This is a genomic window from Pseudovibrio sp. WM33 (assembly GCF_001623165.1).
Lineage (GTDB): Bacteria > Pseudomonadota > Alphaproteobacteria > Rhizobiales > Stappiaceae > Pseudovibrio.
Window position 1 is genome coordinate 16,755 of the sequence record NZ_LMCK01000055.1, and the last position, 57,096, is coordinate 73,850.

Below are 57,096 nucleotides of genomic sequence, written 5' to 3' on the forward strand. Positions count from 1 at the left end.
TTTGCGGGGGAATAAACCCGCCTGTCTAAGCCAGGTTTCGAACCTCCCGCTCGCCAGTGGGCCGTCGAAAGCTCTATGCCGAGCGGATCTTTCACCGCCTGCTTAGAGGTATGAAATGACGACCAATGGAAATGAGAAAAGTGCCCATATGTCCCTTCGCAATGAAGTGGACCAGCTCAACCTTTCATCCAGCCACCTCAAAAATCTGGTTTATTCCATGAGTGTGGTGATGAGTGAGCGCATGGAGCACACGCAGGAATATGAAGCGTTGCTGACGCTGTTTGATACTGTGCGCAGCCACATAGAAGATGTGCAGGGATGTAGCGAGAAGATATCGGAATTGCTCGAACCTTGCGCGCTGGACCTCACCAAAACCTAACAAGCATAGAGAGCGAGCAGAGGTAGTCCCTCTGCTGAACTTGCCTGAGAGGCAATGCGCTTCTCAGGCTTTTATCTAAGGTTCGCTTAGAACTGCACCGGCACAGTCTCGCCAGTAGAAATCTTACACTCGCCAACGCCGCCATCTGAGAATCCAGAGCTTGGGTTGCTCAAAGTGATCTGGCACTGCATGGATCGAGCAGCGCTGAACAGCACGCCTTTGGCTCTTGAATTGTACGTGGTGGAAGAGCTGGAAGAGAAGAAATCATCGTCGTCATCGTCATAAAAGAACCCGTCTTCGACGCTCTCGGTCTGCTTTTTCTCAGTCACCAGCTTGCCGGTGAAAAACTCGCCGCTGGAAAGCGTAGCCACAGCGGAGGCCGCGCCATCATCAAGGAATTCTTCCGTCACCTGAAAAGTCACGCTCTGGGAGTTCTTGCCGTCTTTGCTGACAACACGTCCCTGCCCAGTTGTGGTGGACTGACAACCCGCCAGAACTGCAACAGCAGCGACGCACACACCGATCTTTAAAATAGTCTTCATTGTAGTTCATCAATCCCGAATAGCTAAATGTCGGTTTTGGCTGTCTGGAAGTCGGTTCATACAAGGCAGTCACCACAGCCAAAAGCCCCTGATCTGGCTGTAGGTCAGGGACAACTTGGTCGGCAATCACAAAAAGCACAGTGTGAGAAAAATTTCGCTCTCTAAAACTCGACTGGGAACGACCCGCCAGTGGAGAGCTTGCACTGCCCAACACCACCATCAGAGAACCCACCAGCCGGATTGGAAAGCGTCACAACACAGCGCATGCTCCGTTTTGCGCTGAACAAAACACCGCGGGCATAAGGGCTGTACGTGGTTGAGAAGGTGGAGACGAAGAACGGCCCGTCGTCAAAGCCGTCAAAATCATCGAAGTCGTTGAAATCATCAAACCCATCATCGAAGTCACTTTCTCCAATGTTGGTGGTCTGGCTCTTCGCAGTAACAAGCTTACCTGTAAACACCTCGCCATCTGGCAATGTAGCTGTTGTCGCTGCTCCGCCACTGCCAAAGAAGCTCTCAGTCACTTCAAAGTCAACCGCTTTACCACCCAGACGACCTTGCCCGGGCGTTGTTGTCTGGCAACCAGCCAAACCAGCAATGGCGACCAGGCACAAACCTGTCGTGAAAAAGCGTCTCATTCTGCGTTCCAATCCCGAATTAAAATGCAAACATGTAGGGGCAGAATTGCAGAGAAATATTGCCAAACGTATTCAAACATCGCTTGCAACAAGCGCTGAAGCATCGGCAAAAATGCACTCCAAAAGCCTATTTTTTCTTGCCTTGACGCATTGCACCTCGTCGCTTGAAAATGCCTTTGCGTTTTTTGGTGGTGTGCTGTTTCAACATCCGTTCCATGTTGGCGATGAGGCTGTTGAGGAAGCCAAACTGCACCTCTGCTTCCATAACCTTGCCTTTGCTCAGGAAGCTCTCAATTTTGTAGGCCCCTTCGCTGGCTGTTTCGTTGTTGTCCAAGAATATGGCCAGATCGTCATCATTCTGAATGACGCTGCGTTGACCGTGGAGTTTGTTGATGGTCTCAACCAGCTCCTCAACTTTGATCTGATACCCCTCAATCTTGGCGGCGGTGCGCTGTCCACGTTCAAAAGCGATGCGCACACTGTCCATCGTAATCTCGGCATTCTCCAGTGCATCTTGAGCAGCGTTTGAACCAAGTTGGGTTACGGCTTGTTTGAGGTAAGCTTCTGCAGTCTTAAACATGCTCTCAAAATTGGAGAGTTCCTCGGCATTTTTGAAGATATCCTTGCGCTTACCGTAAGATTTGAGTTCACGCTGTATCTGCTCAATGCCAATCGCAACGGCTTCATCTTGATCGAGGTTCTGCGCTTCACTTTCTTCTTCTGTAACTGGCAGGGTTGCGGCCTGTAACATCTCTTCAAGGACCGCCACGCATTCGTCAAACTGGGCAAACTGCTTCTCCGCTTCCTTCCCTTCATCTACTTTCAGATGATCCAGCATGATCTGGGTGCAAACCAATGCCATCGCATGAAACTTTGCATAACGCTCAAGAAGAGCCTCATTCCCGTCAAAGCGATCCTGCGCTGCAAATAGCCGCGAAAGCTTCGACTGCCTGTCAGAAACGTCTATGATTAGGTCTGAACGGAGGTTATCCTTCGTGTCGCAAAGTGTATCATAGGCTTCCTCAAAAGCTCTCCGGTCATCCTCAATCTTGTCCATCATGGTTTTGGCAAAGTCGACGAGTTGATCTTTGATCGCTTTGCGAAGATTAGTCAGCGTTTCCTGAGAGGTTTTGTAAGAGCTATCAAATGAAGTCAGGTCGATGTTCCAGGCATCAAACTCAGCGCGTTTTTGATGAATTCCGGCAATAATGTTCTCATAGTATGCCGCACCTTCAGACAAACCATTCAACAATGAGCTCAGGATCTGTCGGCTGTTGTCCTGTATCTTCTGCAGGATGATCAGATCTTTCTTTGCTTCAGAAAGAGATGCACGTGCGCTTTCCAGATCATCACCTGCAAGTGCCGTACTGCCTTCTTCATGATGTTGCATTGCGTCAGCATAGGCAGCTTCCAGATCAGTCACATACTCATCAACACAATGCGGTCGTGCTTGACTGAAAATCGTATTGATAGCGGCGCGGGTCTGATCAAATTGCTGCACCAGCTCAGCCTGCTCCGCACTATGAGGATCAAGAGGTGCCTGTTGCTGCGCTGGGTTCGGTGCAGGCTCAGCTTTTCTTTTCTTTTTCTTCCGCGGTGTCTGCGTAACGCAGCGTTCCAGATTTGCCAGAGCGACCTTGAGATTTCTCAAAATGGCCCGTGCATCCCTCACTTTACCTTCCGCAATCAGCCCTTCCACCTGAAAGGCGAAATCTTTGGCAATACTGTTGTAGCTCAGGAAGTCGTTTTTATGGTCAGGATCTTGCAGAGCGGTCCCTTGCTCATACACAGCATTGATCCGGTCTTTCGCAGCTTCGGCATCTGCAAGATAACCCTCAACTTTTGCAGCAGTATTCGCGCCGCGCTCATAGGCAATTTCCATGGAATCGAGCGTAATACGAGCATTGTCGAGCGCTTCCTCTGAGGCCTCAAACCTCTTCCGTTCCATAAGGACCGATGCTTGCTCGGCAAAGCCTGCAGCCTTGTCATGCAGGTTGGTGTAGATCAGCCGCTCTTCGTTGTCTCTGAAGACACTGCCCATACTGTCATAATCTTCAAGTTCCACATTGATACGTGCAATAGCCTTTTGCAGCATCTCCCGGGCTTCAGCTTCAGTCGCAGCAGTGTTGACCTGCGGCATCCACTGCAAGCTACGGGTTTCTTTCTCCAGTTTTTTCAAACCATTGCGTGAGTTTCCAATAGCCTGATCAGCTTCCTCAACCCGCTGGCCACCCACGCAGGCCTCTGCGTAATCAATAAGTGCAGTCACTTCACCGCAAAGGGCATCAAAGCGGACCAACTGCTTGCCACCAAACTTCTCGTCAGCCTGCGCGTATCTCTCAAAGTCTTTGCGCGTGTCTGCCAGTGGTTCGAGTGTTCTGCGAAGATCCTCAATTTGCTGAGTTTGAATCTGAAGCATTGATTCCGCTTCAGTTATGTAGTCCCGCATGTCAGCCGCACAGTCACGAATGTCCATGATGCTCTCTTGAGCAAGACGGACACTCTTGGCCAGGAGATCGGTACGCGCGCTTAGGATCGCCGTACGGGCAGATTGATAAGCTGCCTCGAAAGAGGGGAAGTTGACACCGTGGTTTTTTACAATATCCCGTTGACCGTTAAGTCCCTCAACAGCGCTTTCCTGAGCGGTGACTTCACCTGAAAGTCTCTTGAGTTCCTCCTCATCGAAACCTTCCGGTGGAGTGATCTCGATTTCTGAAGTTCCAACAACTGCCTGCAACAACACCTGCTGCATCTGCGAAATGAGCTTTTCAGTTTCCTCCAGCGCGTTCTCACAGTCTATGCCGCGGTTGCTGAGAACTGCATCGTTTGCTTTCTTTGCTGCAGCCGCTGCTTCGCCATAAACCTTATCAAAGGTACTTTGCTGCTGTGGGCTATTATCCAATGTGACGCGCTGACCAGCCAGATCTCGAATTTCTCGCTGAGCGATCGACACCTTCAGCAAAAGCGCGGTACCAGCAGCATCCGCGTATCGCTTCGCGCTGTCCATCGCATCTTTCAGAACAGTGTATCTCTCTTTTGCAACTGAGAGCGTCCTGTCGACCTCTGACACCACATAACCGGAGATCGCTCTGTTCATTTCCGTGAAGTTATCTCGCGTCGCGTCATAAGCCTTATCGACTGCAGACAAGTCCACATTCCAGAGCAAGACAGGCTCGCGCTCTTTGTAGACATCCTCAACGCGCTTTTGTTGCAATGCTGCAGTTTTCTTAAGCTCAACCAGCTCCTCAACCGCATTACCGCGCCCTTTTTGATAGGCGGATTGCATTGTCTTCAGGTATTGGTCCGCCTTGTCGGTGTGCGCTTTGATTGCGCCAAGATCCGTGAAACCGTTCTCATCCTCTTTTCCAACCAGATCTTTAGCCAGCTCAATCTGTTCTTCTCCCAACTCCTTAGCTGCTTCAAAAAGATCCTGACTTTCATCCTCTTCGGTAAAGACAGGTTTGCGTTTTCCGGCAACCCTGATGGACTTGGCAGCCTTTCTGAGACGCTTGAAGAGATTTCCGAGTTCCGCATCGTGCGCTTTTTTGCGGGCAGTCAGCTCATCATCTGGTTCCGCATCGGTTTTTTGAGTGACCTCTTCATTACTCTCAGCCGTTGCATCAAGGGAAACGTCATCAAGCGGGATGTCTTCAAATTCACCCTCCTCAGTGGGATCTCCCTCCACCAATGGGAACTTCCATTGCAAACGCCTGTAGACCTTTTGCGCCCAGTGGTGCTGTTCTGAAGTGAGCTTGTTCTCCGGCATAGGAAACTCCGCAACGTGATGGATTGTTGGTTGTAACTTAGTCTCTGATGTTCTGGATTTGAGGCATAATCGGGCGTTTGGCATGAGATTTGAGCGAACTAGTGAAGATAGAATTGTGACCACTTGCAGATATTGAAATAAAACGAATGGTTACTTGCCGCGCGGCTTGCCTTCTCTGAGTATCTCACCTAGTAAAGCCTCGTAATTTGCGAGCAAGGCTGCCAGATGTCTGAGAAACAACCCATTATCGTTATTGACCGTGAAACCGGCACAGAGTTTGAAGAAACGGTTCTGGGGGAGAAGTGGATCCGTTGGGCCTATCAGGATTCCAGCTCAAGCCTGATCGAAAAGCTGTTGTTCCGCTCCGCTGCGCTCAGCAAGGCCATGGGCTGGTATTATGACAGCCCGCTTTCCAAAGGCAAAATCCAGAGCGCGATTGATGAGCTGAACATCGACACAGCAGAGTTTGCAGACCCGCAGGAGAGCTTTGCGTCTTTTAATGAGTTCTTCATCCGTCACCTGAAAGAAGGCACACGCCCGTTCGATATTGGCGCAAACACCATCGTTAGCCCGGCGGATGGTCGTGTATTGGTCTTCCCTAAGTTGGATGAAGACACCTTTACCCCAGTGAAAGGCCATCCATTCTCCATCCGCAAAATGCTGCCAGATATCGCAGATCGCTTTATCGGTGGTTCACTGGCAATCGTGCGCCTGTGCCCGGCAGATTATCACCGCTATCACTTCCCTTGTGCGGGCGAAATTGTTAACGCAAGAGACTTTCAGGGTGCCTACCACTCTGTAAACCCGATTGCTCTGGGCGCTGGTCCAGATGTGTTTGGCGAAAACAAACGCAGCTACACACTGCTCAAGACCGAAAATGCGGGCACCATGTGCTACGTGGAAGTCGGCGCGTTTGGTGTCGGTAGCATTGTAAACACAAAGACTTCCGGCCACGTCGCTAAGATGGATGAAAAAGGCTACTTCAAGTTTGGTGGCTCAACAGTTGTTGTCTTGTTTGAGCCGGGTGCGGTAAACTTTAGCGAAGATCTTGTCGCCAACAGTGCTGCAGGTAAAGAAACTCTGGTTAAAGTCGGTCAGCCCTTCGCAACGGTTGCCTGAGAAAATCTCCAGATCGCCTAGCATAAGTTGTATTTATCCAGCGTGACTCTTCGTCCAGACTGTCGGCTTCGCTAACAGACTGGACGGGGCTATGCCATCTTCACTTATCACTCAGGACCACATCGATACCTACCAGCGCGAAGGTGTTGTACTGATCAAGGGCCTCTTTAAGGATCATGTAGATCTGATCAGGGCTGGTATTGAGCGGAACATGGCAGAGCCGGGAGAATATGCAGCAGAAAACCTGAAGGAAGGCGAGGGCGGTCGCTTCTTTGATGACTACTGCAACTGGCAGCGTATTCCTGAGTTTGTCGAGGTGGTGAACAACTCACCAGCGGCAGAAGCAGCAGCAGACCTGATGCAATCCCAAACCGTTCAGATGTTCCACGACCACGTACTCGTCAAAGAACCGGGAACCTCCAAAGCAACGCCATGGCATCAGGATGGACCCTACTACTTTGTTGAGGGACAGCAAACCGTCAGCTTCTGGTCGCCAATGGACGCGGTAACCGGCGCCACCTTGCGCAGTGTTGCTGGCTCTCATCTTTGGGAAAAGCCCGTGCTGCCAATTCGCTGGCTGTCCGAGCAGAACTTTTATGGCGACAGCGACGAGTATATGCCAATCCCGGACCCTGATGCAGAAGGCATGCCGATCCGCGAATGGGAGATGGAACCGGGTGATGCAGTCGCGTTCAACTATTACACGCTGCACGGCGCACGCGGTAATACCACTGAACAGCGCCGCCGCGCATTCTCACTGCGTCTGCTGGGCGACGATGCCCGTTATATCGAACGCCCGGGCCGCACATCTCCGCCATTCCCGGGTCATGATATGAAGCCAGGGCAAATCCTGCGAGAAGACTGGTTCCCAATCATCTACAAGCGTTGACGATTAAAGATCAGGAGTGCAGTCAGTTGACCGCACTCCCCAAGCTTTAGCTCCTACCAGCATTCAGAGCGTCCGGCTTGAACTCCAGCACCCAGCACGTTTTCAGATGACCTTTCCGGAAGACGTTTCTGGTTTCGCTGTGATACTGAACCTCACGCAACTCCAGAAAATCTGGCAGCTCATCCTGAGCATGGCTGTTCTTGGCGAGCAGCTCACCCCACTCACGTGCCAGTTTGCTTGGCTTATCGACAATCTCTGCACCCAAGCTGATTTCACCTGTTGGCTTCAGGATCAATTGCGTCCGCGTTTCCGGTTGTAATAAAGCCCGCAAGGAACCTGTCAGCCCCGGAAATTCATCAGGCGTCTCCTGAGCTGTTGCGCTTGCTTCCTGCGTTTCCGGATCTTCAACTGTAACTGTTGTGTAATCTGGTTTGGCAGGTTCTGGAGCCGTCTTCTGCTTGACAGAAATCAGATACTCGCTCTTCTTGCCTCCTTCAGGACGCGTGATGGAAACATCAAACAAAGCGACCCAAGGTTGCTCTGAAATCCATTTCTGGATCTTCTTCAGGCTCCCACCCGATTTTTCAATCCGTGCATGAACGTCATCGCGAACATGCTCCATCAGCTTATCCAGCGCAAAATGAGCCTTGCCAAAACTCATCAGCAGGCCATTACCTTTTGTGCTCAAGAAGGTGTCCAGACGCTCTCTCATAGAAGAAAGCTCGCCGGATTGCTTGGTTTGACTGTCTTTCAATTCATTCAGATTGACAGTCAGCGATGCGAGGTTTTTGGCAGCAGCTTGCGGCAGCGCTCTCATCTTGCCGATTTCTGACATGGTATGAGAGGTCGGCTTGTATTCAACCACCCAGGCTGGCTCAAGCATATCGTTCTCAATCAGGAAGCCTTCAATCTTGTGATAGCGAACCTGCTTCAGAATGAAGTAGTCTGGCAACATGGCCGAGATGTTATCACCCCGTTGCTTAGCCGCTACGAGCGTACTGCTCCAAGCCATCGCCAGATCACTTGGCTTTTTAACGATCGGCAGTTCATCTACGCCATCCTCACCAGTCGGCACCAGTTTCAGGGCCTCCATCATCTCATTGGAGCGCAGGCCATTCAAAACCAGTTGAGGTTTATCGCGCAACTCACTCTTCGTCAGTCCCTGCTGCGGAACCACATCACTGTTGTCGAAGAATGTACTGTTGCCTACTGTTCTCGGAGCAGGATCGTGACGCAGCTCTGTGTTGATGTCGTAATATCCGCCATCTTTCTGAATGGAAACGGAGATCAGCGCCGCCCACGGCTGCTTAGCGATCCATGCCTCAGTCTTCTTGGCGCTGTGATGGTCCGCCAGATGCTGCTCAGTCAACTGCGATGCCACCTCACGTAGGCTGGCCAACGCGTACTGCGCCCGGCCATTCTCATGTGAGAGGCTTTCTGTGCTGGAAAGGATCGCATCTCCAAAGCTCATGGCAGCCAGCAAATCATTGCTGGCATTCAGCGCTTCGCCCAGCTGCTTGGAAGTTGCCATTCGATAAGCAACAACATATTTCTCGATATCATTCAGATAACGCACATCCTGCTCGGTCACAGCGTGTGCTCTGGCAGTATCGACTGCTTCACTCAAACCCTTGCTAAAAGCATTCTGGCGCAAGAGCGTGTTGACATCGCCAACAACTTCTTTGTTCAGGGCCTTCAAGTTCTGGCTCAGGAACACCAGCAGCTCTTTGTGATTACTGGATAAATCCTCTGGTGCAGCCAGTGCTGCGACCTTCAGGAAGGCAAGGAAGCGAGGATCATGAGCGGCATCTTCAAAGATTTGCTTGGCCAACGCACGTGCATCATTGTCCAGCCCGGTTCTAAACTGCATACGCAGATATGTGTCAGCCTTGTCTTGAGCCATACCCAACAGACCTGTGATCAGTCGTTGCTTTTTTGCAGCTTCCGGTCCTTCATGTGCAGTACCTGTCGGGTCATTGATAAAGGCCGTTTTCTTTTCTTGATACGCTTGGAATTGCTGCTCAAGCTCCGGGCTCACCGCCAAATCCAACTCATGCATAGCCAGCATTGCCGGATGTGGTTTTAACTCTAATGGTTCGCTGCGTGGCTGAGGTGCAGATGGTTGCTCAACAGTCTCCAACTTAGGCTGCCCAACAGCTTGGGACGTGCCGTTGACAGCAGCCGTCTGGCTTCCCTCAGGCTTGGGAGTGTCAACAATAACGTAATCGCTCAGATCAGGATCTGATGTCATGTGATCAAGCGTGTTCGCATGTGCAGTGAGCGGGGATTCTGCTTCGGTTGGAACTGGCTTTGCACTCTGCTGTGAGGACGCCTCGGTATTACTCGCACCGTGCCCCATCAACTTCTCTGGAGGTAATCGGTAGCCTTCATAGCGAAGCTTCTTTGCGGCGCGTGACATTCCATCCGTCGGGTTAGATGGTTCACCCTCCGGTTTATGATGCTTGTGATAAGCGAGTGGGCGCAATTGAGGGTCTTTCGCCCCGGCCTTTGCTGGACGGCTGTGCTTTGTAGATTTTCCGTTCAGCTCATCCAGCTGATCCAGCAAGCGATGCACATTCTTTGGCTCGGCATGGCCCAGCATATGCCCTTTATGAGAACTGGTTGTTTTCTTAGGTGTGGCCCCTTGTTGGTCTGGATTGACCTGAGGCTGCGAAATTTTTGAATGAATTGGAGAACGACCCACGGGACACCTCATAAATTCCCGGTGTTGGCCTCCATTGTTCAGGAGTGCCGGAACACCAACGTGAAAACAGTAAATTCCATTGATTTGTCAGAGTAATCAGGAACCAATGATCACCATGTCTGAGCCGTACTTGGGCAAAGGCACATGGATTACATCGTCTGCGCTCTCTTCAGCAGAAGGCTGCGCGCGCTCCAGTCGTGCGTTTGCATCAAGCAGCAGATCAAACGCTCTACGCATAAGCTCAACGCCACCACCCGTAGAAACCTCAGTCCAGTGAGAAACGCGCTGTCCGGTGATCGACGCGATGATATGTGGCTGAGTGAATGCGTTGCCGTTGCTTTTCAAAAGCATGAGAGCCTGGTCAGCAGAAAGGTCAACCTTGCGCAGACCACTCGTCAGTGCCATCATGATAAAATCCTCATGATGTTGGCACAAAATCAGATGACTGCGCTCATCGACGCAGAAGAAATAGGCACCATTACACGGCTCTGGCAGGTCCAGATCAAAACTGGACGAAAACGCCCGAACCAACTCATCAAATGCAGTCGTCTCAGCCATGGCATACTCCTCACCATGAGTGGAAGAGATCTTGGAATGAAGATCTCAATGCAGTTGAGATTGGCACTTCTACAGAGGAGATACTGTGCTGATCGGAACAGTTACTTTCAGAAAATGTAGAAAAACGGAGGCAGGTCGAGAGCTAAGGTAAAGTATAGGTTGAATTACTTATTTTCATCTATCACCCTCATGGGAACGGTGTATGCTGGCTAAGTTAAGTTCCTACCTTTTCTCCGGTAATCCATACTTCGATGATTTCGTTTAAGCATATGTATTTGCGGGCATTACCGCTCTTCCTCACCGGCAGCGCTGCCTTGTTCACCAACTGGACAGACACTTACGTCTCCAGCTATTTCGGTGCACCCGCTGTTGCCGCGGTCGGCATCTGCGGCATGATGTTTTATGTCCTGTTTTCATTCTCCAACGGCTTTTCCATCGCAATCCAATCCTTCACTGCTGGATTTCTGACCAGTCGAGAAAACAACGAAGTGTTGGATGCGTTTGTGATCTGTCTGATCTTGGGCGTAAGCTTTGGCTTCTTGCTAACAGCAGCTTCAATCTATTTTCTCGAAGACATACTTGTTTTTATGAATCCGGACGCTGAGGTTAGAGAAGCCTCAAGGCGATACCTGGAATTCCTCCTCTATGCGACGCCGTTTTATTATATGTGCGGAGCCTCCCGCGGTCTCCTTATTGCTGTCGGCAAAGCGTGGACCGTCTCCTACATCGGCATTGGAACGCAGATCGTGAATGCCGTTGCAACTGTCATGCTGGCATTCGGTTGGGCTGGAGCTCCTAAACTGGGAATTTCAGGAGTTGGGTTCGGTACGTTTATCGCATTTGCGCTTGCAGCGGTCTTCTATGTGTCAGCAGCACTACAAGAGATCTCGCAGCAAAAACTGAGGCTTGGAGTCTTGTCTGTGCCTTTGATCATCGAGATTTTGAGGAAGGCAATCCTGTCAGCCTCTCAAAGCACAATCTACGCTCTTGGGATCTTTTCAAGCTACTGGATTGTCGGGCATCTCAGTGTTTTAGCTTTGGCCGTCTATCAGGTTATCACTCAGGCAACACTCATCCCGATTTATGTGGCAAATGCTTTGGGAAGCGTCGCGATCAGTCAGGTAGGTCAGGCAGTTGGGGCAAAAGACCTGTCGGGAGCCCAACAGGTTGGTCTGAAGATGATCTCAGGTGCTGCATATCCCATTGTGATCTACGCTCTGCTCGTCATGGTGCTCTCTGAGGATGTCCTGACCCTTTTGCTGGGAGAAGCATTGGATGAACCGCAACTCATTATGGTGTTCACTCTCTCCTGCTTAATCTTGCCAATCAACATTGCGGGAGCAGTGATGAACTATGTTCTGCAAGGTGCCCAACTGTTCGGGCGAGCCTGGACAGTCTCAGCAATCACGCAATGGCTTATATTCTTGCCACTGGCTTATGTATTCGGCGTCTCAATGAGTTCCGGACTGGCAGGTGTAATCTTCGCGGACTTTATTTATCGCGTTGGCTTGTTCCTGATGCAATACAGTTTCTGGAAAGGCTATTCCGAACTTGCATTGGCAAGAGCTTCAGCAAAAACGGGATAAACCGCAGGCCTCTTTCAGACACCTGCGGTTTATTGGCTGGGCAAGCAGTGGAGGGCTTTGCCTCAAGCTGTTGCCATCTCAGTCTCTGGTTTGTGCAAGCTCACAACAATCGCAACCGCCAAGCCGTTTGCGAAGTAGTAAGCGGCGTCCAGGCCGGTAAAGCCGAAGAGGAAAGGAGCCAACAGGAAGAGCGCACCAACTGCTCCATCAACGGCCAGATGTAAACTGTAAGGCAGCACACGGAGCACACCGAACTGATGATCTGTCAGAAGCGTCAAGATCAACGCTGCTGCGCCTGTGCCAACCGATAGCCAGAGTGCCAATGGGTTGGCTGCTCCAAGACCAAGAATGAAGGGCAAACCGATCAACGCAAAGGCAACGGGATAATCCAGATAAGCATGGATGCTTTTTGTAACGAAACGGAGGGACATGACAGGGTTCCTTTTTGACTGTGTCGGTCTTTCGTTTTAGGCACAGTCAGATTAGGAGAAGCCCCCGTTTTGCTCAATTTCAGGACGTTCAAAGAAATATGCAGATCGTTCAGAATGGATATCAATATGGAACAATTAAGCTGATTTTATTCAATGAGATGTGCGATACGCTGCTGGTGTTAAACCCACTTCCTTTTTGAAAACCCGCGTAAATGCAGATTCAGAAGCATACCCGGCAAGCGCTGCCACTTCAGACACGCTCATCTGATCATCAACCAAGCCCTGCTGAGCAATCTGCATGCGCCAACTGGTCAGGTATTGCATGGGCGTAAGGCCCATCTTGCTGGAAAACTGCGTCGCAAATCCTGTTCGCGAAAGACCTGCCTCCCGCGCTAGACCCTCTACACTCCACTCGCGCGCAGGCGCCTTATGAAAGGCTGCCAGCGCTCTACTCAACTGCGGATCAGCAAACCCGGCAAGCCCGAGGTGCTTTTCACCTTCCTGCTCAATGAAACTGCGCAGTGCCTGAGCAAACAAAACCTCAGTCATTTTTAGTGCGATCAGATCACCGCCAAGGCGCGTGCCATGTGTTTCATCTCCGATCAGCCGCAGTGTAGCCTCCATCCAACGCCCAGCAGCTTCACCGTAGTTTGATATATGGATGTAATCAGGCAGCTGATCAAAGATGAGATGGCGAGCATTGCGAGCTAGCGAGATGTGACCACAAATTAATTGCGTCTCACGTTTATCCTGCTCTCCGCCGTAAACCAACACACCTTCGCCGTTGTAACCGGAAAGCTCCAGAACACGATCCAGCGGCAGGATGACTTCCTCTTCAGAGCGCCCGCAATAGATGTCATGCGCAGCACCATGAGGAACGATCAACAAGTCACCTTGAGCGAGCAACACCTTCTTGCCGGTCTCCTTCACCCGCACCATGCAATCCCCTCGGTGGGCAAAGTGAAAGCGGGCTACATTCTCAAAGGAAGGCACGGCAACGCCCCACGGCATCGTAAAGGAGGTGCGGAAGTAAAGCGTGCCTTTGACGGAAAGGCGGGTGAGGATGTCACTGAGCGTATCAAGCATCATCCAATTATGGATGAGAGGTGCTTAAACGTCTACTGCCCTGAACGATCTGATCGATATTGCGAATGATCTACATTATCTGAAATCGTATTGGCGTGTTGTAAGCTTATCTAGTTTCACAAAAGTCAGCGTTACTCGTCTTAGCTTGCGAAGCAAAATGCTTCTGTCTGTTAAACAGAATAAAGAAGAAAAAAATGAAACTAAGACAATATTGCCACATTACAGCGCTGATTATTGTAACTGGGCTGACAGCGATGCCAACAACACCTGCGTATGCTGCATCCGATCACGTACTTGAATTCCGATTTGGTGGCAGGGGGCGTAACCCAGTTGTAGACACCATGCGCAACTATATCTTGGGATGTCTGCCCAACAGAACACGGATTGAAGGTGAGAACCCTGTAGCGGCGGCAGGTCCATGGACTGTTAGAGTTCCTGCGATTCAAGGTCGTGAATATTCGAATGCAGATGTTGAACGTACCCTTATGAGTCAGGGATGTGCTCGCGTTCGTCCAATAAAAGTTGAGGGCGTCAGAGCCTGGGGTCCTTAATTTGTTGCCCGAGGCTCGCAGAGACTTAAAGAGCTTCGGGCACTATCTTATCAAGATCGCACGAAAATCGTTCACGTTTGTCAGAGTTGGGCCAGTGATGACGCTGTCGCCAATTGCTTCAAAGAACCCGTGCCCGTCATTGTCAGCAAGTGACAGCCGCGGATTGATCTCCTTGCCCCAGGCTCTTTGTAGGGTAGAGGGATCACAGTAAGCCCCTGCAATCTCCTCAATCCCGTCAACACCGTCTGTATCTCCAGCGAGCGCGTAGACACCCTGCTGGCCATCTAATGCAACCGCCAGTGAGAGCAAGAACTCCACATTCCGCCCTCCACGACCATTGCCCTTGAGCGTGACTGTCGTCTCACCACCAGAAAGCAACACACAAGGGGCTTTGAACGGCTGTCCATGCGAGGCAACCTGCTTGGCAATCCCGGCCATCACAATACCTACATCCGTAGCCTCACCCTCAACGCTGTCACCCAATATATAAGCTGGAACACCTTGTTTCTCGGCAACAGATGCTGCGGCTTCCAGCGCCAACTGCGGTGTAGCGATCATATGCGTCTCAACAGATCCGAGGTGCAGGTCGCTTTTATCCGGTGTTTCACCAACGCCACTTTCAAGAACCTCCAATGCTCTTACAGGCAACCCAATCTTATACCGCTCCACAATCGCCATCGCATCTGCGCACGTGGTTGGATCTGCAACCGTTGGGCCAGACGCAATGTTAATCGGATCATCACCCGGAACGTCGGAGATCAGTAGATTAATCACTTTAGCAGGATGGCACGCAGCAGCCAGACGTCCCCCTTTAATCTGCGAGAGATGTCGCCGCACACAGTTCATTTCGCTGATCGTAGCGCCACACCGCAACAGCTCCTTGTTGATGCACTGCTTGTCTTCCAGCGAAAGCCCCTCAAACGGCAAAGGTAGGAGCGAAGAACCGCCACCGGAAATGAGGCAGAGAACTGTGTCATCAGCAGAAAGATCAGAAACAAGCTTCAACATGCGCTTGGCACCAGCCAATCCCGCGTCATCAGGCACTGGATGCGCAGCTTCAATAATTTCGATGGACTTGCAGGGAACGTTATAGCCATAACGAGTGATTACGAGACCGCTGAGATCTCCTTGCCAGTTATCTTCTACGGCCCGTGCCATGGCTGCAGAGGCCTTCCCTGCACCAATAACGATGAGCCGTCCTTTGGGAGTGTCAGGTAAGAACTTCGGGATACATTTCTCAGGTTGAGCGGATTCAATGGCCGCATGAAACAGGCCACTCAGAAAACGCTTAGGATCAACTGCCATTGCTGATCACCCCCGATTGCTACCGAAAAGTTTCGGTTATCTTTTTGAATTTCTTCGTATTTTCTAGCTTTAACCCGCAGGCATTTCCAGCAAAAAACAACAGGCTCCGCTCTCTGGTGAGAAAGCGGAGCCTGTTATTTTTCGAAACTTCATCGAAACCTGAAAAACTACAGAGAGTTATCTCAGCAGGAAGCCGTTACCAACAGGGTCATCATTTTCCCGCCAGAAGGTTGCTTCTCCGCTGTAATGTGCTTTGCCTGCTACCTGCGCGATGATTGCATCATGTGGTCCGCATTTGGCATCCGCGAAATAAGTGCCTTCAAAGCTTGTTGCAATCAGGCTCTCAAATCGCCGCGTCTGCCCTTTGCTAATCAGACCCTTAGCGGCTTGTGCAGCCAATCGTGCGGTTACACCGGACCCGGTTGGGCTGCGGTCTACCTGGCTGTCAGCAAACACGCAGATGTTCGCAGTTGGGTCAGCGCTGTAAGCGTCATTTCCATCTGTCAGGATAGTTCCATACAGGAATGCAAGATCAGCATCATCCGGATGCTGAAGCGTCACTGCTGCACGGATAGCATTGCTAACGGCGTTTGCAGCATCAACCAGATCACGTGTTCGGGATTTCTGTACATCCAAGCCAAACGCAGAAGCAGGCGCCAGACCATAAAATGCGCCTCCATAGGAGACATCGACGGTCAGCTCACCCATGCCTTTCACATCAACCGTCACGTCGCGGGAGTGAAGGAATGCTGGCACGGAATGGAAGGAGACTGCATCAGGAACACCGTTATCGACCTCGACGGAAGCAACAACCAACCCACAAGGACATTCAATGCGCACTTCAGTGATGGGCGACTTGGCCTCAACCAGCCCATGATCAATTGCGTATCGCCCCAGAGCAATCACCGCATGACCACACATGGTGCTGTAACCTTCATTGTGAATGAAGAGCACACCAAAATGAGCATCCAGGTGAGACGGTTCAACGAGGATCGCGCCGTACATATCGAAATGACCACGAGGCTCAAACATCAAAAAATGCCGGAGGTGGTCAAGGTTATCTCGTGCATAGCGACGCTTTGCCAAAATGGTGTCGCCGGGGATCTCCGGATAGCCGTCGGTTACAATACGAAGCGGCTCGCCGCCTGTATGCATGTCGACAACACTTATTTTCTGTTGTTTATCCATGTTCTCCCCCAGAACTAGTCGGAATGCCTTATTTCCGAATTGTTTGTGTTAGCATAGAGCTCCTTCAGCGCTTTCCATTTAATTAGTTGCAATTGATCGGAAAAATGCGCTCAAGCAAAACGAGCCCCTTCATAGCGTGCACAGGAGGATGGCTCAATATGCTGTGAAATATTACTGCTCAAGTGATTTGGAGTTTTTCTTAAGATGCTCGTGGCTCTTGGTGTTTATGGTGGCTTGTTTGCGTTTTCATTTCTAGCTGCCACGCTAGCTCCGGGCTCATCAGAGGCAGTCCTCAGCGGCTTGTTACTAGCGGGAGGCTGGGATCCGGTGATCTTGATCGCATCGGCTTCGCTGGGCAATGTCGCCGGCTCAGTGTTCAACTGGTATTGCGGACGTTTTCTGTCTCACTATAAAGACCGGTCGTGGTTCCCGGTAAAAGAGCATCAATTCAAGCAAGCTGTGCGCTGGTTTAAGCGATATGGACAAGCCTCAATGTTGCTCGCATGGGTGCCAATCATTGGCGACCCACTCACACTCATTGCCGGCACTTTGCGCATGAAATTCATGAACTTTCTGGTGCTGGTCGCAATCGGCAAAGTTGCCCGATACCTGTTTGTGTATTACGCAGTCACGTTTTGGCAGGGATAACCCACGGATTAAGCGTGGTTTTAAATAATCAATTCTGATTAGAGTAAATGGCCGAACCCTATGGGTTCTATAGATAAAATTAATTTTATATGTGCAATGCAATTTATCATGACTTAGCGGAAATATCGACAATGCAGAAGGGGGGTGATAGAGAAAAACGATCTTTACTCGAACTCACCTTTTGGAAATGCCTTCGTCCACGTCTAACGTCTCCATCGCTTATCGCAAACTGAAGCAAGCAATCCTCGAAAACCGGCTCGGTCCGGGTACGCAGGTGCTCGAGCAGGAAGCGGCTACCCAGCTGGAAATGAGCCGTACGCCAGTGCGTGAGGCCATGCTAATGCTGCAGAAAGACGGGCTCGTGGAAATGCGCCCGCGTCAGGGTATGCGCGTTCTTCCAATCACCGTCGGCGATATCTCAGAGATCTATGAGATCCTTGAAGTTGTTGAAGGACTTGCCATTCGCAAGCTTGCTGAAAAGCCAATTAGCGAAAAGCAGGCGCGTGCACTGGAGGACTCTGTTACCCTGATGGATCTCTCACTTGAACGTGGAGACCTCAGCGTTTGGACATCTGCTGACAAGAAGTTTCACGAGGATGTCGTCAAGTTTAGCGGCAACGTGCATCTGGAAACTGTCTTCCTACAGCTCTGGGACAGATCGCAACGCGCACGCAACATGCTGCTGAAAGCGCATGGTGCCCCTGTCAACTCCGCGCAAGAGCATTGGGAGCTGTTGAAGTTCATCAAAGAAGGCAAAGCGGCGGAAGCTGTCGAGTTTCAGAAAAGCTTGCGTGCTGAGGCCGCAGAGCAAATCTGTAAAATGATCTTTGACGTGATGAGCGGAATGGTCCCGTCAAACTAAAAGCGGGACCGAAGCCCCGCCTTTCCTGAAATCTTAGTCTGCTTCCCAGAGGTGTCCGGGTTTTCCGGTCACATATCCGTTTGCCAGCGCACCTGGCAGCTGTTGTGTTTGCAGACGTGCTACGGCCTCGGTACTTTCAATCTTTCCGTCAACAAGATCACGATAGATCTCGGCAATCGCAATCATATCAATATCATGCGGTGAAAGACGCAAGCGGCCAACGCCTTTTGTCAAAAGCTCGTCGCGGCCAAGCGTGATGGCTTGAACACTGTGAGACAGTGTCTGAATACCATTCGCTGCAAGAAACTTCTGATCATCCAGTGTCGTCACATCCATGCCGTCAAGATCACGGTCACAGATGAACTGACAGTTATCTTTATGCAGCTTGTGAGCGCGTGCATGGTAGCAGCGACCAGAGACAGCCAGTGGCAGACGACCAAATGCAAACAGCTCGATGGTGAGATCTGGCAGAGCCTGCGCAATCGCTTCAACAGACTTGATCGGCAGTTCAACGGGCGGGCAGAACGTTTCCATACCCAGGTTTATGAGAACCTTCGCTGTCTGCTCATTGTAGATGTTGAGGAACGGCCCACCAACGAAAGGTTCACCAGAGCGTTTATGAACACTCGCAATATCGTTAGCTTCTACCAGTTCGCAATCTGCTGAAAGGGCATTGATGGACTTACGATCACGCATGGTGACGGGCAGCGCAATCGTTGAGAAGACAACTGTTTTACCTGCATTGGTGAGGCGCTCATAAATCTCAGGCCACACCTTGTCGTTAAACGGCATGCGTTTGCCACAAATAACTTCGCCAATGTAAACGCGCTCAACTGGAGCTTCATCTGCTACACGCGCATAAAAGTCGACGAGTTTTTCGTTGGACCAGTTGAAGAAGTTAGGACCAATGGAAAGTTCGATCTTGCTCATGATTGGTCCTTATCTCCAGATCTTTTTGTAGGCGCCGGTGGTTTCGCGTCCACCTTCTGTCATTGCGCTCAACATGGCTGAAACTTCTTCTTCCGCATTGCCGCCTGCATCCATGGCATCAACAGCTGCACGGAAGGCTTTCACTACCTGTGAAATGTAGGCTTTACCGCGCTGGCGACCTTCAATCTTAACTGCGGTCACACCTGCTTTTTGAAGGCGCGGCAACAAGCTTGCAGCATTCAGGCTAACAGGGTCTTCAAACAGGTAGGAGGTTTCTCCCTCTGCTTTAAAGCGTCCCTTACAAAGCGTTGGGTATCCAGCAGTTTCGCCTTCACCAAAACCATCAATGGTAAAGCCGCCCAGACGGGCATAAAGATTGCTGCCGTCCTCGTCGTAAGAAACATCGCCTGGAGGGGAGCAAACGCCAGTCAGGTTTGGAGACTTGCCTGTAGCGTATGAAGACAAAGCGCAGCGCCCTTCCGTCATCACGCATAGGCCGCCAAACACAAAGACTTCAGTCTCGACCGTGACCTCTTTATTGAGCTTGACGATTTCTTCAACGGACATGACACGTGGAAGAACCACACGCTGCACGCCAAAGGTATCCTGATAAAAGCTGATTGACTCCGGTGTTGCCGCAGCAGCTTGTACGGAAAGGTGCAGACGCAGGTTCGGATGCTTCTCTTGTGCGTAGTCAAGCACTGCAATATCGGCAGCAATGATCGCATCAGCACCAGATGCAGAAACAGCATCAACCGCGCGCTTCCAGATGTGTGTGTCACCCGCCCGGGCAAACGTGTTCACAGCAACAAGAACGTGCGAACCGTGCTTGTGAGCGAGGCGAACCCCGGCATTCAGCTCCTTTTCAGAGAAATTCAGACCGGGGAAGTTTCGAGCGTTGGTTTCGTTGCGCAAACCGCAGTAAATGCTGTGTGCGCCCGCTTCTGCGGCGGCTTTAAGAGCAGCTGGTGTACCGGCTGGGCAAACAAGCTCCAGTGACGGATTATTATCGTTGCGCTGTCCAAGCATAAAACACCTTCCAGAAAATAACAGAGTGAACCACTTGGTTCGCGCAGGGCGCCTTCACCCTGCAGCGGCAATCAGGAAGTGGCAGTTGGTGCGTCGAGTAGTCGGCGCAGATGATCTAATGTCTTGTTGGTCGCTCCATCCACGACTTCACGTGGGCGACCATTGAAACCAAGGAACTCAGCAGGAGAGAGATCGGCTTCCTCCATGGTGTTGCGAAGCGCAAGCACAGCGTCCGTGTCACCCTCGATCACCAGATCGCGGGTAAAGAAAACGGCATCACCATCGTAGGTGCCATCAACCAGTCCCAACAAGACGATGAGTGGTCCAGAAATACGCGCCGCACCATCAGGCGCATCTTTACGCTTGAACATCTCAACCGTTGCATGTTCGCCATTCGGGATCATGCGGAAGACATGCGGGATATCAATCGGGTCGATTATGAAATGCGTGCGTTTGTATGTGTCCAAACGCTCGAAGAGGTCTGGGCGATTATGGGCAAGCCGACGCACAGCTCGGGTCAGAGCAAAGCCAAGCGGAGGAACCGGCAATATGCCGAGAGCTTTTTGCAGGGCAGGAGGAAACAGGCCTCGGTCCGGTTTAAAGAACATACTTTAATCTCCACTGATCAGTATCCTCTCCTATTAATCCTAGCGGAACTCATCATTGATGGAGGTCAAGGACCAGAGCGACAACACCCTTCAAATGTGTGTTAACCCAGCGAACAGATCCCGAGTTTGCCTAGTAATCTGGAATTGGCATGTATTGGCGTACCGAAAAGAAGTTCGAGACACTCTCCAGCTTTCTCAATGTATTGGAAGCACAGCAGGAGCTTGTGAGAGTAAAGGCGCCGGTCTCAGCTCAGTTTGAAGCGACAGAAATCCATCGTCAGGTGATTGAGCAGGGCGGTCCCGTGCTTCAGTTTGATAATACGATCACATGTTCGGGAACGCACAGCAATATGCCGCTTCTGACCAATGTGTTCGGCACGCGAGAGCGCGTCGCTCTAGGGCTCGGCTGTGCACCAGATGAGCTTCCGGCCCTAGGTGAACTTCTGGCCTATCTTCGCTCGCCGCAACCGCCAAAGGGCCTAAAAGGCTTCATCGATGCGCTACCTGTTGCTAAGGCAGCTTGGGCAGCTCGTCCAAAACGCTTGCGGTCATCTCCACTGATAGACATGCCGGTTGATCTGGAACAGTTCCCTGTGCAGATGTGTTGGCCAAACGATGCCGGCCCGCTGATCACATGGGGCATTGTCATAACGCGTCCACCGGGAAAAGATGATCCCTCTCAGTACAATCTGGGTATCTATCGTGCGCAGGTCATCGGCAAAGACAAAGCAATCCTGCGCTGGCTCACCATGCGTGGTGGAGCAGCCCACCATCGCCTCTGGCAGGCTCGTGGCGAGCGTATGCCGGTTGCCGTTGTCATCGGTGCAGATCCTGCAACAATCTTGTCAGCTGTCATACCAACACCCTCCGATGTAAGCGAACTGATGATTTCCGGTGTCTTGTCCGGCGGACGACCAGAGCTGATCCCATGTAAGCACGTTGACCTGCATGTGCCAGCATCCTCTGAGATCGTTCTGGAGGGCTTTGCTGAACCATTAGAAACAGCTGAGGAAGGCCCATTCGGGGACCACACCGGCTACTACAACGACCCTGATCAGTTCCCAGTTTTCAAAGTATCGGGTATCCGCGCCCGCAAGGATCCAGTCTACATGAGCACCTTCACCGGCAGAGCGCCAGACGAACCTGCAGTCCTGTCTGAAACTATGAACGATGTTTTCTTGCCATTGCTGAAACAACAAATTCCAGAGGTCGTCGATCTATGGCTCCCGCCTGAGGCGTGTTCCTATCGAATTGCAGTTCTCAAGATCAAAAAAAGTTATCCCGGTCAGGCACGCCGCGTGATGATGGGCATGTGGTCGCTGCTGCCTCAATTCACCATGACCAAGCTGATCATCACCGTTGATGAAGACATAGACTGCAGAAGCTGGAGCGATGTGATGTGGGCCGTTGCCACCCGCATGGACCCATCTCGTGATCTCGTTGTTCTGGATCGCACGCCTGTCGACACATTGGATTTTGCATCTGGTTTGGAGGGTCTGGGAGGCAAACTTGGTATTGATGCAACGACCAAAATCGGATCAGAAACGCGCACTGACTGGCCAGAAGTGATGCGTATGCCGGAAGAGCTGACCAAGAAGGTTGAAGATCGCTGGGATGAACTGTTCCCCGGTGGCTTGCCTAAAAAACAAAACCAGGATCAACCAAAGGATGCTATCACCCCTTCAGAGATAAAGAATTCTCCTGAAGGAAGTGAGTAGGCTGCATGACGAAGCGTATCATTGTCGGAGTATCGGGCGCATCCGGAGCTCAACTTGCTCTGAAAACGCTGGAAATCCTGAAAGCGCTGAGTGTCGAAACGCATCTGGTGCATTCAAAAGGAGCTGTTGCTTCTGTCGAACATGAGTTTGGCAAGGATGGTGTTGAGCAGCTTACAGCGCTTGCATCCATCACCTACGCACCTGATGAAATGACAGCCGCTATTGCAAGCGGCTCGTTCCACACTGACGGTATGATCATCACGCCATGCTCCATGCGTACACTATCAGGTGTGGCCTATTCTTTCTCAGACAACCTGCTCACACGTGCTGCTGATGTTGTGCTCAAAGAGCGCCGCAAGTTGGTTCTCGTCCCGCGTGAGACACCTTTGCATGAGGGACATTTGGAGGCGATGCTCAAGGTGACTCGGATGGGTGGAATTATCGCACCGCCGGTGCCTCCATTTTATGCAGATATGCAAAACAAAGCGGATATGCTCAAAGAAATTGCTGCTCGCGGCATTAATACACTAGGAATTGATCCCGGCGTGAACATGACTAAGTGGCAATAGAATTATCCTAGGTTACTTTACTGTAATCTTATGAAAATTCATCGTCCACTTTGCGGCTTAAGTTTACCGGCGATAGCTACCTTTACCTCGGAATTGAATAGGTAATTTCTATTCAATTTTAATAGAAAAATACTAAAGGTGAAGATAATGTCCCTGTGTTTTAAGCGCCCCCTCTGGTTTGGCCTCTTCGTATTTTCGGCTCTTTTCCTAGTGTTAGCGCTAGGTCAGAAAGCGAATGCGACATCTATCACTCTGGATACCACTGATACCGAACTCTGCGAAGTTCAGGTCACAATTGGACCGGAGGCTCCCAACGGACCCATTCATAGATTTACTGATATCGATGCGGATGATCGCTACACCTTCCAGACGAATAAGCTCTGCAATCGCCGCTCTGTAGGTGGTGAGGCATGCCTGGAAGATTACACCGAATGGTCATGTTGTGAAGCGAAAGACGGCGAGGACATCACCTGCAGAGTGCCTTAAATTAGGTCTCCCAGCTCAATTGCACAAAAAACGACCTTCTCTAAGTCGGCGCAATTTGCCAACATAGTTCCTACGACGAGTATTGCATGTCGAGGAATATATGAAAACGATTGGCTTATTAGGAGGAATGAGCTGGGAGAGCACTGCTACTTATTACAGACTGATTAATCAGCAAACACGTTTACGGCTTGGCGGACTCCACTCTGCTGAGTTGGTTTTATGGTCTTTTGATTTTTCTCAGATCGAGTTGCTTCTTGCACACGGAGAGTGGGAAGAAGCGGGTAACCTGCTAAAACAGGCGGCGCTGAAATTAGAAGGTGCCGGTGCTGATTGCATTGTGATCTGTGCGAACACAATGCACAAAGTCGCCTCCTACATCCAGGATGGTTTGACGATCCCATTCATTCATATTGCTGAAACAACTGCGAATGCCATTCAAAAGGTAAAACGCAGGAAACCACTTTTGCTTGCAACGCGCTACATTATGGAACAGGATTTTTACATCAGAAGATTGCAGGATAACTACGGATTATCGGTAGTGATCCCTGACAATGGAGGGCAAGCCGTCGTCCATGATATCGCCTATAATGAGTTGTGTCGGGGCCAGATTAATGAGGATTCTCGCCGCACACTCTTGCAGATTGTCAGAAAAGCACAGGACCAAGGTGCAGATAGTGTCATTCTGGGGTGCACAGAGCTTGGACTGTTGGTGGGACAGGAGGATATTTCAGCTCCGGTCATTGATAGCACCACGGAACATGTGCGTGGAATTTTGGATTTTGCATTGAAGAATGAAAGTGAATTTGAAGAGCTAGTCTAATCAGCGGGAATTTGCCCGCTTCAGGAGGGAAAATAATGAAGAAACTATGGGTCTCTGCCGTATTGGCAGCAGGGCTTGCTTTACCTGCGCAAGCGCAGGAGGCGGCGGACAGTATTGCGCCGGAAATGGCAAGCGGCATCTCCGACAAGCAAATGGTAACCGCACAGAAGTTTATGGTGGTTGCTGCAAACCCTCATGCGTCAAAAGCGGGTTTTGATGTTTTGAAAGCTGGCGGAAACGCCATTGATGCAATGGTTGCTGTGCAGCTCATGTTGGGATTGGTTGAACCTCAATCCTCCGGGATCGGCGGTGGCGCTTTCCTCGTTTATTACGACGCAGAAGCGGGCGAGCTGACCACATATGACGGTCGTGAAACAGCGCCTGTATCCGCAACACCAGAATTGTTTCAAAACGAAAACGGCGAACCGCTCAAATTCTATGATGCAGTTGTTGGCGGCCTTTCTGTAGGAACGCCAGGCACAGTAAAGCTGCTGTATGATACTCATGCGAATTTGGGCTCTCTGCCATGGGCAGATCTGGTTGCACCTGCCATCAAACTCGCAACAGACGGCTTTGAAGTTTCGCCACGCCTGAACGCTTTGATCACCAATGATCAAGAGCGCCTCTCTCGTTTCGAAACAACGAAAAACTACTTCCTGCCGGGTGGCACTCCTTTGCCAGTTGGGCACCTGCTCAAAAACCCAGAGTATGCAGCGACACTGACTGCAATTTCTCAAAATGGAGCGGACGGCTTCTATTCCGGAGATATTGCAAAGTCCATCGTTGAGACTGTTCAGTCCGCTAAGGGCAATCCGGGTAAATTGGCTCTTGAGGATCTGGCAAACTACAAAACTAAAGAGCGTGCCGCTGTTTGTGCAGAATACCGCGCCTTTGAAGTTTGTGGCATGGGCCCACCATCCTCTGGCGCTCTGACTGTTGGTCAAATCCTCGGTCAGCTCAACAGCTATGACCTGCCTTCCATGAACTCAGGCGATCCAAATGCATGGCGCTTGATTGGTGATGCATCCCGTCTCGCCTTCTCTGATCGCGGTCGCTACATGGCGGACAGTGATTATGTGCCAATGCCAACCAAAGGCCTCGTTGCGCCTGCTTACCTCAAAGAGCGCGCAGAGTTGCTGAGTGGTGACAAAGCATTGTCAAAAGAGCAGGTGGTGCCGGGGAACCCAACCTGGGATCACGCCATGTTGCTGGCTGACGATGAGAGCATTGAACTGCCATCAACCAGTCATTTCTCAATCGTAGATGCAAACGGCAATGCTGTTTCCATGACGACCACAATTGAGAACGGCTTTGGCTCACGTCTGATGACAAATGGTTTCCTGCTCAACAACGAGTTGACGGACTTCTCGTTCCGTACGCATCGTGACGGTGTGCCGATTGCTAACCGCGTTGAGCCGGGCAAACGTCCGCGCTCATCCATGTCTCCGACAATCGTGATGAAGGACGACAAACCATTCGTTGTTGTTGGATCTCCGGGCGGCAGCCGCATCATTGGCTATGTTGCAACAACACTGGTTGCGAACCTGGATTGGGGTATGAACATTCAGGAGGCGATCTCTATGCCGCATCTGGTCAATCGCTTTGGTACCTATGACCTCGAGAAGGGCACCGCCGCTGAAAAGCTGCAGCCAGCTCTGGATGCCATGGGTTACAAAACCAATATTCGCGACCTCAATTCTGGCCTTCATGGAATTGTGATCACGGCAGATGGCCTGCAAGGTGGCGTAGATCCACGCCGCGAAGGTCTTGCTCTGGGTGAATAAAAACCAGAATTAACGAAGCTGAGGCTCGAGAGATCGGCATAATTGTCTCTTGAGTCTTAGCACCCTGCTAAGCGTGTACCAAAGTACGCTCTTAGGTGTCTTCCTTCCTCTGTGATAGCTAGAAACTCTTGAAAATGGCTGTGCCTGTCGGCTCTAGCCTGCGAGGTGCTAGTGCCAATGACGGAGCTACTCCAACATCCCCCCAAAGATACTTGCATGCCATCCGTTGTGCATCGGTGGATGCTGCTGGCTGCAATGAGTTTCATCCTTGGGCTCGCTTTGTTGGATGAAACAGTCGTCAGTCTGGCTCTGCCAACCATCTCAGAAGAGTTTGGTATGACACTCACTCAAGCCCATTGGGTGGTGAATTCCTATCTGTTGATGTTCGCAGCTTTGGTGGCTCTGGGTGGCAAACTCGCTGATCTGGTGAACATCAATTACCTCATCCTCTCTGGCATGATCATCTTCGGTCTAGCGTCGCTGGCCTGTGGTCTTGCTCCAAACGGAGGCTTCCTCGTAGGCGCGCGTGTAGTGCAGGGGATTGGCGCTGCAATCATGTTCCCTCTGCCCATTGTTGCTATTTCACGCATATTCCCACCTGAAGGCAGAGGCTTTGCATTGGGCGTGTTCGGCTCAATCGCCACTATCTTTCTGTCTTCAGGGCCACTCGTGAGTGGCTACTTCACGAGCTATTTCTCTTGGCGATGGATTTTCTGGATCAACCCACCCTTTGTTCTGATCGTCTGCTTGGTTATCGCATTTGCTCCGTTGAAAGGGCGCATTGCACACGGACAGGATAAAAGCCTTTCGGATTACTCATTTGACTGGCTCGGCATCATCACATTGCTTGTGGGGCTTTTCTTCTTCGTGCTGGCCATCATGCAAGCGCCGGAATGGGGCTGGACATCAAGAGATATCGTCTTGTCATTCGTTGTTGGGGTGTCCGCGTTAGCCATCTTCCTCTGGAATGAACTGCATATAAAAGCACCGCTCATTCAAGTGCGTTTCTTCAAGAAGCCTTCCTTCGCAGTTGCGGCATTTGTGGTCTTTCAGGCGCAATATTCCAAGATTGCAATGTTCATTTTTGGAGCTTTGTACTTTCAGGATAAACTCGGCTTTGCTCCGTTCTTTGCAGGTTTGGCATTGATGTCGGCAGTCGTGATGAATGCTGCAACAGCTGGCTTGAGTGGTGTTTGCGTCGATAAGTTTGGTGTTCGTACGCCGGCCATGTGGGGGCTGCTGGTGCTGTCCAGTTCTACGCTTTGGCTAACAGTCTTTATCTCACAGGATAACTATTGGCTGCTGCTTCCGGCACTACTCGCATGGGGAGCTGCAATGCCCTTGTTGTTCCTACCATCTATGAAGTCATCAGTGGACTCGGTTGAGTTGACGAAAAAGGGGCAGGCGAGTGGTGTTATGATCACCTCTCAAATGCTGGGTGGCACAATCGGAATGTCTGTCTCCAGCTCAATTTTTCTTTTCACGGAAAGCTATGAATATGTGTTTGGCACCGCGGCAGCTGTCACTCTGCTCTGCTACCTGCTGTCTTTTATGTACTTTGGAAAAGATGCAGGTGCTCTCGACAGTGAAAAACAGAGCTGATGCAATCACCAGCTCTGACCGTAGCGTTATCCTGCTTGAGAATAGACCCGCTTACCATCCACATAAGTCGCTGCAATCGCGCGATCATCGCCAAGGATCATCTGAATAAACAGCTGCTCAATCACGTTATTGGCGTAAGCCATGCGGTGGCGGATCAGTGGTGTTGAGAGTGGGTCAATAATAGCGAAATCTGCTTCCATACCCACTTTGATGTTACCGATCCGGTTTTCCTGATAGAGCGCTTTGGCTGAACCAACCGTCGCCAGATAATAGGCCTGTACCGGGTGCAATGAGTAGCCTTGTAACTGGGCAACCTCATAGGCCGTCCGCATTGTGGTCAGCATGGAGAAACTGGAGCCACCACCCACATCTGTTGCCAGCCCTACAGTGATTGGCTCGTGTGTAAAATGCGAACCGCGTACATCAAACAATCCAGAGCCAATAAAGGTGTTCGAGGTTGGACAATGCGCAATCGATGTCCCGGTTTCATGAATAAGCGCTTTTTCACGATCATTCAGATAAATCCCATGCCCAAGCACACAGCCCTTTCCCAGCAAGCCAAAGTGTTCGTAAACGCCAACGTAATCAGGATGCTCAGGATATAGCTCTCCCACCCATTCCAGTTCCTGACGGTTCTCAGAAGTATGGGTCTGTAGCAAAGCTTCAGGATGCTCTTTCCAGAGCGCTCCGGTCGCTTCCATCTGCTCAGGAGTAGAAGTTGGTGCAAAGCGGGGAGTTATGGAGTAGAGCGCACGACCCTGCCCATGCCATTTCTCCAACAATGCTTTGGATTGATCATAACCTGTCTGCGCCGTATCACGCAGGTTTTCTGGCGCGTTGCGGTCCATCATGACTTTACCGGCAGCGATGCGCATGTTGTATCGCGCAGCCTGCTCAAACAGCGCATCCACGGACTCAGGATGAATGGTGCAGTAAACGGAAGCACTGGTGATGCCGTTTGAAAAGCTTTGCTGCAAATATACGTCGGCAGCACGGCGTGCGTAGTCAATATCGCCAAATTTGGCTTCAGCTGGGAAGGTATAAGTATTGAGCCACTCGATCAGCTGAGCGCCGTAGGAAGCAATAACCTCTGTCTGCGGATAATGGACATGGCAATCCACAAAGCCCGGCAGAATGAATTTGCCGCTGTGATCATGAACCACAGCATCACTTGGCAGCGTCTTAATAAGCTCTGCCGCGTCGCCAACTGCGGTAATCCTACCGTTTTCGGTAACAACCAGCCCATCAGACCAGTCTGTCAGTGCCTCTGCCGGATTATCGCAGAACGGATCGCCGCTAAATTGGAATACATGGCCGCGAAGCGCTGTAATCGTCCGAACAGTGTCTTGCATCAGATCTTCCCCGGGAATTGAACCAAACAGCCATATCTAGCGTAAATCCCGGTAGGGATCGAGGGTAAATACGTAATTACCCGGGAGAGATCTGAGAACAACGTGATGCGTGTAAGAGATCAGTCCTCTTCTACTGCTGCCTCATTGAGTTCAACGTCAATCATCAGATCAGCCGCAATACCTTCCAATGCCTCAGAGACTTCTGCTGGCGACAGATGTGGCGGAATAATAATGCGAGCATTTGCGCGGAACATAAGATCACCACTCATGGAACCCGGTTCAACCAGTGACTCCAGAGTTTCAATGCTCACATGAAGATCTGCCAGCACGCTGGAGACACGGCTGATCATGCCGGGTTGATCTTGTCCCAGAATATGAAGAAGCGCATGAGCACCTGCTGGCGCATCACCCGTGTTGTGAACGTGAATGCCAATGGTAAGCCCCACAGACTCAAGCTTGGTCAGAGCGGCTGAAAGATCTGCTGCCTGTGCCTTTTCAACATGTACACGAACAATCCCCGCAAACTGGCCTCCCAGACGCGAGAGGGAACTGTCGATCCAGTTCGCTTTGTGATCAGCAACCACCTTGGAGATTTCACCAACCAGACCTGGGCGGTCATCAGCAACGACGGTGAGGACAAGCTCTTTTTTCATAACGCATTCTCCACAAAAGCGACCCCTGTGATAGGCTAGGGCCTTGCCTATAATAGCAATGCCAGATGCAGGTGTAAGTCAAACACTTCGATCAAGTTACCCGTATTTTTGCACCTAAGAAAACCTCTGGTATCGACCAATTGCGCAAATTATCATCTTGCTATCTCTAGGGGCGCCAACTAGCTTGCTCCTCGTAAAACTATGGACGGCGTCCCGTGACGGACTGAAATGGATTTCGGGGGCGGTCGACCCACATCGGGGGCCAGAATCGAAGCTGTCTGACGAAGTAATGTGTGAAGCTGCGGACTTATGGTGCGCGGCTGATGTTCTATTTCGTTGGTCCATCTATTGTCTTTGCGACGTCTCCTTAAATGACAGCGATAAACCCCTGTTGCCAATGGCAATGGAAGGCACCGCTGCATGTTGGAGATAGAACATGTCTTATTTTTTGAAGCCCGCGCTCTTCGCAGGAGTGATGGGGCTTTCCTCGTCTGCTGCCTTTGCACATGCGGGACATTTGGGTGAGCTTGCTGGCCACAGTCATTGGATTGGCGTAGCCGCAGTCACCGGCGCTGCAATCATCGCTGGTCTGGCTGCCAAAGCAAAAAAACGATCCTCTTCCTCTGAGGAGAACTCGCCGGAAAATGCTGAGAGCGATGGTGCTCTCTCCCCAGATGGTACAGAAGCAGAGCCAGCATAATGACAATAAAAACAGAAGAAAAACTCGGCGTCATGATCTGCGGACATGGCAGTCGAAACAAAGGTGCAGTTGCCGAATTTGCTCGCCTTGCAAAAGGTATGCGTGAGAGATTTCCGGATCTTCCAGTGGACTATGGATACCTCGAGTTCGCAAATCCAGTGATCCATTCAGGTCTGGACAATCTGCGCGAGCAGGGGTGTACGCGCATTCTTGCAGTTCCAGGGATGCTGTTTGCAGCTGGTCACGCAAAAAATGATATTCCGTCTGTGCTCAACACCTATCAGGCCAAACATCCTGAAGTGTCCATCGAATATGGCCGCGAACTGGCCGTCGATACACGCATGGTACAGGCTGCAGGCGCACGCATTCAGGAAGCCATCGATGCAGCTGGTCCTGAGGTGAAGCCGGAAGAAACCCTGCTTATGGTGGTTGGCCGTGGTGCATCAGATCCGGATGCAAATTCCAACGTTGCCAAAATCACCCGCATGTTGTGGGAAGGCTTTGGCTTTGGCTGGGCGGAAACCTGCTATTCTGGCGTAACATTCCCCCTCGTTGAACCGGGCTTGGAGCACGCTGTTAAGCTTGGTTACAAGCGCATTGTTGTGTTCCCATACTTCCTGTTCACCGGTGTTCTTGTGCAGCGTATTTACAATTTCACCGATGAAGTTGCTGCGCGCCATCCGGATATTGAGTTTATCAAAGCTGGCTATCTGAACGATCACCCGAAAGTCATCGACACCATGCAGGAGCGTGTGACGGAGATTGTTCAGGGTTCAAACAACATGAACTGCCAGCTCTGTAAATACAGAGAACAAGTTCTTGGATTTGAGGCTGAGATCGGCCTGCCTCAGGAAAGTCACCATCACCATGTGGAAGGCTTAGGCGACGAAGCAGAGTGCAAGCTGTGTGATGTGACGTGTACCGGAGAGTGCGACAGCAAGGGCGCGGATGCTCATGATCACGCGCAAAGTCACTCCCATGATCACAGCCACGGGCATGGACATCACCACCATCACGGTGACGACCACGGACATGATCACCATCATCATCCGTACCCCCATGCAGATCACCCGCTTGGACCGAAATCCATGTTGAAGGACGATGCTTGAGAATGGGCCAGAACGAGATTCCAGAGGTTCTGGCATCCTACGATTACATTAGGGACCCTGCCGAAATATATCGGCAGTCCTTTTCCATCGTACGGACAGAGGCTGACTTAAAGAGCCTGCCAGATAATTTGAGGCCTGTTGCAGTCCGCTTGATACATTCCTGTGGGATGACTGATATTCCTCAGATTTTGTCATATTCTGAGGATGTCGTTACCAAAGCAAACGAGGCTCTGCGAAACGGTGCTCCCGTACTGACAGATGTCGAGATGGTTGCTCATGGCATCATCCGCAAATATCTGCCAGTAAGCAATCAGGTCATTTGTACTTTGAACCAACCAGAAGTGCCCGAGCTAGCAAAACAGCTCGGTACAACAAGGTCAGCAGCTGCTGTTGAACTTTGGAGACCGCATCTGGAAGGTGCAGTCATAGCAATTGGCAATGCCCCGACTGCGCTATTTCATCTTCTTGAGATGGTTGCAAATGGAGCACCAAAGCCAGCTGTTATTCTCGGCTTTCCCGTTGGGTTCGTGGGGGCGGCAGAGTCTAAGCAAGCGCTGGCGACAAGCTCACTCGGAATACCGTTCCTAACGCTTCAGGGACGCAGAGGTGGCTCTGCAATCGCAGCAGCAGCAGTCAATGCAATGGCGGCGGGCTTGCCTGAAGAAAAGGTGCAGGGGACATCAAAATGAGCGATCAAACAGCACCTTGGCTCACAATCATCGGCATTGGTGAGGACGGATTCAGCGGCCTGTCTGAAACTGCAAAGTCAGCATTGAGCGCTGCCTCTTGCATCTATGGTGGAGTGCGCCATCTGGAGCTTCTTCAGTATTGTGCAAACAACATCAGTTGTGAGATGAAAGCATGGCCATCCCCGCTTTCAAAAGGCATTGAAGAACTTGCAGCAAACCGTGGTCAAAACACCGTGGTGTTGGCGACGGGTGATCCGCAGTGGTTTGGTATCGGAGCAACCCTTCATCGTCAGTTTAGCGCTGAGGACATTGAAGTCATCCCGCATCTCTCAGCCTTCTCTCTGGCTGCAAGTCGCTTGGGTTGGCCTCTGCAAAATGTTGAAACTCTCAGTTTGCATGGTCGTCCACTAGATACCCTGCGCGGTTTCCTCTATCCCGGCGCCCGCATCATCGCACTCACGTCTAATGGCGCAGCTCCAGGTGAGATTGCAGATCTACTTGCTGATGAAGGGTATGGGGCAAGTACCCTGACAATACTTGAGCATCTCGGCGGTTCGCAGGAAAAAGTTATAAGCTGTGAAGCTGAAGAGTATTCTGATCAAGCTGCTGAGCTGAACACGATTGCGATTGAAGCCAAACCAATCCCAAACACGCCTGTCTTGTCGCGCACCCCCGGCCTGCCGGATTCTGCGTTCCGCCATGATGGAAAGATGACCAAACAAGAAGTGCGGGCTGTTACGCTTGCCAAGCTTGCACCTATTCCGGGGCAGCTTCTGTGGGATATTGGCGCAGGTAGCGGATCCATCGGTATTGAATGGCTGCGGGCTGCAAAGGACACCAAGGCTCTTGCCATTGAGCCGTTGGAAAAGCGGCATGTGTTCATTCGTGGCAATGCTGCAGCTCTCGGAACCCCTACGCTTCAACTTATTGAAGGCAAAGCCCCAGAGGCACTTGATAATTTGCCGCAGCCAAATGCGATTTTTGTTGGAGGTGGCCTGACGTCAAAGGGTATACTCAAAACATGCTTTGAGGCGCTACCATCAGGAGGTCGTCTGGTTGCCAACGCTGTGACTCTGGAAGGAGAGCAAGTGCTGGCCGAAGGCTGGAAGAAATACGGCGGAGACCTTAGCCGTATAGCAATCTCCAGAGCCGATCCCATTGGCGGTCTCACAGGTTGGCGTCCATTGATGCCGGTAACACAATGGAGCTTGGTAAAATCATGACTGGCACGCTCTATGGCGTTGGTCTTGGACCAGGAGATCCTGAGCTTTTGACGCTAAAAGCTCACCGGCTCATTTGTTCTGCAAAAACAATCGCATACCCGGCTGCTGTTGGAGTGCCCAGTTTTGCTCGACAAATTGCAGCACCGTATATTCAAGAGGAAACAACAGAAGTCCCGATTGAAATGCCGATGAAGGTTGAACGTTTTCCTGCAAAGGAAATCTACGACCAAGCTGCAGAAACGATCTCGGTGAAATTGAAAGCCGGAGAAGATGTTGTTGTCCTGTGTGAGGGCGATCCATTTCTCTATGGCTCGTTCATGTATCTCTACGAGCGCCTGCGCGGTGACTTCTCCTGTGAAATCGTGCCGGGTGTGTCATCAGTCAACGCCTGTGCAGCTGCATTGGGCAGGCCCCTCGCAGCGCGCAATGAAGTGCTGACAATTATTCCCGGTCCGCTGGAAGATGAGCAACTTCAACGCCGTATTGAGCAGTCCGACGCCTTCGTCATCATGAAGGTTGGACGCCATCTACCGCGCGTCAAAGCTCTGCTTGAAAAACTGGGCTTACTTGGTGCTGCCGGATACGTCGAACGCGCGACCTTGCCGGAAATGGTCGTGGCCCGTCTGGCCGACTATCCAAATGAAACGGCACCGTATTTTTCAATGATAATTGTTTATAAGGGAGAAGAGGCATGGACGTTGCACCCGCAATCGTTGTGATCAGCCCGGTCGCTCTGAAAACCGCTCAGAAGCTCTCCACTGTACTGGATGAAAGCCTCATTCATGGCTTTGCAAAACATGGTTCCAAGCCAAACGTAGATTACCAGCTGTCCTTCTCAGAGCCGATGGACCATCTGCGATCCCTGTTTCAGTCAGGAACACCAATCATCGGTATTTGTGCTGCGGGGATTCTCATCCGCGCACTCGCGCCCGTCTTGGGAGATAAGCGCAACGAACCCCCTGTTATTGCGGTGTCAGAAGATGGTTCAAGCGTCGTGCCACTGCTCGGCGGACATCGCGGCGCCAATGCTCTCGCTCATCAAATTGCAGAGGCCTTGCAAGGACATGCTGCGATTACAACTGCCGGCGATACTGTATTTGGTGTTGCGCTGGATGATCCACCAGAAGGCTGGACGCTCGCCAATCCATCAGATGCCAAGTCAGTTATGGCGCATATGCTGGCAGGTGACACCGTAAAACTCTCCGGTCAAGCAGACTGGTTGGAGGCAGCCAACCTTCCTGTTGCAGATGATGCCGAACTGGAAATTGTTGTAACCGAGCAGCCACATGATGGGCACAACGGAAAGCTCGTGTTCCATCCTCAAACTCACGTTGTCGGTCTTGGCTGTTCCCGAGGGTGCTCTCTTGAGGAGTTGGATGAGTTACTTCAAAAAGGCTTGGAAGAGGCAGACATCTCGATGGGAGCTGTCGCAGCTTTCGCGAGTATTGACCTGAAGGCCGATGAAGTGGCCATGAACAAGCTCGCTGTTCGCTACAATAAGCCTTTCCGTCTGTTCACAGCTGACGAACTCAATGAACAAAAAGATCGTCTGCAAAATCCGTCTGACGTGGTCTTTGCCGAGGTTGGGTGTCACGGCGTGAGCGAAGGCTCTGCATTGGCTGGTGTCGGTGTATCCGGTGAACTCGTGCTGGAAAAGCAGAAGACCGCAAACGCCACAGTTGCTATTGCCAGAGCGCCGGTTCCGGTGAAACACGAGAAACTCGGCAGAGCCAGAGGTCGCCTGCACGTCATCGGCATCGGGCCGGGACAGGAGGCTTGGCGTACGCCAGAAGCCTCCAGTTGGTTGGCAGAGGCAGATGAAGTCGTCGGCTACGGCCTCTATCTCGACCTCGTCTCATCCCTGATCAGGGGTAAGCAACGCCATGCGTTCCCGTTGGGAGCAGAAGAAGAACGCGTTCGCTTCGCATTCGAAAGAGCTGGACAAGGCCACAACGTTGCATTGGTCTGTTCAGGAGACTCCGGTGTTTATGCCATGGGAGCCCTGGTCTTCGAACTACTAGACCGCGCACAGGATAACGGCGGCGTTAGCGATGCAGCTCGCCGCGTTGAAGTTGCATCTGCACCGGGCATCTCCGCAATGATCGCTCTCAGCAACCGCATCGGAGCGCCGCTGGGACATGACTTCTGCGCGATTTCGCTGTCGGATCTCCTCACTCCATGGGAAACCATCCAGCAACGGCTGGAAGGTGCAGCAATCGGTGACTTTGTGATTGGGTTCTACAACCCGGTCTCTAAGCGCCGCCGTACGCAATTGGCTTGGGCACAGGAGAAGTTGCTGGAATACCGTCCAGAAAATACCCCGGTTATTCTTGGATCCAACATCGGGCGAGAGAATGAGCTCATCACCACAACAACGCTGAAGGAACTGCAAGTCGATGATGTCGACATGCTGACCACGGTCATTGTGGGATGTAGCCAAAGCCGCTTGGGGGGCAACGGCCAGTCATTGCATTTTGTGTACACACCACGCGGATATGCCAAAAGGATTGATGCACCAGAGAAAGAAACGGAGACAGCAACGTGAGGGTTCATTTCATTGGAGCAGGGCCGGGTGATCCTGAACTCATTACAGTGCGCGGGCTCAAGCTCATCGAAAAATGTAAAGTCTGCCTATATGCAGGCTCATTGGTGCCGCCCGCTATTGTCGAGGCAGCGCCAGATGATGCTTTAGTCATGGATACAGCCTCCATGACGCTGGATGAAATCATCGACGAAATTGCGAAGGCTCACGAAAAAGATCTGGATGTGGCAAGAGTTCACTCTGGCGATCCATCTATTTATGGTGCCACAGCAGAGCAGATGCGCAGATTGGATGATCTGGGCATTGAGTATGATGTAACTCCAGGTGTACCCGCATTCGCTGCGGCTGCTGCTGCCTTGAAAACCGAGTTGACGATCCCTGAGATCGCACAGAGCATCATTGTCACCAGAACCTCGATGAAGTCCTCAGGCATGCCTGAGGGGGAGGATCTGGAAACGCTTGGCCGTTCTGGCGCTACATTGGCAATCCATCTCAGTGTCAGAAATCTGGGAGAGATCTATCGGAAGCTGGCTCCGCTCTATGGTGAAGACTGTCCGGTGATCATCGCCTACCGCGTTGGCTGGTCGGATGAAGCATTCATTCATGGCACATTGGCGGACATTCGTGAAAAAGCAAAAGCTTCGAAGATCACAAGAACGGCTCTCATCTTCGTTGGGCCAGCCTTGAAGGCAGGGAAAGAGTTTCGAGACAGTGCGCTCTATGATGCCAACCACGTTCACGTTCTTCGTCCAAAGAAGAAGACAAAGGTGACTGCGTAACTGCTGGAATTAGGAAGAAGCGGACCACCATTCTTCGCTTCTTTCTGCCACCACATGCGCGAAAGACCCCATGACACGCCCATTGATATGGCCCAGAGGGTCCAGATCGTGATGCTCCGCATCCTGAGCATCAAAAAGCGGCGGTGATTCTGATTTGACCGTCAGCGTCGAATAGTGGAACTCATGCGCACCCAGTGGCTTCATCCAAGGGAAGCCAGCAGACGTTGCGGCCTCTGTCGCCTTCAGCTTCCGATAGCCTAAATGCAGCTTTCTCTTCGCAAAGCTGGTTTCAATCGGTAGCAGACCAAGCATCTCGTGAGACTGCCCACTTTTATCTGTCAGCGCTTCACCAAGTACCATGTAGCCGCCACACTCACCATAAATGAGCTTGTCTGCAGCTGCTGCAGATTTTATTCCGCGCTTAAAGATGTCTGCTTGAGATAACTGTTCTGCATGAAGTTCCGGATATCCGCCACTCAGGAAGATTGCGTCAGCATTTTCTGATGGGCCTTCGTTTGCCAACGGAGAGAATAAGGAAAGTGTAACGCCTTGCCTCTGCCAATCACTGAGCAGATGCTCGTAACTGAAAGCAAAGGCAATATCCTTAGCAATCGCGATATGTTGCCCAAGCGGAGGTAAATGAGAAATGCCTGTCAGCTCTTTGTTTTCCCGGGCAGGAATAGCAAGCACTTTTGCGAGGCGCATCAAGGCTGGCACATCCACACTTTCAGCAGCCACCTCACCAGCTGCATTCAGAAACTCTTCTAAATCCTCACGCTCACTGGCTTGCACAAGCCCCAAATGGCGCTCAGGCAACTCCAATCTCTTTGAGCGATAAAACGCGCCTAAGACAATGACATCCAAAGGCTCTAGCGCACGCCGCAAAATGCGCTCATGACGCGGAGACCCGACCCGGTTGAGAATGACGCCATTGATGTGGCAGTGCGGATGGTATGTAAGAAATCCATGGACAAGGGCAGCGACCGATTGAGCCTGAGACTTGCAATCAACCACCAGAATGACCGGCAGACCCAGATGAACCGCAAGCTCTGCAACAGATCCTGAACCATCAGCTGCACCGTCAAAAAGTCCCATAGCTCCTTCAACAACCACAACGTCGGTGTGTTTTTCCTGCTCCGTGGCGTTGAGTGAAAGTTGCGCCAATGACATCGCCCAGGCGTCATAGTTCAGGCATGGCCGCCCGGAAGCCGCACTATGGAAAGCCGGATCAATGTAATCTGGTCCCGATTTGCCGGAGGCAATACGAAGCCCGGTATCACGAAGAGCACGCAACAGCGCTAGTGTAATCGTTGTTTTGCCAGACCCGGAAGACGGCGCTGCAATAACGAAACCCTTCGCAATGGTCATAAGACAGGCTCTTCTTTCAATTGAGAGGTTTGCGAGGTGCGCGCAAAAACTGGCTCAATCCAGTTCAGTTGCTCACGCAAATTCACCACATCACCAACGACAACAATCGCAGGTGGCTTAAGGCCACTACTTTCAATATCCTCAGCGCAAGAAGCAAGCGTTGTTTCCAGAACTTGTTGGTTCTGCTGTGTGGCATTGCAGATGACAGCAACAGGTTCAGCCGCACGTCGGCCACCACTCATAAGCTTCTGAGTAATGAGAGAAACATGCTTCATCGCCATATACATCACGATCACAGGTGATCCTTTGGCAAGAGCATCCCAGTCAAGCTCATCAGGCGCAACCCCATTCTGGTCATGACCAGTGAGGAACGTAACTGCTTGATTAATCCCTCGGTGAGTAGATGGAATTCCAGCATATGCGAGCCCGCCAACGCCAGCTGTGATACCTGGAATGATACGGAAGGGAACTCCAGCATCCACCAGCGCAAGAGCTTCCTCCCCACCGCGGCCAAATACAAACGGATCTCCACCTTTGAGGCGCATGACACGCTTACCGGATTTTGCAAGCTCCACCAGCTTGATCGAAATACTGGACTGTTTGGGGGACGGTTTGCCACCGCGCTTGCCAGCATAAATGATTTCAGCACCTTCAGCTGCAAATTGAAGAATGCGTTCATCCACCAATGCGTCATAGACAATGACATCTGCTTGCCGCAAGCCATTCAAGGCATGCAGGCTCAGCAGACCGGGGTCTCCGGGGCCGGCACCAGCAAGCCAAACCCATCCAGCTTCAAGCACCGGAAATTCAAAGTGGGGGAGGGAGATATCAAACAAGTGGTTCTCATGATTTATGTGATTTTGCGTAGCAATTTAATTGGAAACCAATTGGAAGTCCAAAGCCTTCTGCTTGGTATATCCCGCTAAATCTGTATAGTCGCCGGATGGCTGAAACTGGGCAAAAAAAACTGAGAACAGGCTGGACAACAGGCGCCTGTGCAACCGCTGCGGCAAAGGCAGCGTATACAGCTTTGTTGTCTGGAGATTTTCCGGATCCGATCAGCATCACCTTGCCTCGTGGTGATACGCCATCCTTCGCACTCGCCTTCGAAAAACTGACTGAAAATTCTGCATCAGCTGCCATCATCAAGGATGCTGGTGATGACCCTGATGTAACCCACGGAGCGCTTATTCAGGCCAGAGTGACCTTCAACCCAAAGGTTACCGGAATTCGCTTTCTCGCTGGTCCTGGCGTTGGAACGGTCACGAAACCCGGGCTGCCGATCCCGGTTGGTGAGCCTGCCATTAATCCCGTGCCTCGCCAAATGATGACCCGTGAGCTGCAACAAGTGGCAGATGAGTACAGCGTAACTCTTGCTGTAGATGTTGAGATATCCATCCAAAACGGCGAAGAGCTGGCTCAAAAGACCATGAACCCGCGGCTTGGTATAATCGGCGGCCTCTCTGTCCTCGGCACAACAGGTATTGTCCGGCCATTTTCGTGTGCTGCCTGGATAGCATCCATTCATCGTGGTGTAGACGTTGCGCGTGCCACGGGCTTAGCCCATGTCGCAGCTGCAACAGGAGCAACCTCAGAAGATGTGTTGCGTGCCCACTATCCAGATTTATCCGAGCAGGCTTATCTTGATATGGGAGACTTCGCGGGTGGCCTGCTCAAATATCTGCGCGCGCACCCTGTTCGGAAACTAACGATTTCCGGTGGAATTGCAAAGCTGACGAAGCTTGCACAAGGCGCTATGGACCTGCATTCAGCCCGCTCCGCAGTCGATTTTGATGCCCTCGCAGATGTGCTGGATCATGCCGGAGCTTCGAAAGAGCTCCTTGAGGAAACAAGAAGGGCAAATTTAGTCTCTCATATTGCTCAGAAAGCTGCTGCTGAAAACATTCATATGGGAGAGGTCATAGCGCAGAGAGCACAGCGTGCGGCCTTAAACATCCTTTGCGGAGCTCCAGTGAGTGTCGAGATTATCGTGGTCGATCGGCAAGGTCAGGTATTGGGTCATGTCCCAGCGAAAGAACCTGCAAAACTGGAGCAGTTTTGATGTTGGAGAGGTCCAAAATCCTCGTGCTCGCAGGCACACAAGAAGCCAGAAAGCTGATTGGTGTGTTGGTTGCAAATACCGAGTACGAAGTCATCGCGTCACTCGCAGGCGTAACCAAAAATCCAGCAGATCTGTCAGTGACGACACGAACCGGAGGCTTTGGTGGCGCCGATGGTCTCTCAAACTACTTGCAAACTCAGGGCATTGCTGCCGTCGTCGACGCAACCCACCCCTATGCCGCTCAAATATCCTGCAATGCGGTCGAAGCAGCAAGACCTCTTGCGATTCCGTTGCTCCGTTTTGAACGAGCTGCTTGGGAGCAAGCCAATGATGATATTTGGTATTCGGCAGATAACGTAGAAGAGTCATTGAGCTTGATTCCACCCAACGCGAAGGTCTTTTTTGCTGCCAGTACCAAGATTGCTGCACCGCTGAAAAAGCGCCCAGATCTGATTTTTGTAATCCGTACTTTAAAAGGCCCGAGTGATAGTGAAGTGCTTCCAAACGCGGAGTACATTGAAGGACTGCCCAATGAAAGCTGGCTTGAAGAGGCCGAGCTTTTCAAGGTGCTGAAAGTAGACTGGCTCATCAGCAAAAACAGCGGTGGATCTGCGTCCTACGGTAAAGTAAAGGCTGCTCGTGAGCTACAGATACCTGTTGCAATGCTCAAGCGCCCAGAGCTATCCAACGGCATGTTGTGTGCGTCGATTGACGAGGTATTGAAGACCTTAAAGGCTTGCGTGAAAAATGCGCAGCACTGCAAAATTACTCTTTAGGCTTCTGATAGGGCGCCGTTGTCATCCGCTCAATAATCCCATCTTTAGCGATAAGCCAGTGATAAAGCGCACCCAAAATGTGAAGCGTGATCAACCATGCAAACACAACACCAACAGTCGCGTGGAAATCCAGAACGCTTTCTGAAACTGGACGATTTTGCGGAACGATACTCGGCAGATCAAACAAGCCAAAAAATGGCATAGGTGCTCCGTATAGAGAGAGCCCTACCCAGCCAAGGATCGGGTTTGCGATCAGTACGAGATAGAGCAACCCGTGTACTGAACGTGAGACGATCCGAAGCACTGGTGCAAGGGAGGCAGGCGGTGGCGGAGCGGGAGTGATCCAATGTTGGAGAAGGCGCAAAACCACAAGCAGGAAGAGCAGGATACCGATGCTTTTGTGGTAGAAATAGAGCGTATTCTGAAGGGCACCAGGTCCCAGGTCCGTCATCACCAGTCCCATCGGAACCATGATTAAGACCAGAATGGCGACGATCCAATGATACGTCTTTGCCATGACTGAATACCCGGCAACTTGATAGGCCATGCTCTATTCTCCTGATAATCCCAGAGGATCCTGAAGAGCCCCTGCAATCTCCTGATCGACAGATTAATCAAGGTTCGTTACCACTAGGCTAACCTTAGGTGAGGTGAGCTGTGAACTCGGTAAAACAAGGGGGCTTGATGGACAGGGGCCACACAACACCAATACATCTGCAAGATCATCCGAATAATTCTCAGTTGACCTGCGAAAAGCCACTAGAACAGTCCTCGGGATATTTGTCTCCTGATGAATGGCAGGAGGTCTTAGCAGCATCAGTGGAGAGGCGTGCACCAGACCTACAAGGCTATGGTAGTGTGTTTGCACCCCTTTGCATGGCGCAAAAGCAATTTGTTATTGGTCAGCTTGGACAGTCAGTTGATGGTCGTATTGCGACGGTCACCGGAGACTCCAATTATGTGAGTTGTTCTGAAGCATTGATCCATCTTCACCGGCTCCGAGCACTTTGTGATGCTGTCGTGGTGGGAGTGGGAACTGCGGTTGCGGACAACCCTCAGCTCACTGTCAGGCATGTCAGTGGACGTCACCCGGCACGCATTGTCATCGACCCTTATGGTCGAATGCCTCGCGACAGTACACTCCTGCAGGATACAAATGCTCGCCGCATTGTGATTACGCGAACAGATGCCCATGCACGTTATCCTGATGGAGTGGAATGCTTTCAGCTACAGCCGAATGCAAAAGGCCGTCTGTCCTGTGCTGAAATCCGGCATGCACTGCGAGAATTTCGATGCATCCTCGTTGAAGGTGGTGCTTGGACGCTGTCTCGCTTTATCGAGCTGAAAATGATCGATCGTCTTCACTTGATGATCGCCCCACTAATCATCGGATCAGGGCCAAGAGGTCTTCAGTTACCTGCGATTGATTACCTCGCACAGGCTATCCGCCCCGATGTCACTTGGCATCCTTTGGGTGTTGATATGCTGGCAGATCTGAGCCTGAGCAATTAACTCTCCCAAGGAGTTGAAAAGAATTTCCTTTCGCCAACAAGTACTCGTATAAACTTGCGTGAATTTCCGAATAAGGACACACGCATGCCAGAGCTCATTAGACGCACCACCCTTTTGGAAGCTAAAGGGCGGATTGAGGAAGTTGAAGTGCGTGTTGTTCACGAGGATGGACGCGAGCACATCACGACAGATCCGGTATGGGTCTACGGCGATTCAATTGCCGTGCTGGCTTATGACCCTCAAGCGAAAACAGTCCTGCTCGTCAAGCAACTTCGTGTAGCACCCTACATCATGGAGGAAGAGATTATCCTGGAGGCATGCGCTGGCGGAATCGAGATCAGCGATCTGTCCATAGAAGAAGCATGTGTACGCGAAGCTCAGGAAGAACTCGGCTGTCAGCTTACCAATCTCACCAAGGTTGCTAATGTCTTCATTAATCCCGCACGTCTTGCTGAGCGGGCGCATTTCTTCCTTGCTGAGTACATATCTGGCGACCTGAATATTGAAGGTCGTGACCTGGATGATGACGAAGATATTGAAGTTGTCGAGTTGTCATTCCATGAACTGCGAAAGCTCTACGACAAGCAGGAAATCCGCTGCCCACGTCTCTTCATGCTCACACAGGCGTTGATCTTAAAGAACATAGGCCTCTAATTTTGAGTGCTGGAAGCAAAGGTCTTCATAGCTTCATTGAGGCGGAAGGCCAACAATATCAACATGTCCGACCTGCAGTTGTGATTTGCCTTTGCCAAGTGCCGCTAAACGAAATTCTAGCCAGTCATCCACGATTGCATCTGATACCCCAACTTCGCGTGCGGCTTGGGCCCACCCCTTAATCAGCTCCAGTTGCAAAGCATCATCTTCAGGTGCGCATACCCAGTCAGAGCGTCCGGTAAAGCAGGTATACCCCGCCTTAAGCAATCGCTCACGAGCATGAAATCCACCAAGCGGCCCTAACGCAGACCCAAACCCTTTATCTGTTGCCTGATGCTGATTGAATGCCCGCTGAATAAGCCGGTCTGTCGGGTGGTGTGGTTTGCTCAGTAGGATACCGTTGTACGAAAGCCCTGCAAGAAACGGGAGTTTCAGCTGACGCATACGGGCAACAAAGCTATCCAGCCAGTTTGCACTCACAAGATCCAGAAAGGCCGAGGTAACAACGCCATGATGCCCTTCCAAAATATCCAGTGACTCGACATCAGTCAGCTCGCAAACGTCTGTTTTCGTTCTAGTATGAGGCAAGGGAGGAGAGATGCGTTTTGCAACTTTGAGAAGTTCAGGGTCGTTGTCGATCAGTAACCACACCTGCTCCCTGTTTGACTCAATGTGTTCTGCCAGATCCTGCAGAAAGGACCCCGTTCCAGCACCCACATCAATGAGTCTGAGCGGACCACTCTTGGGAGCATGCTCGACCAACCAGCTACAAAACTTTTTCATGACGTCTTTATTGCGCGCACGCCGGTCCGCTTTACGACGTAATGAGAGCCATTCAGAGGAAAAACCACTCACCTGTGAGCCTCCAGTGTGCAAGCAAAGGCCTTTGCGCTGTCATTCCAATCTGGCAATGCACGAGCAGCAGCAAGGGCCCCAGTTGAAAGTTGAGAGCGTAACTCCTTGTTTTGAAGAAGTGTTTTGATCGCCTTGCCCAAAGCTAGAGGATCGCCTGCACCAACATGAAAGCCGGCTGTAGGCGGAACCGTCGATGCGACAGCTCCCTCGCCACTTGCAATAATCGGGAGCCCAAAACTCATAGCCTCCGCAAAAGCCATCCCGTATCCCTCATAGTATGTTGGGAGCACAAAGAGGTCGGCTGATTGATAGAAACCTGTTAATTCAGCTTTGGGAATGCCTCCATGAACGCGAATACGCTCAGTGAGGTCATGCTTTTTGATCTGAGATCGCACTTGGCTCGCATATTCTGGATCAAACCGCGTTTCTCCAATGAGATCCAGATGCCAGTCCAAGTGCTTCAATTGCCCCAGCGCTTCAACTAAATGCAATTGCCCTTTTCGCGGTACCAACGACCCAACACAAAGCAACTTTGGGGTTGCCAGAGTATCGTTCGAGGTTGGAGCGCTCTCCGAGACAGTTGGCCGATCAATACCGGGTAGAACAATACTGATCTTCTCCGCAGGAACGTCCATTTGAGAGATAAGCGTCTTCTGTGTCGAAGGACTGGTCACAATCACATGCTTTGCGAATGTGAGAGCTTGCGTCTCAGCTGCGCGGAGCACCTTTGCCAGCTCAGGGGCAATCCCACTTTCCAGAAACAGTGGGTGATGAACCAGCGCAATGAGACTGGAACGATCAGCGATGTTCTGCGCCAGATCAGATGAAGCCCCAAGCACCAAACCATCCACGATGATCAAAGCTGAGGGCTCTATCTCTTCAATGACTTCAAGCGCCAGCTTTTTGTCAGCATCAGATGGGACTGGATAGGTGCCTTCAAGGCTAATGAGTGAAACATTCCAGCCGTGTTTCTGCAGCCCCCGAATGATCTCACGATCATATCGATAACCACCTGTGGGCGTATTCAGATCACCGGGAAAGACAAAATAGCAAGATCTGGCAGGTGCTTCTGCTGTCTGGCCTAAAGAAGGATGTAAGTTACTCATGAGCCTCGGATGCAGTCAACGGCGCCTCATAAGACGCACGCGCATTAGGGTTCTCGGAAATTGAAACGCGTACCTTGCTAAGTTCGCTCGGTTCGCGGCCCAGTTTATGTAGATAAGCAGCATCGCACACGCGCTGGTAAATGTAGCTACAGAGAAAATCGACCGTGGTGTTCCGCCCCTTGAACTGAGGAAGGTCATCAAGATTCTTGTAGTTGAACGGATGCAGGATTTCTGCCAGCACATCAAGCGCATTGCCAATGTCGATGACAATCCCGTTCTCATCCAGTTCCTCTGCAAAAATAGCGACGTGGACGTGTGCAGTAAGGCCATGAAGCTGAGAGGCGGGACCAAACACCTCTCCCTTCAGGCTGTGCGCGATCATTATGTGATTGCTGATTTCGACTGAATACATCTCAAAGTCCTCATAAAATTAAGTGTAAACAATGGGTTGGCATAAAGTATCTTTCTTGCCTGAAAGAACGTCTTTCAAATCCTTCGGCGCTTTTTCAAATTCGATGGGAGGCGCGAGCAAAGTATCGAGCACGTCATCTTTCAGAAGAGAAATTGCCGCCTCCATTCGCCTGCGGTGTGTCCAGCGTGGCCTCATGATGGGGGCAACCTGACCGACTTGAGACGAGATAAGACTGAGGCGCTGGCTGTGAAAACTCCCACCAAGAACAAGACCGGAAGGGCGCGAGCCATACCAGGACGCCTCCACAATTCTGGCTTCTCTCCCTGCAATTCGGATCGCAGTGTTCAAACCAGCTTCAGAGGCGCTGCAATGCACGACAACATCTTGATTTTCGGGAGCAACTTCCGGCAAGGAAAATGCGCAGGAAAACTCGTCTGCAATGTCCTGCCGCTTCGGGTTGACGTCAATCATAGTCACGTTCGCACCTGCGATGCGAGCGCAAAGATAGCCAACCAGTGAGCCAACAGTGCCAGCACCAACCACGGCAACATTGGAACATGGCAGAATAGCTGCATCCCACATGATGTTCAGCGCTGTTTCCATGTTTGCTGCCAAAGTAGCGCGGGTACTCGGCAAATCAGAAGGGATAAGATAGAGCGCATCTGCGGGGAGCAGAAAGTTGCTTTGGTGCGGAAAAAGAGAAAAAACGCGTTGGCCCGCTTTTAAATCATCTTTTGTTTCAATCACTTCAGAAACGTTTGCGTAGCCGTATTTAACAGGAAAGGGAAAGGTCCCTTCCTGAAACGGAGCTATCATCCGCTCCCGCTCGCTTACTGGCACATCACCACGATAGACAATGGCCTCCGTACCTCGGCTGATCGCGGAAGCATGAGTTTTTAAGTAAACACGGTTACCAGATGATTTAGAGAGTTTTTCCTCTCTTATTTCAATGGTTTGAGGCGCAGTGTACCAAAGCGCTCTGGCTAACTCAGACAAGAAACGCGCTCCCCGGATCGCTAAGTTTTCACAAATATACTCTAGGGAAACGTGAACAAAGGAAACTAGCAGAAATGTAGGTGCCTCTAAAAACAATAATAATTTGGGTAGGACATGACAAAACAATCACGGGTTCCTGAAGAGAACGCCCGCACTAGTCTTGTTGACCAGCTGCTCTCCACCAACATCATCGACAAGCATCAGGAAAATAAGCGCTTATTCAGGCGCAGACTGATCTTTGGAGGGCTCGTTCTAACCTCTTTGGCAGTGTTGACCACCATCATGTCACTCACACTGTTCCTCAACGGCTTTGCCCTTTCAAAAGTCGTGATGCTTCTCGCATTTCTGGTAACCTTACCATGGCTCGTTATCGGCTTCTGGCATGCTGTCATTGGCTTGATGCTCATGAGATTTTCTTCAAACTCTACTGCACAGGTGTATGCTGGCACGCCTCTGGGTACACTTGACCTAAAAAAGCCCTTACAGAACAAGCAAACCGCATTGCTTTCCTGCGTGCGAAACGAAGACTCGCCTGAAGTGGCTGCCAAGCTGGAAGCGATGCTTCAAGATCTGGATCGTCTGGAAAAGCTCAACGGCTTCTCTCTCTACATCCTGAGTGACAGCAATGATCCTGAGCATATCCGGCAAGAAATGCGGGAGTTCTCGCTGCTACGGGCACGATGGCAAAATCGGATTGAAGTGCTTTATCGCAGACGTGAGAAGAACACCGGTTTCAAAGCAGGAAATGTCGAAGATTTCTGCCGCAACTGGGGTACTCGGCATGAATATGCGATCACGCTGGATGCTGATAGCTTCCTCTCGGCAGAATCCTTATGCCACCTTGTAAGCAAAATGAATGCAAATCCTCGTCTGGGTATTTTGCAAACACTTGTTCTGGGGCTTTCAACCAACTCGTTCTTCACCCGTGTTTTCCAGTGGGGCATGCGCTTGGGAATGCGCTCCTACACACTTGGCGCGGCGTGGTGGCAAGGCTCGTCAGGTCCGTATTGGGGACACAATGCGATTTTTCGTGTAAAGCCCTTCACGCAATTCTGCAAGCTTGAGCCTCTGCCAGGAAATGACGCATTGAGCGGCCCGATTCTCAGTCATGACCAGGTTGAAGCTGTGATGATGGCAGACGCGGGCTATGAGGTACGCGTATGGCCGGTAGAAGGTGGCAGCTATGAAGAAAACCCACCTCATTTGATCGAGTTTATCCGCAGAGATCTGCGCTGGTGCCACGGAAATCTTCAGTACGTTAAGTTACTCCGAGAACCCGGTTTTAAGCTGCTGGGGCGGATCCAACTTGGCCTTGCAATCCTTATGTTTGCTGGCTCTCCGGCATGGTTCATTTTTATCGCAATGGCGATTTTAACCGCATCCGTTTCAGCGCCCGAGACGATGGCATTCGACCCGTTTTACGGTACGATTCTGATCGTGATCATCATGAGTATGGTCTTTGCACCTAAGCTCGCGACGCTTGCCCATGTCCTTACAGTTCGGAACGAACGCCGGGAGTATGGCGGCTTTTTCTCGGTGTTTGTCAGCGCATTCTTCGAACTGGTCTATTCCATGCTGCTAGCACCAGTCATGGCAATTGCGCACAGCATCTTTATTGCACAACTGTTCGCAGGACGAAAAACGCAATGGGGAGGGCAGGAAAGACAACCTCATGGTATCCCGTTCCTTTTGGCAGTGAAGAAGTTCTGGCCCCAGACTCTTTTCGGCCTTTGCGGTGTAATTTGGATGATGGATTATACTTTTGCAGATACATGGCTTCTGCTTCCGGTAATCCTTGGACCATTGCTGACAATCCCGTTTGCAATGATCACCTCAAAACCAGCGCTCGGTATGTACTTTAAACACTCCGGGCTTTGGGTGTTGCCTGAAGAAAAGAAAACACCGTATGAACTGCAAGGCCTCAATAAAGAGCAGCGCCGTGTAGAGTTGGAACTTGCCAAAGCAAACCGAGCTGCGGCCACTCGATAAAAGAATGAGCTGAAGGTGGTGAGAACCATCAGGTTTCCAGGAAAAAGCCGGTTGCGTAAATGGCACGCAACCGGCTTTCTGATTTCTTGGTGTCTATTGAACTGGCCAAGCTAGGAAGCTGGCTTTTCCTTTGGCTTTCTCCATGGCTCACCTTTAAACCATGCCACGGTATAGGCGACGGCAATTAAGCCTGCAAAACCAAGCAAGTTTGCCATGATTCCACCTGTGACTGTGCCTTTCAAACCGAGTTCATCCCGGAAGATTGCAATGCCCTGCGCAAGTATGAGGCTAGCAAGGAAAACAGCGAGAGACTGTTGGCCTACCTTCTTGATGACCCGGACAACTTTGCCGCCAAAACCGCCCATGAGCAGGCGTTGCCCGCCTTCTCCAACAGCCACCCACGCCACATAAGCAAGGGCAAGGAAGTGGATGTAGCGCAGGAGGCCCATCTCGGATTTTACTGTGAGGTCGCTGATATCATTTGCAATTCTGCGGAGCTCAGGCACCTCATTGAGAATGCGGAAGTAAGCAAACGGAATCGTAAGAATGATAATCGAGGCGCTCAGGAACAAGAGACGTTTCTTGACTGGAGGAGCCGGAATCCAGCCCTTGATGAAGGCAAATCCGGTAAAGAACAGCAACTGCCATGCAAACGGATTGAAGAACCAACGGCGATCGGACCATGGCTCAGCAGGGAAATCCACCAGCCGGAAGGTTGCGATCAGCCAGAACGCGATGATGATTGCTGCAACTGCACCTCGTCCGGCCTTGTAATACGCAATCATGATCACTGGCAACATCGCCAGGATCACCAGATACATCGGCAGAATATCGAAGTAGTTCGGCACATAGGTAAGGGTCAGCAGACCTGGCAGTTGGAAGATCGGATCCTCGAAGAAATGCCAAAGGTTCAGCTTCCCGACATAGTCATCGCTGGTCCAGCCATTGATTTGCAGGAAGGCAAGCATGCCCGCAACGGCGAGAAACAGGCAGATATGGGCCCAGTAAACTTGCCAGACGCGATAAAGAACACGCGCGCTGCCCATGACCAGGCCATGCAGTTCAAAGACGCGCCCGAAGGCAATTGCGGAGGCCATGCCAGAGCAAAACACAAATATCTCGGTTGCATCGGAGAACCCGAAACGCGCCGGAATCCAAAGAGCCCACCCGTTTGCAGGAAGGTGGGCTATGAAGATGATGAACATTGCGATCCCTCGAAAAAAATCGAGGCGTGGATCTCTTGGTCGGCTGGCCGTTTTCATAGGGGTCGGCGGTATACTGTGCTGGTTCACGATGTCTCTGAAACTAAAAACTATAGATGATGAAATGCAGCTCCGAAATCCCCCGAAGCTGCACCTCCATTTATCCCATACGGAATCGTAGGTGTTCACTTTGCATGAGGTCGGTGGCTTCCGTCATGCGGGTTGCTTGAGCCATGCGGGTTTCACCATAGGTGTCTGATCCGCCTCTCAAGCGTGTGCGCTCATCAATCATCCGTTTTGCTTCCTGACAAAGGCCAGCGCGCAAAGCGGCTTCAATTGTGAGGCGTTCAAATACATCACGCTGAGCATGACTGCCACCAACGGTACGCAGCAGCGGGCGTGCTTCTGCGAGGTGGTGGTAAGCGCTGAAGTAATTGCCGTTCTTGAACTGCATCAAGCCAGATGCTGTTGGAGAACCAGTTGTTTTGGTTACGAGACCCATCTCGTTGGTGTCTTGTTCGCCAAATGTGCGCATTCGAGTCAACAGACGGTCAGAGGACTGACGACGGTTGTCTCCCAGCAGAGCAAGCATGTAGTGCAAGTCTGCGAAAACATTACAGGAATCGTCGATGCGCTTTTCGCTGATGCTTGCCAGTTCTTCCCAGCGGTTACCTACCTTGATGCCCTCAAGCTCAAGGCGAACCAGCATGGAAGCTGCATTGGAGATATCGCGATAATCGTCTGTGTGATCTTTACGGAACTTTTGGTCATAGAGCTCGAAAACACGCTCAACATTGCCACGATCAAGGTGCAGCAGCGCAAGGTGCCACCAAACGTGATAGCCAAAGTTGTTGCAGTGTTCCCAAGCTTTTGGCTGGTCATCAAGCCATTTGATGCCTTCTTCGGTCTGACCCGTCATGTCCAACACGTGAGCAACGGCATGCAAGCCCCAGGCATCATCATGTTGAAATGCAACGGCTTCTTTGCCGATCCGTTCAGCCCGCTCAAAATCACCAGTCTCTTCCAGAGCAAAGGAGTAGCAGCCGTGCACATAGCCCTTTGCAACATGATCGTCTTCATAAGACGAGATCACACCTTCAATCGAGGAGCGCATGCGGGATGGCTGGCCAAGAACGAAGCGAATAGCGTGGACGAGCTTTAGAAGGAATGCATCGCGTGGGTATTTAAGAAGCAGTTCGTCAAGACGATCAGCAGACTTGGTCGGCGTACCCTGAAGCCAGTCATTCAAAGCCTCAACAACAGCTTCTTCACGGTCTGTGATCTGTGTATCTCTGCGGCATTTATCAGCAATTGCATAAGCTTCAAAGGCAGTTGCTGTCATTTCGCGTCTGCCAAGCAGTAAGCAGAACAGTCCACGCGCGGCTTGAGCCAGAGCGAAGTCTGGGTCGGCCTCCAGTGTTTTCGCAAGATGCTCCGGCGTTGCAGCACTATGTGCCAGAAACGCAAGAATAGTGTTGTTCCAGTGTGTTAATGCACCCTTATCGGAGAGTGTTACCGTGTATTCGAACTGGTCATCAATGCGCATGGATGCGACCCGTGGTTGAGGCGACCGGTATTTCGTGCAATGTGCAATCGCTTATGAGATAAGCCATTGGGTTTACATTACTAACGACACAGGTCTGCCAGGAAATCTGTTGATCAGAACCCTTTCAAAACTGGCGATGACGTTCAACACACAAAATGGTGTTTAATATCAGCAAGCTTTGTTTATGTAGAAAATATAGTTCACCCTCATGAAGAAATAGAAAACACTATTCTATTCACTAAGAAAAAATATGCGTCAAATAGAAGCTTACTTGTAAAAACCGACTATTATTAATAGTGATAATAAGTAAGATTTTAGGTATTAAGTTCTATTATACTTGTATTTATTACCTTGTGATAATCTTCTGTTTGTTGGATGAAATAGTGTTCACTGCTTCTTGATTTTCTAGTTAGTCCCCACTGTGTAATGTCCTTACTCCAAGAGAGACTAAGTACGTGGCGAATTCATGGCGAATACGAGTAGCTATCAACAAACAAAAATCGATCAACAGATTCAATCACCGCAATCTGTAATCGTCATCGGTGCGCTGGTCGCGTTGGCCGGTGTTGCTCTATTGGGACTCCAGAACAACGGCTGGCGTGTTTTTGGCGGTGCCTTGATCGGTGCTCTGGCAGGTGTTGCGCTGTACCATACGAGCTTTGGATTTACGGCAGCGTGGCGCCGTATTGTCACCCAGCGAAGAGGGCAGGGGCTTCGTGCTCAATTTCTTCTTATCTCATTGGTTTGTTTAATAAGTTTCCCGCTCCTCCAATACGGACCAGACATCGGAATACGCACCGGTGGCTTCGTGTTTCCATTCGGTGTTGGAGCAGCTGTCGGAGCATTCATTTTTGGCGTCGGAATGCAGCTCGGCGGAGGCTGTGGATCAGGCACATTGTTCACTGTCGGAGGCGGCTCATCACGCATGGTGATCACACTTGCCTTCTTCATTTTGGGAAGCGTAATTGCAACAGCGCACCTTTCATTCTGGAATTCTCTTCCAAGATTACCGGCATTTTCGCTTGTGCGTGGCTATGGGGTCGTCCCTGCGCTGCTGATCACCATTTTGCCACTTGTCGCCTTTGCGATATTCTCGGTGTTTATCGAGAAAAAACAATGGGGTGAACTTGAGAAATCCCGCAAAACCACCGGGTTTTTCCAGGGCCAATGGGGCTACGTTCTGGGTGCGTTGATGTTGGCGTTGGTTTGCGTTCTTACGTTCGTTGTGCTGCAGCGCCCGTGGGGCGTAACATCCGGCTTCGCACTCTGGGGCGCAAAGTTTTTCTATGCCATTGGTATCCCGGTAGAGACCTGGCCTTACTGGCAATGGCAGGTTGGTGCGATCAAAAGATCTGTCTTCGCCGATTCCACATCCGTCATGAACTTCGGCATTGTGCTCGGGGCTCTGATTGCAGCTGGACTGGCCGGAAAGTTCAATCCGATGAAAAAAATTAATCTTAGAGATGCTGGAACTGCAGTGGTCGGAGGCCTCTTGCTCGGGTACGGCGCGCGCCTTGCTTACGGATGCAATATTGGGGCGTATCTCGGGGGTATAACCTCTGGCTCCATACATGGATGGCTATGGCTCGTCTTCGCCTTTGCCGGGTCCATGGTTGGAACCCGTGTCCGTCATTTGATCGGAATGGACCCTGCACCTATTACCGCGAAATAAAAGCCAGCTGCCGGAACCGACTAAAACTTGGCCAATTAAAATCAAGGGAGCTTGAACAACAGCCTGTTCAACTCCCGCTTTTAAACTCATTTCATTACGAAAAGGATTGAACCATGAAACTCCTTACGGGGATGCTCGGCTTTGTTGGAACATTGATGTTCGTTATGGCCGCTTTTCAGCCATCCCAGGCTCAAATCACCACAGAGCAGGCGCAGCAGGGCAAGGTGCTTCCACGCAATGGCTGGCGGGTTATCGAAACCACCATAGCGATTGATGAACTGCTGGATTCCCTTAAGAAAGCCATTCGCGAAGAAGACATGTTGCTCGTCAGCATGGCAAGTGCTTCTCGAGGCGCTAAAGCAAACGGTTTCGAGATTCCGGGCAACTACGTGATTGGAGTGTTTCGCAATGACTTTGCGCGCCGCATGTTGGCAGCAAGTGTGCAGGCAGGTATTGAGGCGCCAGTTCGTTACTATCTGACGGAAAATCCAGATGGCACAGCAACGCTGTCATGGAAGACGCCGAGCTTCGTATTTCAGCCTTATCGCGACAGAGCTTCTGAGGACCTGGTCTCGCTAAGCGAGGAGTTGGACGTGATCTTCCAGCGGATTGCGGACCGTGCCACAGGCAACACCTGAGGCACTCTTCAATAACGAATTTAGAGAGTGTGTCGCCTTTCTCGCGACACACTCGAAAAGGCGAATGCCTCTATAATTTTCCGTCGTAAGCTCTGCGGTCAATGCGGCAAGCAAGAACAGTGAAGGTATCCCGCTCCAGCGCTGCCTTTGCTTCTTTCTTCAGGCTCTCAGCATCATCCACCCAAACGCCATGCCCGCCATAAGCGTCAGCCAGCGCTGGGAAGTTGGTGGCTGAGAAGTCCACGCCCAGATTAGGATTCTGGTTCGCGCGCTGCTTCAGCTCAATCAGAGACAAGCTCTCGTCAACCAACACACAGACAATAAACGGCACTTGCATATCGCGCAGAACCGCCAGATCACCAAGACCCATCTCCAGACCAGCATCGCCTACAAACACAACAACCGGGTCTTCCGGTTTTGCCATCTTATGCCCGATGCCAAGCGGCAAGGCACATGCCATCGTACAAAGCGCAGAACTCTGCAGCATTGTGCGCGGGTAGTGGCTCTCCCAGATTTGGCTGACCAGAATGCGGTGCGCACCACTGTCCGCAGTTGCAACAGTGGTATCCGGCAGGGCTTCTCGAAGGTCGTGGAACACAGTGGCTGGCCCCCAACCGCTTTCTTCCGCAGTAAAGTCGGCCTTCAGCTTTTCCTTGGCTGGTGCGATACGGTCACGAAGCCAATCGCTCTCTTCAGGAACAATACCGGCCTCATCTTCTGGTGTCAGAGCCATCAGGGTCGGCTTCACATCGCCTTCCAGTGTATGGCTCACATGGTGCATGCCATGGCTGCGCAGCACCGGTGTCAGCTCAATCACCGAAGTCTCTTCACCCCACGGATTGCGCCAGTTCACGCGCATTTCAATGGGGTCATAGCCGATCAGCACAACAAGGTCCGCATCAGCCAGCAAAGGCATCAGGTTCTTGTCAGCTTTGGGCGACAAACCTGCTCCACCAAGCGAAAGCTTATGGCCTTCAGGAATGAGCCCCTTGCCCTTGTAGCTGGTGATCAGCGGAATCTGGTAGGCCTCACAGAACGCCTCAATCTCATTGCCTGCATCCACGTTGACGGCATCAACACCAGCAATTGCGATTGGGCGTTGAGCAGAGCCAAGAAGGTCACGCGCTTGCTCCAGCACATCGCCAAATGGCAACTGGGCAGCACGAACACCATAGTTCGGCGTTTTTTGTGTTTCGTCGCTTTCACCTTCGGCAACGGAGATCGGCACATCAATGTGCACTGGCCCCGGTTGACCAGACATGGCAATGGAAATCGCCTTATCCATCATGGCATTCAGCGCACCCGGAGCTGCTTTGAAGCTGGCTTTCACAATAGGACGCAGCAGTTGCTGATGATCCATCACCTGGTGAGTGTAGGTCTCAGCCTCAGCAGTATCTACGCAGCCGGTCAGGAAGATCAGCGGAACGCGATCCTGAAAGGCATTGGCAATCACGTTGACGGCGTTGGTCACACCGGGCCCAAGCGTCGCCAGCAAAACAACAGGAGCATCCGTGCCTTGGCGCGCAAGGCCATGCCATGCGCCTTCAGCCATAAAGCCACCAGCGTTCTCGTGCTTCACCAGATTGAATTTAAAACCAGCAAGGTTCAGGGCATCCATAAGGGCCAGCACTTCGCCACCCGGAATCCCGAAGGCATACTGACTGCCAGCCTGATGCAGTTTTTGAGCAATAAGATCAGCGCCGCGCATATTTATGAATCTCCCAGTGACACGACACCGCGAGCAGCGAGATCGTCAATTTCTTCTTTGGTTTTTTGCAGGTACTTGGTCAGCACTTCAATGCTGTCTTCGCCAAGGGTCGGCGGAGCTTTCCTGTATGTAACTGGCGTCTTGCTGTAGTTGATCGGGTTGCCAATCAGGCTCACTTGACCATCATCAGACTGCTTGTGTGGCAGAGAAATCTTCATACCACGATGTAGAATCTGCGGATCGCTGAACACGCCAGCCAGATCATTCACCGGACCACAGGGAACACCAACAGCCTCAAGCTCATCCGTCCAATGCTGCGCACCCTGTTTGATTGTGAACTGACGCAGCAATGGCACCAGTTCAGCACGATTGCGCACGCGGTCAGCGTTGGTTGCAAAGCGAGGATCAGTGCTCAATTCAGGACACCCCAGAATCTCACAGAAACGCTGGTACTGCGCATCGTTGCCAACAGCCACCATGAAGTCCTTGTCAGAGGCCGGGAAGGTCTCATAAGGCACGATGGTTGGGTGCGCATTGCCAAGCCGTTTTGGGATGTTACCGTCGGTTAGATAGGAAAGGCCTTGGTTGATCAGCCATGCCACCTGACAGTCCAGTAAGGAGATGTCGATGTGCTGACCTTCACCGCTTTTCTCGCGGTGGTGCAGAGCTGCCAAAATGGCGTTGCAGGCATACATCCCGCACATCACATCAGCAATGCCGACACCGATCTTGGTTGGGCTGCCGCCTTCCTCCTCAGGATGCCCCGTGATGCTCATGATCCCGCCCATGGCCTGAATCAGCGCATCATAGCCAGCCCGATGTGAGTAAGGGCCAGTTTGGCCAAAACCGGTAATGGAGCAGTAGATCAGCCGATCATTCTTCGCACGCAGGTCGTCATAACCGAGGCCCTTGCGGGCAAGGTCACCAACCTTGAAATTCTCGATAACGATGTCAGCGGTAGCCGCCAGTTCTTTGAGCATCTCCACGCCTTCTTCAGAACGCATGTCGATGCCGAGAGAATGTTTGTTGCGGTTGGAACTGAGATAATACGCGCTTTCGCCAGTATCCGCGCCGCCTTTGCCTTTCAGGAAGGGAGGCCCCCATTTGCGGGTGTCATCCCCGCGTGTTGGGTGTTCAATCTTGATGATTTCAGCGCCCATATCACCCAGCAGCTGGGTGCAGGTTGGGCCTGCCAGAATGCGCGAAAGGTCAAGCACCACAAGGCCATCCAAAGGTCCTTTAGTGGTAGAGGACTGGTGCTGTTCACCGTCTACTAGAGAATTCAAACCGTCTAATCCATTGGTTTTGAGGCAAGATTGACCGCAAATGGAGGGTGACTGACCATGTCATGTACAGCAATCCAGCAGATTTTGGAGAGACGTTAGAGCACTCAGAAAAGGCCCACCACAACAATCTGAAAAATCACACAGTATCGTGATGACCCGTGAAATTTGAAGTTTCTACCGTGATAAACCTGTGGGTTTTACCAGTGCTTTGTGTTGGCAAGATCAAGCCATGCACGCCGGATCCAGTTGGCCTTCATGGAGTGGCCTCCATCATGCAGGCAAAGCTCCAGCTTCTCGCCTTTGGCAGACCACACATCACACTGCAACTCACCAGCGCTGATGGATGTCGGCTTAGTGTCATAAAGACCAGCTTGCCGCTTCCAGACATCCAGACTGTCAAACACATCGGCCTGATGCCAGTTCGCGCCAATAGCGCGGCCCACCATCGGAACGGTTTTATCTTCAACGC

The 57,096-nt window shown here is 51.3% G+C and carries 53 protein-coding genes (1 of these 53 cut by a window edge); 27 read left to right on the plus strand and 26 right to left on the minus strand.

The genetic code is table 11. The features are described 5' to 3' along the window. Positions 1-115: 115 nt before the first annotated feature. Complete coding sequence (locus tag PsWM33_RS09875; protein ID WP_063286587.1) at positions 116-379, plus strand: hypothetical protein; 264 nt, start codon at positions 116-118, stop codon at positions 377-379. Between the two features lie 86 nt (positions 380-465). Here PsWM33_RS09875 and PsWM33_RS09880 read toward each other — a convergent pair whose 3' ends face one another. The 3 genes from PsWM33_RS09880 to PsWM33_RS09890 all read right to left on the minus strand — a co-directional run bounded on the left by PsWM33_RS09880 (position 466) and on the right by PsWM33_RS09890 (position 5,325). Then, on the minus strand, positions 466-921 hold the full coding sequence (locus tag PsWM33_RS09880) for a hypothetical protein (protein ID WP_063297302.1): 456 nt from the start codon (positions 919-921) through the stop codon (positions 466-468). A gap of 161 nt (positions 922-1,082) precedes the next feature. Continuing rightward, positions 1,083-1,559: a hypothetical protein gene (locus PsWM33_RS09885; protein ID WP_063300107.1), complete on the minus strand. Its 477-nt coding sequence runs from the start codon at positions 1,557-1,559 to the stop codon at positions 1,083-1,085. A gap of 127 nt (positions 1,560-1,686) precedes the next feature. Beyond that, entirely contained in the window at positions 1,687-5,325 is a 3,639-nt protein-coding gene (locus PsWM33_RS09890) for a hypothetical protein (protein ID WP_063300108.1), read from the minus strand. 225 nt (positions 5,326-5,550) lie between these two features. Here PsWM33_RS09890 and asd point away from each other — a divergent pair, with 225 nt between their 5' ends. Together asd and PsWM33_RS09900 are read left to right on the plus strand one after the other, a co-directional pair. Continuing rightward, positions 5,551-6,444, plus strand: coding sequence for an archaetidylserine decarboxylase (gene asd, locus PsWM33_RS09895; RefSeq protein WP_063294170.1), 894 nt, complete (start codon positions 5,551-5,553; stop codon positions 6,442-6,444). A gap of 91 nt (positions 6,445-6,535) precedes the next feature. Continuing rightward, complete coding sequence (locus tag PsWM33_RS09900; protein WP_057461629.1) at positions 6,536-7,333, plus strand: phytanoyl-CoA dioxygenase family protein; 798 nt, start codon at positions 6,536-6,538, stop codon at positions 7,331-7,333. Positions 7,334-7,379: 46 nt separating this feature from the next. On the opposite strand, the gene PsWM33_RS09905 is transcribed toward PsWM33_RS09900, so the two are convergent. Together PsWM33_RS09905 and PsWM33_RS09910 are read right to left on the minus strand one after the other, a co-directional pair. Beyond that, entirely contained in the window at positions 7,380-10,037 is a 2,658-nt protein-coding gene (locus PsWM33_RS09905; RefSeq protein ID WP_063300109.1) for a hypothetical protein, read from the minus strand. A 96-nt stretch (positions 10,038-10,133) separates the two neighbouring features. After that, the gene (locus PsWM33_RS09910; protein WP_063286593.1) at positions 10,134-10,595 is read right to left on the minus strand and encodes a hypothetical protein; all 462 of its coding nucleotides are present in this window, start codon (positions 10,593-10,595) and stop codon (positions 10,134-10,136) included. A 269-nt stretch (positions 10,596-10,864) separates the two neighbouring features. On the opposite strand from PsWM33_RS09910, the gene PsWM33_RS09915 reads away from it, so the two are divergent. Next, positions 10,865-12,181, plus strand: coding sequence for an MATE family efflux transporter (locus PsWM33_RS09915; protein ID WP_244276682.1), 1,317 nt, complete (start codon positions 10,865-10,867; stop codon positions 12,179-12,181). A gap of 62 nt (positions 12,182-12,243) precedes the next feature. Here PsWM33_RS09915 and PsWM33_RS09920 read toward each other — a convergent pair whose 3' ends face one another. Both PsWM33_RS09920 and PsWM33_RS09925 read right to left on the minus strand, forming a co-directional pair. After that, positions 12,244-12,612, minus strand: coding sequence for a hypothetical protein (locus tag PsWM33_RS09920; protein WP_063297294.1), 369 nt, complete (start codon positions 12,610-12,612; stop codon positions 12,244-12,246). A gap of 150 nt (positions 12,613-12,762) precedes the next feature. Next, positions 12,763-13,698 (minus strand): AraC family transcriptional regulator, encoded by a 936-nt coding sequence (locus PsWM33_RS09925; protein WP_063300243.1) that lies wholly within the window; start codon positions 13,696-13,698, stop codon positions 12,763-12,765. 194 nt (positions 13,699-13,892) lie between these two features. On the opposite strand from PsWM33_RS09925, the gene PsWM33_RS27130 reads away from it, so the two are divergent. Continuing rightward, complete coding sequence (locus tag PsWM33_RS27130) at positions 13,893-14,249, plus strand: hypothetical protein (RefSeq protein ID WP_153039921.1); 357 nt, start codon at positions 13,893-13,895, stop codon at positions 14,247-14,249. Positions 14,250-14,291: 42 nt separating this feature from the next. Here PsWM33_RS27130 and PsWM33_RS09930 read toward each other — a convergent pair whose 3' ends face one another. Together PsWM33_RS09930 and PsWM33_RS09935 are read right to left on the minus strand one after the other, a co-directional pair. Beyond that, positions 14,292-15,554 (minus strand): glycerate kinase type-2 family protein, encoded by a 1,263-nt coding sequence (locus tag PsWM33_RS09930; protein ID WP_063294165.1) that lies wholly within the window; start codon positions 15,552-15,554, stop codon positions 14,292-14,294. 177 nt (positions 15,555-15,731) lie between these two features. Next, positions 15,732-16,742 carry a proline racemase family protein gene (locus tag PsWM33_RS09935; protein WP_063286597.1) on the minus strand — a complete coding sequence of 337 codons (1,011 nt, stop codon included), beginning with the start codon at positions 16,740-16,742 and terminating at the stop codon, positions 15,732-15,734. Between the two features lie 204 nt (positions 16,743-16,946). Between PsWM33_RS09935 and PsWM33_RS09940 the strand changes: the two genes are divergently transcribed. Then, positions 16,947-17,390, plus strand: coding sequence for a YqaA family protein (locus tag PsWM33_RS09940; RefSeq protein WP_063286598.1), 444 nt, complete (start codon positions 16,947-16,949; stop codon positions 17,388-17,390). A 187-nt stretch (positions 17,391-17,577) separates the two neighbouring features. After that, the gene (locus PsWM33_RS09945; RefSeq protein WP_057461644.1) at positions 17,578-18,252 is read left to right on the plus strand and encodes a GntR family transcriptional regulator; all 675 of its coding nucleotides are present in this window, start codon (positions 17,578-17,580) and stop codon (positions 18,250-18,252) included. A 33-nt stretch (positions 18,253-18,285) separates the two neighbouring features. Here the strand turns inward: PsWM33_RS09945 and ubiV are convergent, their stop codons facing one another. The 3 genes from ubiV to ubiT form a co-directional block, all read right to left on the minus strand. Next, entirely contained in the window at positions 18,286-19,182 is an 897-nt protein-coding gene (gene ubiV, locus PsWM33_RS09950; RefSeq protein WP_063286599.1) for a ubiquinone anaerobic biosynthesis protein UbiV, read from the minus strand. Between the two features lie 9 nt (positions 19,183-19,191). Then, a complete protein-coding gene (ubiU, locus tag PsWM33_RS09955) occupies positions 19,192-20,211 on the minus strand; it encodes a ubiquinone anaerobic biosynthesis protein UbiU (protein WP_057461646.1) in 1,020 nt (339 codons plus the stop codon). Positions 20,212-20,282: 71 nt separating this feature from the next. Continuing rightward, positions 20,283-20,819, minus strand: a complete 537-nt coding sequence (gene ubiT / locus PsWM33_RS09960) for a ubiquinone anaerobic biosynthesis accessory factor UbiT (RefSeq protein ID WP_057461648.1) — start codon at positions 20,817-20,819, stop codon at positions 20,283-20,285. 149 nt (positions 20,820-20,968) lie between these two features. Between ubiT and PsWM33_RS09965 the strand changes: the two genes are divergently transcribed. The 6 genes from PsWM33_RS09965 (at position 20,969) to PsWM33_RS09990 (ending at position 27,798) form a co-directional block, all read left to right on the plus strand. Next, on the plus strand, positions 20,969-22,537 hold the full coding sequence (locus PsWM33_RS09965; protein ID WP_063300111.1) for a UbiD family decarboxylase: 1,569 nt from the start codon (positions 20,969-20,971) through the stop codon (positions 22,535-22,537). Positions 22,538-22,542: 5 nt separating this feature from the next. Continuing rightward, entirely contained in the window at positions 22,543-23,106 is a 564-nt protein-coding gene (locus PsWM33_RS09970; protein ID WP_063300112.1) for a UbiX family flavin prenyltransferase, read from the plus strand. A 147-nt stretch (positions 23,107-23,253) separates the two neighbouring features. Further along, positions 23,254-23,592 (plus strand): hypothetical protein, encoded by a 339-nt coding sequence (locus PsWM33_RS09975; protein ID WP_057461653.1) that lies wholly within the window; start codon positions 23,254-23,256, stop codon positions 23,590-23,592. A gap of 100 nt (positions 23,593-23,692) precedes the next feature. Next, positions 23,693-24,412, plus strand: a complete 720-nt coding sequence (locus PsWM33_RS09980; RefSeq protein WP_063300113.1) for an aspartate/glutamate racemase family protein — start codon at positions 23,693-23,695, stop codon at positions 24,410-24,412. Between the two features lie 35 nt (positions 24,413-24,447). Continuing rightward, positions 24,448-26,196: a gamma-glutamyltransferase gene (gene ggt / locus PsWM33_RS09985; protein ID WP_063300114.1), complete on the plus strand. Its 1,749-nt coding sequence runs from the start codon at positions 24,448-24,450 to the stop codon at positions 26,194-26,196. 216 nt (positions 26,197-26,412) lie between these two features. Beyond that, entirely contained in the window at positions 26,413-27,798 is a 1,386-nt protein-coding gene (locus PsWM33_RS09990) for an MFS transporter (RefSeq protein WP_244276680.1), read from the plus strand. 26 nt (positions 27,799-27,824) lie between these two features. On the opposite strand, the gene guaD is transcribed toward PsWM33_RS09990, so the two are convergent. Both guaD and PsWM33_RS10000 read right to left on the minus strand, forming a co-directional pair. Then, positions 27,825-29,150: a guanine deaminase gene (gene guaD / locus PsWM33_RS09995; protein WP_063294160.1), complete on the minus strand. Its 1,326-nt coding sequence runs from the start codon at positions 29,148-29,150 to the stop codon at positions 27,825-27,827. 119 nt (positions 29,151-29,269) lie between these two features. Continuing rightward, positions 29,270-29,803, minus strand: a complete 534-nt coding sequence (locus PsWM33_RS10000; protein WP_057461659.1) for a glycine cleavage system protein R — start codon at positions 29,801-29,803, stop codon at positions 29,270-29,272. 436 nt (positions 29,804-30,239) lie between these two features. Here PsWM33_RS10000 and PsWM33_RS10005 point away from each other — a divergent pair, with 436 nt between their 5' ends. The 7 genes from PsWM33_RS10005 to cobM are packed head-to-tail and all read left to right on the plus strand — an operon-like array spanning position 30,240 to position 36,845. Next, positions 30,240-30,503, plus strand: coding sequence for a DUF6732 family protein (locus PsWM33_RS10005; RefSeq protein ID WP_063300115.1), 264 nt, complete (start codon positions 30,240-30,242; stop codon positions 30,501-30,503). Next, positions 30,503-31,612: a sirohydrochlorin chelatase gene (locus PsWM33_RS10010; protein ID WP_063300116.1), complete on the plus strand. Its 1,110-nt coding sequence runs from the start codon at positions 30,503-30,505 to the stop codon at positions 31,610-31,612. Before PsWM33_RS10005 ends, PsWM33_RS10010 begins: the two co-directional genes overlap by 1 nt. A gap of 2 nt (positions 31,613-31,614) precedes the next feature. Next, a complete protein-coding gene (locus PsWM33_RS10015; protein WP_063300117.1) occupies positions 31,615-32,301 on the plus strand; it encodes a precorrin-8X methylmutase in 687 nt (228 codons plus the stop codon). Further along, on the plus strand, positions 32,298-33,524 hold the full coding sequence (locus PsWM33_RS10020; protein WP_063300118.1) for a bifunctional cobalt-precorrin-7 (C(5))-methyltransferase/cobalt-precorrin-6B (C(15))-methyltransferase: 1,227 nt from the start codon (positions 32,298-32,300) through the stop codon (positions 33,522-33,524). The genes PsWM33_RS10015 and PsWM33_RS10020 overlap by 4 nt, the downstream gene beginning before the upstream one ends. Then, complete coding sequence (gene cobI / locus PsWM33_RS10025; RefSeq protein WP_208985491.1) at positions 33,521-34,243, plus strand: precorrin-2 C(20)-methyltransferase; 723 nt, start codon at positions 33,521-33,523, stop codon at positions 34,241-34,243. Before PsWM33_RS10020 ends, cobI begins: the two co-directional genes overlap by 4 nt. Continuing rightward, positions 34,216-36,069: a precorrin-3B C(17)-methyltransferase gene (cobJ, locus tag PsWM33_RS10030; RefSeq protein WP_063300120.1), complete on the plus strand. Its 1,854-nt coding sequence runs from the start codon at positions 34,216-34,218 to the stop codon at positions 36,067-36,069. Before cobI ends, cobJ begins: the two co-directional genes overlap by 28 nt. Beyond that, positions 36,066-36,845: a precorrin-4 C(11)-methyltransferase gene (gene cobM, locus PsWM33_RS10035; protein WP_063300121.1), complete on the plus strand. Its 780-nt coding sequence runs from the start codon at positions 36,066-36,068 to the stop codon at positions 36,843-36,845. The genes cobJ and cobM overlap by 4 nt, the downstream gene beginning before the upstream one ends. Positions 36,846-36,854: 9 nt before the next feature. On the opposite strand, the gene PsWM33_RS10040 is transcribed toward cobM, so the two are convergent. Together PsWM33_RS10040 and cobA are read right to left on the minus strand one after the other, a co-directional pair. Beyond that, positions 36,855-38,213 carry a cobyrinate a,c-diamide synthase gene (locus PsWM33_RS10040; RefSeq protein WP_063300122.1) on the minus strand — a complete coding sequence of 453 codons (1,359 nt, stop codon included), beginning with the start codon at positions 38,211-38,213 and terminating at the stop codon, positions 36,855-36,857. Further along, complete coding sequence (gene cobA / locus PsWM33_RS10045; RefSeq protein WP_082826959.1) at positions 38,210-39,049, minus strand: uroporphyrinogen-III C-methyltransferase; 840 nt, start codon at positions 39,047-39,049, stop codon at positions 38,210-38,212. Before cobA ends, PsWM33_RS10040 begins: the two co-directional genes overlap by 4 nt. A 107-nt stretch (positions 39,050-39,156) precedes the next feature. Between cobA and PsWM33_RS10050 the strand changes: the two genes are divergently transcribed. Together PsWM33_RS10050 and PsWM33_RS10055 are read left to right on the plus strand one after the other, a co-directional pair. Next, a complete protein-coding gene (locus tag PsWM33_RS10050; protein ID WP_063300123.1) occupies positions 39,157-40,275 on the plus strand; it encodes a cobalt-precorrin-5B (C(1))-methyltransferase in 1,119 nt (372 codons plus the stop codon). Next, positions 40,275-41,051 carry a precorrin-6A/cobalt-precorrin-6A reductase gene (locus tag PsWM33_RS10055; RefSeq protein WP_063300124.1) on the plus strand — a complete coding sequence of 259 codons (777 nt, stop codon included), beginning with the start codon at positions 40,275-40,277 and terminating at the stop codon, positions 41,049-41,051. Before PsWM33_RS10050 ends, PsWM33_RS10055 begins: the two co-directional genes overlap by 1 nt. Here the strand turns inward: PsWM33_RS10055 and PsWM33_RS10060 are convergent. Then, on the minus strand, positions 41,041-41,598 hold the full coding sequence (locus PsWM33_RS10060; protein ID WP_063295003.1) for a cytochrome b: 558 nt from the start codon (positions 41,596-41,598) through the stop codon (positions 41,041-41,043). The two genes, PsWM33_RS10055 and PsWM33_RS10060, sit on opposite strands and share 11 nt — an antisense overlap. A gap of 137 nt (positions 41,599-41,735) precedes the next feature. Between PsWM33_RS10060 and PsWM33_RS10065 the strand changes: the two genes are divergently transcribed. Together PsWM33_RS10065 and PsWM33_RS10070 are read left to right on the plus strand one after the other, a co-directional pair. Beyond that, a complete protein-coding gene (locus PsWM33_RS10065) occupies positions 41,736-42,563 on the plus strand; it encodes a RibD family protein (RefSeq protein ID WP_063295004.1) in 828 nt (275 codons plus the stop codon). A gap of 84 nt (positions 42,564-42,647) precedes the next feature. Then, entirely contained in the window at positions 42,648-43,217 is a 570-nt protein-coding gene (locus PsWM33_RS10070) for an NUDIX domain-containing protein (RefSeq protein ID WP_063300125.1), read from the plus strand. A gap of 33 nt (positions 43,218-43,250) precedes the next feature. Here PsWM33_RS10070 and PsWM33_RS10075 read toward each other — a convergent pair whose 3' ends face one another. From PsWM33_RS10075 to PsWM33_RS10090, 4 genes are read right to left on the minus strand one after another with little or no spacing between them, the layout of a single operon-like run. Continuing rightward, positions 43,251-44,072 carry a class I SAM-dependent methyltransferase gene (locus tag PsWM33_RS10075; protein WP_063300126.1) on the minus strand — a complete coding sequence of 274 codons (822 nt, stop codon included), beginning with the start codon at positions 44,070-44,072 and terminating at the stop codon, positions 43,251-43,253. Next, positions 44,069-45,178: a glycosyltransferase family 4 protein gene (locus PsWM33_RS10080; RefSeq protein WP_063295007.1), complete on the minus strand. Its 1,110-nt coding sequence runs from the start codon at positions 45,176-45,178 to the stop codon at positions 44,069-44,071. Before PsWM33_RS10080 ends, PsWM33_RS10075 begins: the two co-directional genes overlap by 4 nt. Further along, positions 45,171-45,590 (minus strand): 6-pyruvoyl trahydropterin synthase family protein, encoded by a 420-nt coding sequence (locus tag PsWM33_RS10085; protein WP_057461690.1) that lies wholly within the window; start codon positions 45,588-45,590, stop codon positions 45,171-45,173. The genes PsWM33_RS10080 and PsWM33_RS10085 overlap by 8 nt, the downstream gene beginning before the upstream one ends. An 18-nt stretch (positions 45,591-45,608) precedes the next feature. Beyond that, complete coding sequence (locus PsWM33_RS10090) at positions 45,609-46,586, minus strand: zinc-dependent alcohol dehydrogenase (RefSeq protein WP_063294146.1); 978 nt, start codon at positions 46,584-46,586, stop codon at positions 45,609-45,611. A gap of 114 nt (positions 46,587-46,700) precedes the next feature. Between PsWM33_RS10090 and mdoH the strand changes: the two genes are divergently transcribed. Further along, entirely contained in the window at positions 46,701-48,575 is a 1,875-nt protein-coding gene (gene mdoH, locus PsWM33_RS10095; RefSeq protein WP_063300127.1) for a glucans biosynthesis glucosyltransferase MdoH, read from the plus strand. A gap of 110 nt (positions 48,576-48,685) precedes the next feature. Here mdoH and PsWM33_RS10100 read toward each other — a convergent pair whose 3' ends face one another. Next, the gene (locus tag PsWM33_RS10100; RefSeq protein WP_244271714.1) at positions 48,686-49,780 is read right to left on the minus strand and encodes an OpgC family protein; all 1,095 of its coding nucleotides are present in this window, start codon (positions 49,778-49,780) and stop codon (positions 48,686-48,688) included. A 157-nt stretch (positions 49,781-49,937) separates the two neighbouring features. Further along, entirely contained in the window at positions 49,938-51,323 is a 1,386-nt protein-coding gene (locus PsWM33_RS10105) for a tetratricopeptide repeat protein (protein WP_063300128.1), read from the minus strand. A 466-nt stretch (positions 51,324-51,789) separates the two neighbouring features. On the opposite strand from PsWM33_RS10105, the gene PsWM33_RS10110 reads away from it, so the two are divergent. Further along, positions 51,790-52,995: a YeeE/YedE family protein gene (locus PsWM33_RS10110; RefSeq protein ID WP_063295011.1), complete on the plus strand. Its 1,206-nt coding sequence runs from the start codon at positions 51,790-51,792 to the stop codon at positions 52,993-52,995. Between the two features lie 113 nt (positions 52,996-53,108). Continuing rightward, a complete protein-coding gene (locus tag PsWM33_RS10115) occupies positions 53,109-53,633 on the plus strand; it encodes a DUF302 domain-containing protein (RefSeq protein WP_063295012.1) in 525 nt (174 codons plus the stop codon). A gap of 70 nt (positions 53,634-53,703) precedes the next feature. Here the strand turns inward: PsWM33_RS10115 and PsWM33_RS10120 are convergent, their stop codons facing one another. The 3 genes from PsWM33_RS10120 to PsWM33_RS10130 form a co-directional block, all read right to left on the minus strand. Next, on the minus strand, positions 53,704-55,341 hold the full coding sequence (locus PsWM33_RS10120) for a thiamine pyrophosphate-binding protein (protein WP_063295013.1): 1,638 nt from the start codon (positions 55,339-55,341) through the stop codon (positions 53,704-53,706). Between the two features lie 2 nt (positions 55,342-55,343). Further along, positions 55,344-56,627, minus strand: coding sequence for a CaiB/BaiF CoA transferase family protein (locus PsWM33_RS10125; protein WP_063295014.1), 1,284 nt, complete (start codon positions 56,625-56,627; stop codon positions 55,344-55,346). Between the two features lie 197 nt (positions 56,628-56,824). Continuing rightward, positions 56,825-57,096: the 3' portion of an alpha/beta hydrolase family esterase gene (locus PsWM33_RS10130; protein ID WP_208994501.1), read on the minus strand. 559 nt of this gene lie beyond the right edge of the window; the window shows 272 of its 831 coding nt (coding positions 560-831); the start codon falls outside the window, past its right edge; its stop codon occupies positions 56,825-56,827.

What these genes read in the sequence shown, in the direction of transcription:
- PsWM33_RS09940 (WP_063286598.1), top strand. Translation starts at nt 16,947, where the DNA reads ATGCTCGTGGCTCTTGGTGTTTATGGTGGCTTGTTTGCGTTTTCATTT.
- ubiT (WP_057461648.1), bottom strand. Translation starts at nt 20,819, where the DNA reads ATGTTCTTTAAACCGGACCGAGGCCTGTTTCCTCCTGCCCTGCAAAAA.
- PsWM33_RS10010 (WP_063300116.1), top strand. Translation starts at nt 30,503, where the DNA reads ATGACAATAAAAACAGAAGAAAAACTCGGCGTCATGATCTGCGGACAT.
- PsWM33_RS09990 (WP_244276680.1), top strand. Translation starts at nt 26,413, where the DNA reads ATGCCATCCGTTGTGCATCGGTGGATGCTGCTGGCTGCAATGAGTTTC.
- PsWM33_RS10000 (WP_057461659.1), bottom strand. Translation starts at nt 29,803, where the DNA reads ATGAAAAAAGAGCTTGTCCTCACCGTCGTTGCTGATGACCGCCCAGGT.
- ggt (WP_063300114.1), top strand. Translation starts at nt 24,448, where the DNA reads ATGAAGAAACTATGGGTCTCTGCCGTATTGGCAGCAGGGCTTGCTTTA.
- asd (WP_063294170.1), top strand. Translation starts at nt 5,551, where the DNA reads ATGTCTGAGAAACAACCCATTATCGTTATTGACCGTGAAACCGGCACA.
- PsWM33_RS10050 (WP_063300123.1), top strand. Translation starts at nt 39,157, where the DNA reads ATGGCTGAAACTGGGCAAAAAAAACTGAGAACAGGCTGGACAACAGGC.
- PsWM33_RS09875 (WP_063286587.1), top strand. Translation starts at nt 116, where the DNA reads ATGACGACCAATGGAAATGAGAAAAGTGCCCATATGTCCCTTCGCAAT.
- PsWM33_RS10015 (WP_063300117.1), top strand. Translation starts at nt 31,615, where the DNA reads ATGGGCCAGAACGAGATTCCAGAGGTTCTGGCATCCTACGATTACATT.
- PsWM33_RS10065 (WP_063295004.1), top strand. Translation starts at nt 41,736, where the DNA reads ATGGACAGGGGCCACACAACACCAATACATCTGCAAGATCATCCGAAT.
- PsWM33_RS09885 (WP_063300107.1), bottom strand. Translation starts at nt 1,559, where the DNA reads ATGAGACGCTTTTTCACGACAGGTTTGTGCCTGGTCGCCATTGCTGGT.
- PsWM33_RS09880 (WP_063297302.1), bottom strand. Translation starts at nt 921, where the DNA reads ATGAAGACTATTTTAAAGATCGGTGTGTGCGTCGCTGCTGTTGCAGTT.
- PsWM33_RS10120 (WP_063295013.1), bottom strand. Translation starts at nt 55,341, where the DNA reads ATGCGCGGCGCTGATCTTATTGCTCAAAAACTGCATCAGGCTGGCAGT.
- mdoH (WP_063300127.1), top strand. Translation starts at nt 46,701, where the DNA reads ATGACAAAACAATCACGGGTTCCTGAAGAGAACGCCCGCACTAGTCTT.
- ubiV (WP_063286599.1), bottom strand. Translation starts at nt 19,182, where the DNA reads ATGAGCAAGATCGAACTTTCCATTGGTCCTAACTTCTTCAACTGGTCC.
- ubiU (WP_057461646.1), bottom strand. Translation starts at nt 20,211, where the DNA reads ATGCTTGGACAGCGCAACGATAATAATCCGTCACTGGAGCTTGTTTGC.
- PsWM33_RS09930 (WP_063294165.1), bottom strand. Translation starts at nt 15,554, where the DNA reads ATGGCAGTTGATCCTAAGCGTTTTCTGAGTGGCCTGTTTCATGCGGCC.
- PsWM33_RS10070 (WP_063300125.1), top strand. Translation starts at nt 42,648, where the DNA reads ATGCCAGAGCTCATTAGACGCACCACCCTTTTGGAAGCTAAAGGGCGG.
- PsWM33_RS10080 (WP_063295007.1), bottom strand. Translation starts at nt 45,178, where the DNA reads ATGAGTAACTTACATCCTTCTTTAGGCCAGACAGCAGAAGCACCTGCC.
- PsWM33_RS09925 (WP_063300243.1), bottom strand. Translation starts at nt 13,698, where the DNA reads ATGCTTGATACGCTCAGTGACATCCTCACCCGCCTTTCCGTCAAAGGC.
- PsWM33_RS09975 (WP_057461653.1), top strand. Translation starts at nt 23,254, where the DNA reads ATGTCCCTGTGTTTTAAGCGCCCCCTCTGGTTTGGCCTCTTCGTATTT.
- PsWM33_RS09920 (WP_063297294.1), bottom strand. Translation starts at nt 12,612, where the DNA reads ATGTCCCTCCGTTTCGTTACAAAAAGCATCCATGCTTATCTGGATTAT.
- PsWM33_RS09890 (WP_063300108.1), bottom strand. Translation starts at nt 5,325, where the DNA reads ATGCCGGAGAACAAGCTCACTTCAGAACAGCACCACTGGGCGCAAAAG.
- PsWM33_RS10085 (WP_057461690.1), bottom strand. Translation starts at nt 45,590, where the DNA reads ATGTATTCAGTCGAAATCAGCAATCACATAATGATCGCGCACAGCCTG.
- PsWM33_RS10020 (WP_063300118.1), top strand. Translation starts at nt 32,298, where the DNA reads ATGAGCGATCAAACAGCACCTTGGCTCACAATCATCGGCATTGGTGAG.
- PsWM33_RS27130 (WP_153039921.1), top strand. Translation starts at nt 13,893, where the DNA reads ATGAAACTAAGACAATATTGCCACATTACAGCGCTGATTATTGTAACT.
- PsWM33_RS09910 (WP_063286593.1), bottom strand. Translation starts at nt 10,595, where the DNA reads ATGGCTGAGACGACTGCATTTGATGAGTTGGTTCGGGCGTTTTCGTCC.
- PsWM33_RS09935 (WP_063286597.1), bottom strand. Translation starts at nt 16,742, where the DNA reads ATGGATAAACAACAGAAAATAAGTGTTGTCGACATGCATACAGGCGGC.
- PsWM33_RS10100 (WP_244271714.1), bottom strand. Translation starts at nt 49,780, where the DNA reads ATGTTCATCATCTTCATAGCCCACCTTCCTGCAAACGGGTGGGCTCTT.
- PsWM33_RS09915 (WP_244276682.1), top strand. Translation starts at nt 10,865, where the DNA reads ATGTATTTGCGGGCATTACCGCTCTTCCTCACCGGCAGCGCTGCCTTG.
- PsWM33_RS09945 (WP_057461644.1), top strand. Translation starts at nt 17,578, where the DNA reads ATGCCTTCGTCCACGTCTAACGTCTCCATCGCTTATCGCAAACTGAAG.
- PsWM33_RS10005 (WP_063300115.1), top strand. Translation starts at nt 30,240, where the DNA reads ATGTCTTATTTTTTGAAGCCCGCGCTCTTCGCAGGAGTGATGGGGCTT.
- PsWM33_RS10115 (WP_063295012.1), top strand. Translation starts at nt 53,109, where the DNA reads ATGAAACTCCTTACGGGGATGCTCGGCTTTGTTGGAACATTGATGTTC.
- cobI (WP_208985491.1), top strand. Translation starts at nt 33,521, where the DNA reads ATGACTGGCACGCTCTATGGCGTTGGTCTTGGACCAGGAGATCCTGAG.
- guaD (WP_063294160.1), bottom strand. Translation starts at nt 29,150, where the DNA reads ATGCAAGACACTGTTCGGACGATTACAGCGCTTCGCGGCCATGTATTC.
- PsWM33_RS10110 (WP_063295011.1), top strand. Translation starts at nt 51,790, where the DNA reads ATGGCGAATACGAGTAGCTATCAACAAACAAAAATCGATCAACAGATT.
- PsWM33_RS10105 (WP_063300128.1), bottom strand. Translation starts at nt 51,323, where the DNA reads ATGCGCATTGATGACCAGTTCGAATACACGGTAACACTCTCCGATAAG.
- PsWM33_RS10040 (WP_063300122.1), bottom strand. Translation starts at nt 38,213, where the DNA reads ATGACCATTGCGAAGGGTTTCGTTATTGCAGCGCCGTCTTCCGGGTCT.
- PsWM33_RS10060 (WP_063295003.1), bottom strand. Translation starts at nt 41,598, where the DNA reads ATGGCCTATCAAGTTGCCGGGTATTCAGTCATGGCAAAGACGTATCAT.
- PsWM33_RS09970 (WP_063300112.1), top strand. Translation starts at nt 22,543, where the DNA reads ATGACGAAGCGTATCATTGTCGGAGTATCGGGCGCATCCGGAGCTCAA.
- cobJ (WP_063300120.1), top strand. Translation starts at nt 34,216, where the DNA reads ATGGACGTTGCACCCGCAATCGTTGTGATCAGCCCGGTCGCTCTGAAA.
- PsWM33_RS10055 (WP_063300124.1), top strand. Translation starts at nt 40,275, where the DNA reads ATGTTGGAGAGGTCCAAAATCCTCGTGCTCGCAGGCACACAAGAAGCC.
- PsWM33_RS09900 (WP_057461629.1), top strand. Translation starts at nt 6,536, where the DNA reads ATGCCATCTTCACTTATCACTCAGGACCACATCGATACCTACCAGCGC.
- PsWM33_RS09965 (WP_063300111.1), top strand. Translation starts at nt 20,969, where the DNA reads ATGTATTGGCGTACCGAAAAGAAGTTCGAGACACTCTCCAGCTTTCTC.
- PsWM33_RS09980 (WP_063300113.1), top strand. Translation starts at nt 23,693, where the DNA reads ATGAAAACGATTGGCTTATTAGGAGGAATGAGCTGGGAGAGCACTGCT.